The organism is Bacillota bacterium (genome assembly GCA_009711825.1).
Taxonomy (GTDB): Bacteria; Bacillota; Proteinivoracia; order UBA4975; family VEMY01; genus VEMY01.
Map to the genome: position 1 here is coordinate 1 of VEMY01000071.1, position 53,523 is coordinate 53,523.

The 53,523-nt window shown below is 52.1% G+C and carries 54 protein-coding genes, 7 tRNA genes and 1 pseudogene; 54 read left to right on the forward strand and 8 right to left on the reverse strand.

All coding sequences use genetic code 11. From position 1 onward, the window contains the following. The 7 genes and pseudogenes from FH749_15395 to FH749_15425 form a co-directional block, all read left to right on the forward strand. On the forward strand, window positions 1–421 hold a 421-nt coding region (locus FH749_15395; GenBank protein MTI96835.1), incomplete at its 5' end, for a LysM peptidoglycan-binding domain-containing protein. Between the two features lie 171 nt (window positions 422–592). After that, a pseudogene (locus FH749_15400) lies at window positions 593–2,344 on the forward strand (ABC transporter ATP-binding protein). Continuing rightward, window positions 2,337–4,391, forward strand: a complete 2,055-nt coding sequence (locus tag FH749_15405; GenBank protein MTI96836.1) for an ABC transporter ATP-binding protein — start codon at window positions 2,337–2,339, stop codon at window positions 4,389–4,391. Before FH749_15400 ends, FH749_15405 begins: the two are co-directional and overlap by 8 nt. Window positions 4,392–4,458: 67 nt before the next feature. Then, on the forward strand, window positions 4,459–4,653 hold the full coding sequence (locus FH749_15410; GenBank protein MTI96837.1) for a twin-arginine translocase TatA/TatE family subunit: 195 nt from the start codon (window positions 4,459–4,461) through the stop codon (window positions 4,651–4,653). 29 nt (window positions 4,654–4,682) lie between these two features. After that, on the forward strand, window positions 4,683–5,444 hold the full coding sequence (locus FH749_15415; GenBank protein MTI96838.1) for a hypothetical protein: 762 nt from the start codon (window positions 4,683–4,685) through the stop codon (window positions 5,442–5,444). Between the two features lie 113 nt (window positions 5,445–5,557). Continuing rightward, window positions 5,558–5,791 carry a ferrous iron transport protein A gene (locus FH749_15420; protein MTI96839.1) on the forward strand — a complete coding sequence of 78 codons (234 nt, stop codon included), beginning with the start codon at window positions 5,558–5,560 and terminating at the stop codon, window positions 5,789–5,791. Next, on the forward strand, window positions 5,776–7,452 hold the full coding sequence (locus FH749_15425; GenBank protein ID MTI96840.1) for a ferrous iron transporter B: 1,677 nt from the start codon (window positions 5,776–5,778) through the stop codon (window positions 7,450–7,452). The genes FH749_15420 and FH749_15425 overlap by 16 nt, the downstream gene beginning before the upstream one ends. Before the next feature lie 40 nt (window positions 7,453–7,492). Here the strand turns inward: FH749_15425 and FH749_15430 are convergent, their stop codons facing one another. The 3 genes from FH749_15430 to FH749_15440 form a co-directional block, all read right to left on the reverse strand. Then, window positions 7,493–7,864, reverse strand: a complete 372-nt coding sequence (locus tag FH749_15430) for a DUF3139 domain-containing protein (GenBank protein MTI96841.1) — start codon at window positions 7,862–7,864, stop codon at window positions 7,493–7,495. A gap of 110 nt (window positions 7,865–7,974) precedes the next feature. Then, window positions 7,975–8,886 carry an SPFH/Band 7/PHB domain protein gene (locus FH749_15435; protein MTI96842.1) on the reverse strand — a complete coding sequence of 304 codons (912 nt, stop codon included), beginning with the start codon at window positions 8,884–8,886 and terminating at the stop codon, window positions 7,975–7,977. Beyond that, entirely contained in the window at window positions 8,883–9,311 is a 429-nt protein-coding gene (locus tag FH749_15440; protein ID MTI96843.1) for an NfeD family protein, read from the reverse strand. The genes FH749_15435 and FH749_15440 overlap by 4 nt, the downstream gene beginning before the upstream one ends. Window positions 9,312–9,434: 123 nt before the next feature. Between FH749_15440 and FH749_15445 the strand changes: the two genes are divergently transcribed. From FH749_15445 to megL, 5 genes are all read left to right on the forward strand, one after another. Continuing rightward, window positions 9,435–10,733, forward strand: a complete 1,299-nt coding sequence (locus tag FH749_15445) for a 6-phospho-beta-glucosidase (protein MTI96844.1) — start codon at window positions 9,435–9,437, stop codon at window positions 10,731–10,733. Further along, window positions 10,730–11,524, forward strand: coding sequence for a ChbG/HpnK family deacetylase (locus FH749_15450; GenBank protein ID MTI96845.1), 795 nt, complete (start codon window positions 10,730–10,732; stop codon window positions 11,522–11,524). Before FH749_15445 ends, FH749_15450 begins: the two co-directional genes overlap by 4 nt. Before the next feature lie 4 nt (window positions 11,525–11,528). Beyond that, the gene (locus FH749_15455) at window positions 11,529–13,388 is read left to right on the forward strand and encodes a hypothetical protein (protein ID MTI96846.1); all 1,860 of its coding nucleotides are present in this window, start codon (window positions 11,529–11,531) and stop codon (window positions 13,386–13,388) included. A gap of 128 nt (window positions 13,389–13,516) precedes the next feature. Beyond that, complete coding sequence (locus tag FH749_15460) at window positions 13,517–15,001, forward strand: PAS domain-containing protein (GenBank protein MTI96847.1); 1,485 nt, start codon at window positions 13,517–13,519, stop codon at window positions 14,999–15,001. A gap of 96 nt (window positions 15,002–15,097) precedes the next feature. After that, window positions 15,098–16,279, forward strand: coding sequence for a methionine gamma-lyase (megL, locus tag FH749_15465; GenBank protein MTI96848.1), 1,182 nt, complete (start codon window positions 15,098–15,100; stop codon window positions 16,277–16,279). Between the two features lie 43 nt (window positions 16,280–16,322). Here megL and FH749_15470 read toward each other — a convergent pair whose 3' ends face one another. Then, the gene (locus tag FH749_15470) at window positions 16,323–17,624 is read right to left on the reverse strand and encodes a uracil permease (protein MTI96849.1); all 1,302 of its coding nucleotides are present in this window, start codon (window positions 17,622–17,624) and stop codon (window positions 16,323–16,325) included. Window positions 17,625–17,985: 361 nt separating this feature from the next. Here FH749_15470 and FH749_15475 point away from each other — a divergent pair, with 361 nt between their 5' ends. Genes FH749_15475 through FH749_15485 form a run of 3 tightly spaced genes read left to right on the forward strand, consistent with a single transcriptional unit; the run spans window position 17,986 to window position 21,750 of the window. Beyond that, window positions 17,986–19,545: a spore germination protein gene (locus FH749_15475; protein ID MTI96850.1), complete on the forward strand. Its 1,560-nt coding sequence runs from the start codon at window positions 17,986–17,988 to the stop codon at window positions 19,543–19,545. Continuing rightward, complete coding sequence (locus FH749_15480) at window positions 19,517–20,623, forward strand: Ger(x)C family spore germination protein (protein ID MTI96851.1); 1,107 nt, start codon at window positions 19,517–19,519, stop codon at window positions 20,621–20,623. The genes FH749_15475 and FH749_15480 overlap by 29 nt, the downstream gene beginning before the upstream one ends. An 11-nt stretch (window positions 20,624–20,634) precedes the next feature. Further along, entirely contained in the window at window positions 20,635–21,750 is a 1,116-nt protein-coding gene (locus tag FH749_15485) for a hypothetical protein (protein ID MTI96852.1), read from the forward strand. On the opposite strand, the gene FH749_15490 is transcribed toward FH749_15485, so the two are convergent. Then, window positions 21,741–22,943 carry a hypothetical protein gene (locus tag FH749_15490; GenBank protein ID MTI96853.1) on the reverse strand — a complete coding sequence of 401 codons (1,203 nt, stop codon included), beginning with the start codon at window positions 22,941–22,943 and terminating at the stop codon, window positions 21,741–21,743. The two genes, FH749_15485 and FH749_15490, sit on opposite strands and share 10 nt — an antisense overlap. Here FH749_15490 and FH749_15495 point away from each other — a divergent pair. From FH749_15495 to FH749_15505, 3 genes are all read left to right on the forward strand, one after another. Then, a tRNA-Ala gene (locus FH749_15495) sits at window positions 22,929–23,004 on the forward strand. The genes FH749_15490 and FH749_15495 overlap by 15 nt on opposite strands. A 173-nt stretch (window positions 23,005–23,177) precedes the next feature. Further along, complete coding sequence (locus FH749_15500; protein ID MTI96854.1) at window positions 23,178–24,722, forward strand: hypothetical protein; 1,545 nt, start codon at window positions 23,178–23,180, stop codon at window positions 24,720–24,722. Between the two features lie 186 nt (window positions 24,723–24,908). Beyond that, entirely contained in the window at window positions 24,909–25,796 is an 888-nt protein-coding gene (locus tag FH749_15505; protein MTI96855.1) for a hypothetical protein, read from the forward strand. Here the strand turns inward: FH749_15505 and FH749_15510 are convergent. Continuing rightward, on the reverse strand, window positions 25,715–26,308 hold the full coding sequence (locus tag FH749_15510) for a hypothetical protein (GenBank protein MTI96856.1): 594 nt from the start codon (window positions 26,306–26,308) through the stop codon (window positions 25,715–25,717). The two genes, FH749_15505 and FH749_15510, sit on opposite strands and share 82 nt — an antisense overlap. Window positions 26,309–26,422: 114 nt before the next feature. Here FH749_15510 and FH749_15515 point away from each other — a divergent pair, with 114 nt between their 5' ends. From FH749_15515 to FH749_15535, 5 genes are read left to right on the forward strand one after another with little or no spacing between them, the layout of a single operon-like run. Next, window positions 26,423–27,352 (forward strand): hypothetical protein, encoded by a 930-nt coding sequence (locus tag FH749_15515; GenBank protein ID MTI96857.1) that lies wholly within the window; start codon window positions 26,423–26,425, stop codon window positions 27,350–27,352. 12 nt (window positions 27,353–27,364) lie between these two features. After that, the gene (locus FH749_15520) at window positions 27,365–28,606 is read left to right on the forward strand and encodes a hypothetical protein (protein MTI96858.1); all 1,242 of its coding nucleotides are present in this window, start codon (window positions 27,365–27,367) and stop codon (window positions 28,604–28,606) included. 46 nt (window positions 28,607–28,652) lie between these two features. Then, on the forward strand, window positions 28,653–29,810 hold the full coding sequence (locus FH749_15525) for a cysteine desulfurase (protein MTI96859.1): 1,158 nt from the start codon (window positions 28,653–28,655) through the stop codon (window positions 29,808–29,810). Next, the gene (gene thiI, locus FH749_15530) at window positions 29,800–30,990 is read left to right on the forward strand and encodes a tRNA 4-thiouridine(8) synthase ThiI (protein MTI96860.1); all 1,191 of its coding nucleotides are present in this window, start codon (window positions 29,800–29,802) and stop codon (window positions 30,988–30,990) included. Before FH749_15525 ends, thiI begins: the two co-directional genes overlap by 11 nt. After that, window positions 30,987–31,145: a rubredoxin gene (locus FH749_15535; protein ID MTI96861.1), complete on the forward strand. Its 159-nt coding sequence runs from the start codon at window positions 30,987–30,989 to the stop codon at window positions 31,143–31,145. Before thiI ends, FH749_15535 begins: the two co-directional genes overlap by 4 nt. A gap of 30 nt (window positions 31,146–31,175) precedes the next feature. Here the strand turns inward: FH749_15535 and FH749_15540 are convergent, their stop codons facing one another. Continuing rightward, window positions 31,176–31,439 carry a hypothetical protein gene (locus FH749_15540; protein MTI96862.1) on the reverse strand — a complete coding sequence of 88 codons (264 nt, stop codon included), beginning with the start codon at window positions 31,437–31,439 and terminating at the stop codon, window positions 31,176–31,178. Next, complete coding sequence (locus FH749_15545) at window positions 31,440–31,664, reverse strand: hypothetical protein (protein MTI96863.1); 225 nt, start codon at window positions 31,662–31,664, stop codon at window positions 31,440–31,442. It lies immediately after the preceding gene. 115 nt (window positions 31,665–31,779) lie between these two features. Between FH749_15545 and FH749_15550 the strand changes: the two genes are divergently transcribed. The 31 genes from FH749_15550 (at window position 31,780) to FH749_15700 (ending at window position 53,421) form a co-directional block, all read left to right on the forward strand. Then, complete coding sequence (locus FH749_15550) at window positions 31,780–32,481, forward strand: hypothetical protein (protein ID MTI96864.1); 702 nt, start codon at window positions 31,780–31,782, stop codon at window positions 32,479–32,481. A 67-nt stretch (window positions 32,482–32,548) separates the two neighbouring features. Beyond that, window positions 32,549–33,139 (forward strand): glycerol-3-phosphate acyltransferase, encoded by a 591-nt coding sequence (locus FH749_15555; protein MTI96865.1) that lies wholly within the window; start codon window positions 32,549–32,551, stop codon window positions 33,137–33,139. A 56-nt stretch (window positions 33,140–33,195) separates the two neighbouring features. Further along, on the forward strand, window positions 33,196–34,566 hold the full coding sequence (gene pepV / locus FH749_15560) for a dipeptidase PepV (GenBank protein MTI96866.1): 1,371 nt from the start codon (window positions 33,196–33,198) through the stop codon (window positions 34,564–34,566). Beyond that, a complete protein-coding gene (locus tag FH749_15565) occupies window positions 34,566–35,129 on the forward strand; it encodes a hypothetical protein (GenBank protein MTI96867.1) in 564 nt (187 codons plus the stop codon). The genes pepV and FH749_15565 overlap by 1 nt, the downstream gene beginning before the upstream one ends. After that, window positions 35,126–35,914, forward strand: a complete 789-nt coding sequence (locus tag FH749_15570) for a hypothetical protein (protein MTI96868.1) — start codon at window positions 35,126–35,128, stop codon at window positions 35,912–35,914. The genes FH749_15565 and FH749_15570 overlap by 4 nt, the downstream gene beginning before the upstream one ends. After that, entirely contained in the window at window positions 35,915–36,823 is a 909-nt protein-coding gene (gene queG, locus FH749_15575; GenBank protein ID MTI96869.1) for a tRNA epoxyqueuosine(34) reductase QueG, read from the forward strand. 75 nt (window positions 36,824–36,898) lie between these two features. After that, window positions 36,899–37,420 (forward strand): hypothetical protein, encoded by a 522-nt coding sequence (locus FH749_15580; protein MTI96870.1) that lies wholly within the window; start codon window positions 36,899–36,901, stop codon window positions 37,418–37,420. Between the two features lie 97 nt (window positions 37,421–37,517). Continuing rightward, on the forward strand, window positions 37,518–37,976 hold the full coding sequence (locus FH749_15585; protein MTI96871.1) for a MarR family transcriptional regulator: 459 nt from the start codon (window positions 37,518–37,520) through the stop codon (window positions 37,974–37,976). 54 nt (window positions 37,977–38,030) lie between these two features. Next, window positions 38,031–39,452, forward strand: coding sequence for an MATE family efflux transporter (locus tag FH749_15590; protein MTI96872.1), 1,422 nt, complete (start codon window positions 38,031–38,033; stop codon window positions 39,450–39,452). An 11-nt stretch (window positions 39,453–39,463) separates the two neighbouring features. After that, window positions 39,464–39,994 (forward strand): DUF2179 domain-containing protein, encoded by a 531-nt coding sequence (locus FH749_15595; GenBank protein MTI96873.1) that lies wholly within the window; start codon window positions 39,464–39,466, stop codon window positions 39,992–39,994. A 109-nt stretch (window positions 39,995–40,103) separates the two neighbouring features. Continuing rightward, window positions 40,104–40,922 (forward strand): glutamate racemase, encoded by an 819-nt coding sequence (locus FH749_15600; GenBank protein MTI96874.1) that lies wholly within the window; start codon window positions 40,104–40,106, stop codon window positions 40,920–40,922. Window positions 40,923–40,933: 11 nt separating this feature from the next. Continuing rightward, window positions 40,934–41,347: a methylaspartate mutase subunit S gene (locus FH749_15605; GenBank protein MTI96875.1), complete on the forward strand. Its 414-nt coding sequence runs from the start codon at window positions 40,934–40,936 to the stop codon at window positions 41,345–41,347. Continuing rightward, window positions 41,347–42,678 carry a MutL protein gene (locus tag FH749_15610; protein MTI96876.1) on the forward strand — a complete coding sequence of 444 codons (1,332 nt, stop codon included), beginning with the start codon at window positions 41,347–41,349 and terminating at the stop codon, window positions 42,676–42,678. Before FH749_15605 ends, FH749_15610 begins: the two co-directional genes overlap by 1 nt. Window positions 42,679–42,688: 10 nt before the next feature. Then, entirely contained in the window at window positions 42,689–44,134 is a 1,446-nt protein-coding gene (locus FH749_15615; GenBank protein MTI96877.1) for a methylaspartate mutase subunit E, read from the forward strand. Window positions 44,135–44,144: 10 nt separating this feature from the next. Beyond that, the gene (locus tag FH749_15620; protein MTI96878.1) at window positions 44,145–45,386 is read left to right on the forward strand and encodes a methylaspartate ammonia-lyase; all 1,242 of its coding nucleotides are present in this window, start codon (window positions 44,145–44,147) and stop codon (window positions 45,384–45,386) included. Between the two features lie 61 nt (window positions 45,387–45,447). Next, the gene (locus FH749_15625; GenBank protein ID MTI96879.1) at window positions 45,448–46,479 is read left to right on the forward strand and encodes a GerMN domain-containing protein; all 1,032 of its coding nucleotides are present in this window, start codon (window positions 45,448–45,450) and stop codon (window positions 46,477–46,479) included. Window positions 46,480–46,533: 54 nt separating this feature from the next. After that, window positions 46,534–47,886, forward strand: coding sequence for a DUF1446 domain-containing protein (locus FH749_15630; protein MTI96880.1), 1,353 nt, complete (start codon window positions 46,534–46,536; stop codon window positions 47,884–47,886). After that, window positions 47,879–48,229 carry a DUF4387 domain-containing protein gene (locus tag FH749_15635; GenBank protein ID MTI96881.1) on the forward strand — a complete coding sequence of 117 codons (351 nt, stop codon included), beginning with the start codon at window positions 47,879–47,881 and terminating at the stop codon, window positions 48,227–48,229. The genes FH749_15630 and FH749_15635 overlap by 8 nt, the downstream gene beginning before the upstream one ends. Continuing rightward, complete coding sequence (locus tag FH749_15640; GenBank protein MTI96882.1) at window positions 48,207–49,064, forward strand: fumarate hydratase; 858 nt, start codon at window positions 48,207–48,209, stop codon at window positions 49,062–49,064. The genes FH749_15635 and FH749_15640 overlap by 23 nt, the downstream gene beginning before the upstream one ends. Then, window positions 49,064–49,621 carry a Fe-S-containing hydro-lyase gene (locus FH749_15645; protein MTI96883.1) on the forward strand — a complete coding sequence of 186 codons (558 nt, stop codon included), beginning with the start codon at window positions 49,064–49,066 and terminating at the stop codon, window positions 49,619–49,621. Before FH749_15640 ends, FH749_15645 begins: the two co-directional genes overlap by 1 nt. Window positions 49,622–49,652: 31 nt before the next feature. After that, window positions 49,653–50,558 (forward strand): alanine-tRNA synthetase second additional domain-containing protein, encoded by a 906-nt coding sequence (locus tag FH749_15650; protein MTI96884.1) that lies wholly within the window; start codon window positions 49,653–49,655, stop codon window positions 50,556–50,558. Beyond that, window positions 50,555–51,322, forward strand: a complete 768-nt coding sequence (locus FH749_15655) for a ribonuclease PH (GenBank protein MTI96885.1) — start codon at window positions 50,555–50,557, stop codon at window positions 51,320–51,322. Before FH749_15650 ends, FH749_15655 begins: the two co-directional genes overlap by 4 nt. Continuing rightward, on the forward strand, window positions 51,297–51,896 hold the full coding sequence (rdgB, locus tag FH749_15660; protein ID MTI96886.1) for an RdgB/HAM1 family non-canonical purine NTP pyrophosphatase: 600 nt from the start codon (window positions 51,297–51,299) through the stop codon (window positions 51,894–51,896). The genes FH749_15655 and rdgB overlap by 26 nt, the downstream gene beginning before the upstream one ends. Beyond that, entirely contained in the window at window positions 51,869–52,420 is a 552-nt protein-coding gene (locus tag FH749_15665; GenBank protein MTI96887.1) for a metallophosphoesterase, read from the forward strand. The genes rdgB and FH749_15665 overlap by 28 nt, the downstream gene beginning before the upstream one ends. A gap of 36 nt (window positions 52,421–52,456) precedes the next feature. Beyond that, window positions 52,457–52,530, forward strand: a tRNA-Gly gene (locus tag FH749_15670). A gap of 59 nt (window positions 52,531–52,589) precedes the next feature. Continuing rightward, window positions 52,590–52,665: transfer RNA gene (locus FH749_15675), tRNA-Arg, on the forward strand. A gap of 4 nt (window positions 52,666–52,669) precedes the next feature. After that, window positions 52,670–52,746 (forward strand) — tRNA-His (locus FH749_15680). Window positions 52,747–52,760: 14 nt separating this feature from the next. Continuing rightward, window positions 52,761–52,836, forward strand: a tRNA-Gln gene (locus FH749_15685). A gap of 12 nt (window positions 52,837–52,848) precedes the next feature. Beyond that, window positions 52,849–52,924: transfer RNA gene (locus FH749_15690), tRNA-Lys, on the forward strand. Window positions 52,925–52,929: 5 nt separating this feature from the next. Further along, window positions 52,930–53,013, forward strand: a tRNA-Leu gene (locus FH749_15695). Between the two features lie 210 nt (window positions 53,014–53,223). Then, window positions 53,224–53,421: a hypothetical protein gene (locus tag FH749_15700; protein ID MTI96888.1), complete on the forward strand. Its 198-nt coding sequence runs from the start codon at window positions 53,224–53,226 to the stop codon at window positions 53,419–53,421. The last annotated feature ends 102 nt before the right edge of the window (window positions 53,422–53,523 follow it).

The following is a 53,523-nucleotide window of genomic DNA, read 5'->3' on the forward strand; positions in this document are numbered from 1 at the left end:
CGTGGAGGCAATACAGGCCGCCAATCCGGGTGTGGATCCCCTGAACCTGCAAATCGGGTCGCAAATCTGCATCCCGGTTAAGAAGCCGGCGCCACCCAAGTGCCCCAACGGATTTTTGTACACCATTCAGGCCGGCGACACCTTCTTTCTGTTGGCAAAGCGGTTTGGCACAACTGTCCGGGCAATTGAGCAGGCGAATCCCGGGGTAGATCCCAACAATCTGCAGATTGGCCAGCAAATTTGTATTCCCGTTGACGATGCCCGCTGCCCCAATGGTTTCCTGTATACGATACAGGCTGGTGATACCTTCTTCTTGTTGGCTCAGCGGTTCGGAACCAGTGTCGATGCGATTCAGGCAGCAAACCCCGGTGTCGACCCGAAAAACTTACAGATTGGGCAGGTCATCTGCATTCCCAACTAAAATTTCTCCCCCTTTCGAGGGGGCTTTCTTTTGACTGTCGTATATTTCGGTAATAGTTCTATTATCAGGATAAATCGATGTAAATTCCTCTAAATTAGCGTTCAGCAGGTTTGTCTGAGGCCTTTGGCTATGATATTATGAAGTTTGTTTATGAGATGAGGTGAATTTGCTATGGGTCCGTTTTTTATGCTCCGGGGTTTTTTCCGCGCCAATCTCTGGCGCTATCTGCTTGGCGTTCTTTGGTTGATTATTGTCGGGTTAATGCAACTCCTGATTCCACGGTTGTTGGGGACAATTACCGATGCAATCAATACCCGATCAATTGAGGCGTCTGGCTTGTTGCGTTATGTGGGCTACATACTTGCTGCGGCAAGTCTTATTGTCATCAGTCGTTTTTTATGGCGGGTGTTAATCAACGGGACTGCCCGCAAGTTGGAGTACTATCTGCGCAACAAGCTGTTTGCCCATCTGCAGACCTTGGATGCGCGCTATTATACAGAACATAAGACAGGTGACATTATGGCCCACGCCACTAATGATATTAACTCGGTGCGGATGGCAATGGGGCCTGGAATCATCATGATCACCGATTCATTGTTCTTGACAATAGCCACAATCACAATGATGGTGCGGACAATCGATTGGCAGTTGACGCTGCTGGCTCTGTTGCCACTGCCATTTATGGCGGGTATGGTCTTGTTTTTCGGACGGATTGTCCATCGTCGTTTTCGGGCTGTCCAGGAGGCCTTTTCGGGAATGACTAACCGGGTCCAGGAATCACTCTCGGGAATTAGGGTAATTCAGTCTTTTGTCCAGGAGCGCGCTGAGATTCAGCGCTTCTCTCAGTCGGCGGACGAGTATGTGCAAAAGAATATGCGGCTGATTAAAATTTGGGGTTTGTTTTTTCCTTTGGTCTAGTTCATTTCCGCTCTCAGCTATTTGATCGTCCTGGCTTATGGCGGCACGATGGTTATTGACGGTCGCATCAGCCTTGGTGATTTTGTCGCTTTCAACAGCTATTTGGCGCTGTTAATTTGGCCGATGATGGCTCTAGGCTGGGTAATTAACATTCTCCAGCGGGGGGCAGCCTCCATGGAGCGATTAAATAAAATTCTCCTGTCCCGCCCCGATGTTTACGACCATTCCGATACTGTCGACAAAGATGGAATTGAAGGTCGGGTAGAGTTCCGTGGTCTCAATTTTGCGTATCCAGACGGCACTGTTGCCCTGGAGGATATTGATATCCGACTAGAGCAGGGCCAGACCCTGGCAATTATCGGCAAGACCGGAAGCGGCAAGACGACGCTTGTCAACCTACTATTACGTATCTTTAACCCACCCCCGGGACAGTTGTTGGTGGACGGAGTAGATATCAATAAAATACCCCTGGCTGTGCTGCGGCAAAATATTGGCTATGTGCCCCAGGAAACATTTTTGTTTTCGGCGACCTTAAGTGAAAACATCGCCCTGGCCTCGGATGATTACAGCCAGGAAGAGATTGAAGCGGCGGCGAAGAAGGCCAATGTCTATGATAACATCATCGAGTTTCCGGAGAAGTTTCAGACCATGTCCGGGGAGCGGGGTGTGACTCTTTCCGGCGGTCAGAAGCAACGGATTTCCATTGCCCGGGCCCTGATAAAACAGCCATCAATCCTGATATTGGATGATTGTCTATCGGCGGTGGATACCCAAACCGAGGAGAAAATCCTCCGGGAATTAAAAACTGTGATGAAGGACCGGACAAGCATAATCATATCCCATCGGGTTTCGACTGTTCAGGATGCCGATGAAATCATTGTCCTGGACAACGGCAGGATTGTCGAACGGGGTAAGCACGAAGAATTGCTTCAGAGCAACGGGCTATATCAGCAGTTTTATTTCAAACAACAATTGGAAGAGAAAATTGGTGAGCAAAATGCGTGATTTTCACGAAGAAGAGATTCTTGGCAAAGCGTACGATGCCAGATTGATGCGGCGTCTGCTCAAATACGCCAAACCCTATCGTTGGGCGCTGCTTTTGTCGGTTGTATTGTTGATGTTTGTCGCCGCCGCCGACCTTGCCCGACCCTGGCTGGTTCAGGTGGCAATTGATAATTACATCACCCCCGGCCCCCAGGTTGTATTTGAACCGGGCGAGGAACCGGTTGCGGGCACAAGTTACCAGGGCAAGATTTACGTCCCTGAGCATCAATTGTCCACAGAGCATCCCGACAGACCCCGGGCACAGTTGATTCTCCATGCGGGGGATTACTACTTGGTGGGCGCCGTTCTCACGCGGGCGGACTATCAGGTGGAAGAACGGGACGGAGAATTATTGTTTGTTACCCCGGAAGCGGAATACGCGGGCGAGTTGGTGCCAGCGGATGTTTATCAGGATTTTCGCGAATGGGATATCCGGGCTTTGGTTCAGCTGGCCCTGATATTTTTGGTGGTGATTGTCCTGGGATTTGTGATGAATGTGACCCAGGTCTATATTTTGCATCGGACAGGGCAAAAGATTATCTACAATATGCGGGTGCATATTTTTTCCCATATGCAGAAGTTGTCGCTGCGTTTTTTTGACACCAACCCTGTCGGTCGCTTGGTAACCCGAGTGACAAATGATACCGAAACCCTCAATGAGATGTTCACCGGTGTTCTAGTCAATCTCTTCAAAGATGTTTTCATTCTTTTGGGAATCGTGCTCGTGATGTTGCGGATGAATACACGCCTAGCCTTACTTAGCTTTTCCATTTTGCCGGTAATCCTTGTGGCCACAGTAATTTTTCGCATGAAAGCCCGGGATGCCTACCGGGAAGTGCGCACCCGTTTGGCCCAGATCAACGCAACTTTGCAGGAAAATATCTCGGGGATGCGCATTGTCCAGATATTTAACCGGGAGAAGAAAAAATTCAACGAGTTTAACGATATTAACACCGCCTACTACCGGGCAACTTTCCGGGAAATTCTTGTGTTCGCGATTTTCCGTCCGTTTATAGATATTTTGTATTTTATCGCTCTGGCGGCCCTGATTTGGTTTGGTGGCGGCGATGTGATTCGGGGCACCCTGGAGTTTGGTGTGCTTTACGCTTTCGTCAACTATATCCAAATGTTCTTCCAACCAATTAACGACATGGCCGAGAAATATAACATTCTCCAGGCGGCCATGGCATCCTCAGAGCGGATTTTTCAGTTGCTGGACACCGAGCCGGAGATTGTCAGTCCGGAGGAACCCAAGTCTGCAGATATCGAGGGTAGGATAGAATTCAAAAATGTTTGGTTTGCCTACAATCCTGGCGAATGGGTGCTGAGGGATGTAAGCTTCACAGTGGATAAGGGGCAGACTGTGGCCTTTGTCGGCGCCACCGGCGCCGGTAAGACTTCAATCATCAGTCTGCTCAGCCGGCTCTATGATATCCAGAAGGGACAGATTCTCATCGATGGCGTCGATATCCGGGAATTGGAGCTGGATGAGCTGCGGCAGAGAATTGCTGTGGTCCTCCAGGATGTATTCATTTTCAGCGGGACAATTGCGGAAAATATCCGCTTGAATAATGAGGAAATCAATGACCAAAGAATCCAGGAGATTGCAGCCGCTGTGGATGCTGACCGTTTTATCTCCCGCCTGCCAAAGGGCTATGAAAGTGAAGTCCAGGAGCGCGGCTCCACCATGTCCGCCGGGCAGCGCCAACTGCTTGCCTTCGCCCGGGCCCTAGCTTTTGACCCAAAGATTCTTGTCCTTGATGAGGCGACGGCAAACATCGATACCGAGACCGAACAGACTATTCAGCGGGCGATGCGGACAATATCCCAGGGGCGGACGACAATTGTTGTCGCCCACCGTTTGTCCACCATTCAAAACGCGGATAAGATCATCGTGCTGCATAAGGGCAAGATCCGAGAAGAGGGCAGCCATCAGGAATTGCTGGCTCGAGAAGGTATGTACTACCATCTCTATCAGTTGCAATTCCGGGAGCAGGAAGGGGTATAAGCAATTCCTATCACCACGGCAGTTGCCAGGGGGTATAATCTAGGTAACTAATGTGGGGGTGGTATTGATGGTGGCGTGGATTAGACCCGGATTCTGGGAGATACTCCTTATCTTTATGGTGGCATTGTTGATTTTTGGTCCCACCAAGTTGCCACAGATCGGTCGTTCGCTGGGCAAAGGTATCAGGGAATTGCGCAGCGCTTCCCGGGAGATTAAAGACAGTATCAGTCTCGATGAAGAACAAGCCGAAGAAAAGAGCTGAGATTGGCAGGGGGGATTGAACTGGGCTATGTGAAATACTTACATTTTGGTGCCCAATGTCCTGGCTGGCGGCATATGGAAGCGGGGGCCCGGGAAGCGGCAGCGATTTTGGGCTATGCTTACGAGTCAATCGCCGTGGACAAGCATCCCGCTTTGGCAGCCGCGTACAAGATGTATTTCCCAGGACTGATTGTGATCGATGATTTCAGCATACCCTTTCCCGGCAGCGGCGCCCAACTAGTTGAAAGTTTCAAGCGACGGGGGCCTCTCCCGGGTGGCGGGGATTTTAGCCAACTGCCTGCTGCCCGGTGCGACCAGATTCTACCGCTGTCGCCAGACAACCTGGACTTGCTGGAGGGCGTGTGTATTCCCCGTCACCGGTGCCAGGGTTGGACCGATAAGCAAACATGGCTTCGGGGGCTGGATTTGCCAATCTACGGGTGTGCCGGCCTTAAAGACGGAAAGACCGTAGCCGTGGTGGAAGTGCTGCCAATAGAGCTTGTCCCTTACCCGTTGCCCCGGCGTCCAGCTGAGGATGGGTTTATTGCATGCCTGTATGGGCGGGTGGGCGAGAGCCGTGATTACCGCCGGGATTTGCTGAGTCGGGGCGTATTGCTTTTGGCCGGTGCTGGCTATAGGTCACTTTCTGTGGTGGCCGGAAAACAGACGCCCTATCCCAACGGACCGCTGCCGCTGCTGGAGGCTGTAGGCTTTCGGAGCGAAACGGAATTGGGTAAGATTCTTTTGCGCCACCGATGGGATGAGATTGTGTTTATGACTCGTAGAGTTTAAGCGCCACTTGGGGCGCTTTTTTATTTTCATTAAACGGCTTGTTTTTGCCCGTCCAGCATACATAAACGGGGCGATAACTGAATAATTATCCATAACAAAGCCGGAGGTGAAACATGAATCTTTTGTCTGTGGTGCCCGGCAAACGCTATCAGATTGTCCGGATACGGGACAAGAAAATTCGCCAACAGGCCGATTGCCTGGGGGTAGGGGAGGGAGAGGACGTATATTGCTGCGCCAGGCAAAGCGACGGACCGGTGCTGTTGACCCGGGAAGGTCAGCTGATCGCAGTCGGCGGCAAAACCGCCCGGGACATCATCGTTCAACCGACCAAATCAAGCGGACATTAGTGCTGGCGGGCAACCCCAATGTGGGGAAGTCCGTTATCTTTAATTATTTAAGCGGGCGCTACGCCGATGTCTCAAATTTTCCCGGCACAACCCTGGAAATCAGCAACAGCCGCTGGCAGGGGCATGTTTTAACAGATTCTCCCGGAGTCAATGGTCTCAATCGATTGAATGATGAAGAACGGATTGCGGAGCAGGCTGTCGAGGGTGCTGATATCGTAATCAATGTGATTGACGCCACCCGACTGCGCCGGGATTTGTACCTGACCCTGCAATTGATTGCCAGTAAGCCGACAGTAATAGTGCTGAACATGATCGACGAGGCGGAGCGGGACGGGCTGAAAATTGATGTGTTCGCGCTTTCCCGCGCGTTGGGAGTGCCGGTGATTCCTGCAGCGGCAGTGGACGGCCGGGGCCTTGCAGAGTTGGTAAACATTCTAAATTCCTGGTGCCGCGATTTGCCCCGGGGGGTGGTGCGAGAACTGGCAGCGAAGGCGGAACTTCGTGCGCATGCAAGCGCGCTTGCCAACAATGTGCAGTCCCGCCGCCGGCACAAAGGTGTTGGCCTGCTGGATTTGCTGCTCACTCGGCCGCTGCCAGGATTACCGGTGATGTTGGCCGTGCTGGCGGCAATCTATTGGCTGATTGGTGGTGTTGTCGCCCAGCAGGTGGTCGAGCTTACCGAAGGCGTGATTATGGAGCGCTGGCTACTGCCGCCGCTGGTGCGTTTGCTGTCTCAAATATTGCCCCCAGGCCTGCTGCAGTCCTTGTTGGTGGGTGAGTTCGGTATTTTGACCATGGCCCTCAGCTATGGAATCGGCCTGCTCTTGCCATTGGTATTCAGTTTCTATCTGCTGCTGGCGCTTTTGGAAGACTCGGGATACCTGCCCCGGGTGGCGGTGCTTTTGGACAACACCTTCCGACCCTTGGGCCTTAACGGCAAGGGCGCTATTCCCTTGATTCTCGGATTTGGCTGTGTGACCATGGCGGTGATTGCCACCCGGATGCTCTCCAGCCGCCGGGAGCGCCTCATTCTCACTTTTCTGCTGGGGCTGGCAGTGCCCTGTTCCGCTCAGGTAGGCGTAATCATCATGCTTTTGATACCGCTGGGTTATAAATGGGTTTTGGCCTACGGGGCCATGCTGGTTGCAATTTTCTTGCTGGCAGGGCGGATATTAAATCGGGTGCTGGGCGGTAGTTCACCGGGTTTGTTTTTGGAGCTTCCCCGGCTGCGTCTGCCGCGGCCGGGCAATGTGCTGCGGAAATCATACGTGAAGTCTAAGAACTTTCTTCGGGAGGCGCTGCCGCTGTTTGCCCTGGGCGCGGGGATTGTGACCATCCTCAATTGGACGGGAACACTGAGCACCCTCCAGCAGGCACTGATGCCGCTGACTGAGGGTTGGTTGGGGTTGCCGGCCGAGAGTGTAAACGCGTTTATCATGGGGATTATTCGCCGGGATTTTGGCGCCGCCGGCCTGTTTGGTCTCAACTTGGCCGCGAACCAGACCTTTGTCGCCCTAATGGTGATGACTTTGTTTGTGCCCTGTATCGCAACGGTGTTAGTTACAATCAAGGAGCAGGGGCTGGCTGTGGCCCTGACGATGTGGGCTGGCAGCCTGGCGGTGGCGGTTTTTGTAGGCGGTTTGCTGGCGCTGGTAATATAAAAATGCTGTCTATGAAAGACAGCTTAAACGCAAAACATTGTTAGTTTTTATCTAAACCATTTTCTGCACCTTCAACATGGGTATAAATATTGTTGGGTGTGCTTCCGGAAAGACCTCCTTGACTGATTCTGCCGTCGGCGTACTGATAATAGTAGTTCACATTCGGTTCGTCGTTGAAGGTTACTGCAATTGTCCATTGCGGATAGCCAAAAAAAAGATTTTCCAACGAAAATTTGACATCAATCCTATAAATTTCATCTGTATTATAGTTTTTTCCCGTGGTTAAATAATCATAAGTCGCAGTATAGCGTATGTGCTCTTGACGATCCAGATGTTGAGAATAAGTGAAGAGAGACGTGATAACCAAGAGTAGAGAGAACAGAATAAGGCCAAGAACTATTTTTGTTTTCAAGTTTTATTTCCTCCGACTTCTTACCCATGACCTAATTCTACACTATTAGCCGTTATTAGACACTACAAAATTATAAGGACGGTCTTTTTTGTAAAAGACCGTCCTCCAGTTTAGTCTATTTTTCGCAGTCCCAGGGCCTGCAAAGAACCAAGAATGCCGGCCACTTCGCTGGGCACCACCAAGGTGGTTGCCTGGCCCTGGGCGACCTTTTCCAGGGCTTCCAGCGCCCGGATCGAGATTACTTCGTTATCCGGCTCCATTTCTTTAATTGCGCCAAATACCCGCCGAATGCCGTCGCCTTTTGCCGTTTCCACCAGCAGTATTGATTCCGCCTCGCCCTTGGCCCGACGGACCATCGCTTCCCGTTCGCCCTCGGAGCGCAGAATGTTGGATTCCTTCTCGCCTTCTGCCCGGAGAATGGCTGAGCGTTTTTCACCTTCGGCCCGGAGAATCGATTCGCGGCGTTCCCGTTCTGCCCGCATTTGTTTTTCCATCGCCTCGACGATTTGGTTGGGCGGGATGATGTTCTTCAATTCCACCCGGTTGACCTTGATCCCCCATTTATCGGTGGCTTCATCCAGGATGGCCCGCATCTTGGCATTGATAATGTCCCTGGACGTAAGGGTGGCATCGAGGTCCATTTCGCCAATGATGTTACGCAGGGTGGTGGCAGTAAGATTTTCAATTGCTTTTATCGGCATGGCTATTTCGTAACTATAGCGGATCGGGTCAGTGACCTGAAAATAGACCACTGTGTCAATCTTCATTGTTACGTTGTCGCTGGTGATAACCGGCTGGGGATCAAAATCCACCACTTGTTCCCGCAGGTTAATAATGTCTGCCATCCGTTCGATGAACGGAAATACAAAGTTGATGCCTCGGGGCGCCAGGCGATTGTATTTTCCCAGGCGTTCCACCACGCCTACTGTCGATTGGTTGATCACTCGGGCCGAGGTCAGGGCAATCAGGATTACCAGCAGTAAACAGCCGGCAAGGACTAGGAGCCACGGATACAATTTTATTCCTCCTTTTCAGCTTGAAGCGGCCGTACATTCAGGGTAACTCCCTGGACCGATTCAACGATTACAACCCCACCGACGCCGATTGCTTGCTGGGAGCGGCAGGACCATTCTTCGCCGCCGATTCGCACCACTCCGGTTCGAAACGGTTCTACAGCCAAGGTGATGATTCCCTGCTGACCGAGCAGGGCATTAATATTTGTGTCGGGGCGAGTCTTGTCCATGCGTTCGACCAGAAGCCGGGACGAGAAGAGGAGCGCTGCGCTGATTAAAATAAAGATAGCCAGTTGGACCGGAAACGAGGTGACAAACAACGAGGCCAGGCAGGCAGCAGCTGCGCCTATGGCAAACCAAAACAGAAAAAAACCTGACGTCAACAGCTCCCCTGCCAGCAATCCGATTGCAATTAGCAGCCATAACCACCACATTATAATCCCCCCTGGCAAAATATAGTGCAAGAATGGAAAAGATATGCTTAAAAACCGGCAGGAATAAACGTCCGGACAGCTAATTTACTAAAGTAGTAAACAAAAGTAAGGGAGGAATTTCAGGTGAAAATTGCGATTCTCGGCGGTGGAAGCGCCTATACACCGGGATTAATTGAGGGATTGGTGAAAATCCGTCCACAAGTACCTTTTGATGAAGTCTGCTTAATGGATATAGACGCTGGCAAGCTGAAAACTGTCGGTGCGATTGTGATAAAGCTGTTGGCAAATGTTGATAATAATATCCGGGTCAGTACAACCCTGGACCGGGTGGATGCGATTAAAGGCAGCACCTTTGTGCTCTGCCAGATAAGGGTTGGCGGCCTCGCCGGCCGGGTTCTAGATGAAAAAATTCCCCTTAAATACGATGTAATCGGTCAGGAAACCGTTGGCCCCGGCGGATTCGCCATGGCGCTGAGGACTTTGCCGGTGATGATGGATATTGCCCGGGATATCGAGACCCACGCACCCGATGCATGGCTAATTAACTATTCAAATCCCTCGGGGATGGTGGCGGCGGCGCTGGCCAAACATGCAAATATAAAGGCGATAAGTATCTGTGATGTGCCGATTGGCATACAGTACTTCGTCGCCGATGCCCTGAAGCTGCCCCGCGACAAAGTGCGCTTGGATTATGTCGGCCTCAATCATATGGGCTGGTTCCGCCGGGTGTTTGCCGACGGCAACGATATCACTCCGATGATCCACCAAATGGCTGAGACCACGGACATCATTGCAATGTTGCCCACCGATGACGAGAAAACAGCGGAAGAGACAAAAATGATGTTGCGAATTTATAAGACTTTAGGGATCATTCCGTCTCCCTATCTGCAGTATTACTATCTGACCAGGGAGAGCCTGGCCAAGCAAAAGCAGGCCGGCAAAACCCGGGGAGAAGTGGTCCAGGAAATTGAACGGGATTTGTTGGCTCATTTCGCCCAAGTTGCAGAAGCCAACGACGCCAAGCTCTGGAAGAGCCGGGGCGGCGATTGGCATTCTGAGTTGATGGTGAACATTCTCAGCGCTATTTACAATGACAAGGGCGAGGAGTTTATTGTCAATGTGCTCAATCGCGGTAATGTGCCGGGAATGGCAGATGACGCCTGCGTAGAAATTCCCTGTAAGGTAGATAAAACCGGGGCCCATCCGTTGCCGGTGGATGCGCCGGCTCTAGATATGCTCGGGCTGATGCAATTGGTCTCGGCCTATGAGAATCTGACGGTTGAAGCGGCGCTGGAAAAGAGCTACGATAAAGCGCTGCGGGCCCTGAATCTCAACCCTCTGGTGCCCTCATTGGAAGTTGCCAGGCAGATTCTCGACGACTATCTTGCTGCCCACGGCGACACGATTTGTCTCAACAAATGATTCGTCTAATAATAAATGCGGATGATTTTGGACTTACCCAAGGTGTGAACCGGGCGATAATTCAGGCCCATCAATGTGGCGCCCTGACATCAGCAACATTGATGGCCAACGGGCTGGCCTGGCACCAAGCCGTGGAGCTGGCCCGAGAACATCCCCGCCTGGGAGTCGGGGTGCATCTCACCCTTACCGCACTGGCGCCGGTTCTGCCCCCGGAACAACTCCCTTCGCTGGTCAACCGGGAAGGCCGATTTCGGAAGAATTTTCTCCGTCTGCTGGTTGCGAATAAATCCCAGGTGCGTGCCGAATGGCATGCCCAATTGTCCAGGCTAATCGGGGCAGGGCTCAAGCCGACTCATGTGGACAGCCATCATCATGTCCATCTCCTGCCGGGCCTGCTACCGGTGGCCATTGACCTGGCGCGGGAGTTTGGGATTGGGGCCATTAGAATGATCAGCCCCAGGAGTATGACGCTGATGGGGGTAGGGGGTATTGAGCGTCTCCTTGCCTCCCTGAGTTGGCGTCAGTCAGCGATGGGGCTTCTGCGCCCGGATACGGTAATTGGACTGGAAACGGTGGCGCCGGAGCACCTGCCCCGTTTTATCAAGGAATTGGGGCCGGGAGTGCACGAGTTTTTTTGTCATCCGGGAGTGCACGCGGACCACGAGCTTGAAAATATCAGTTCGTTGACCGCGAAGCGCGTTCGGGAACTGGAATTGCTCTGCTCAGCCCAGCTGGCTGCCGCCATTTCCCAGGCCCAGGCTGGCACGTACCAAATTTTAGAGGGGAGATAATTTGATGAATTGGCGTAGAACAATGCAAAGCACAGCCAAGGCGCTAATGGTTCCAATTGTCATCTTGCCGCTGGCTGCCATCTTTATGGCGGCTGGTGAGTTCGGGCCAGACTTTCTAGATGCCGCCGGGGCGGCAATTATCATTGACAATCTGCCTCTGCTGTTTGCTGTCGGAGTGGCGATTGGGTTCACCAAATATGACGGGATGGCGGCATTTGCTGCCGTGGTTGGCCATGTGGTGCTAACGGCGGTGATGCGCTCGATAAACCCCGGCATTGAACTGCCCAACGGCGAATTCATCCCCAACGAGATGAGTGTGCTGGGTGGAATCTTGGTCGGCGGCTACACAGCTTTTTTGTATTACCGCTTTCGCAACATCAAGTTTCCTGAATTCCTCGGGCTATTTGCTGGTAAACGGTTTGTGCCGATTATTACCGCCCTGGTCAGTGTCGTCCTGGGCGTGGTTTTCGGCTATCTATGGCCTCCGATAAACGAAGCGATTGTCAACCTGGGCGAGTGGATATTTGACACTGGCGGCTACGGGGTGTTCACCTATGGCGTGCTCAACCGCTTGTTAATACCCACTGGCTTGCATCATATTCTCCAAAACCTGCTCTTACATGTTTTTGGCAGTTTTTCGGTGAACGGAGGTGTGGTTACCGGCGAATTTGCCCGGTTCATGGCGGGTGATCCCACGGCGGGTTACTTTTCGGGCGGTTTCTTTGTCACCATGATGTTTGCACTGCCGGCGGCGGCTCTCGCCATTGTGCATGAATCCCGGGCGGAAAACCGCAAGCAGGTGGCCGGCGTGATGATGACCGCCGCTCTGACCTCAATCGTAATTGGTATTACTGAGCCGGCAGAGTTTACGTTTATGTTTACGGCCCCATTGCTCTTTATCGCCCACGGTCTGCTTACCGGCAGCGCTCTCTTATTCTCTTATTTGCTGGGCATCCGTCATTATGGCTATGCCTTGCCGATGTTTTTCATCAATTACACCAAAGCCAGCAACCCCTGGTTGCTATTCCCGCTGGGCGCAGTCTATGCATTGATTTATTACTTCCTGTTCCGGTTTATTATCCGCAAGTTTAATTACATGACGCCGGGGCGAGAAGTGGCCTCGGCCGATACTTCCACCCTTGAAAAGGGCGGCGGCGATTATCGTGACCAGGCGGATCAAGTTGCTCAGGCTCTAGGCGGACTCGCTAACCTGCAGAGTGTGGAGGCGTGCATGACCCGGCTCCGGATTTCTATCCTGAATCCGGCCGGGATAGATGAAGATAAATTGGGGGCGTTGCCCGCCTCAGGCATCAGTCGTTTGGATCAATACAATTTGCAAATTGTTTTAGGAACGGGTAGCGAACAAGTCCGGGAGCAGTTGCAGCAGCAAATTGACGCTGCTGGCCTAATCACCTTGAAAGCGCCTTTGGACGGAGAAATTATTCCTCTTGGCGAGTTTCCAGACCCTGTATTTGCCCAGGGGATGTTGGGCGAAGGAGTAGGCTTCATGCCCTCGGGCAATCTATTGGTCGCCCCCGCTGCCGGCGAAATAGTCAAGGTTTTCCCCGGCGGCCATGCCCTGGTAATGCGCACGGAGGATGGTTTGGAGCTTCTTCTCCATATTGGGCTGGATACAGTGGACTTAGAGGGTACGGGGTTTGAAACCATCTGTGTTGACGCCCAGAATGTGGTGGCCGGAGACGCACTGATTCGCTTTGACCGCAAATTGATTGCCGAAGCCGGCAAGCAATTGCATTCAGCACTGATTGTCACCAACAAAGAACAAATCGGCGAAATTCAGGGTGTGTCTAGTGGCAAAGCTGTCCGGGGCCGGACAGTGGTAAGTGTGATCAGGCCTGTATAACGATAAAAGCGCTGCTTCGGCAGCGCTTTTTGCAGGATTACATACGCAAAATGGCGAATCCCCTGGAAAGAAAACTTTCCAGGGGTGATTTTATGCGCATCAAAGTGAACACCACCAATCGGGTCGGGATGGTTTTGGATGTGCTTACGGTTTTGGCGGGCCACGGTGTGGATATACAGGCGATGGAAGCGGAGCCGGGCGCCATTTATCTCAGGTTTCCCCGGAGCCAGTATCGTAAAGAGATTGAACGGCAGATCAATTCGTTATCAGGGGTCTACAGCATTGAGCCGATAACCAGCCTGCCCCAGGAAAAACGGCAGCAGGAAATCGGGGCGATTGTCGAGTCGGTCAGCGAAGGCCTGATTGCCATTGATGCCGTCGGCAAAATTACACTTTTCAATCGGGCTGCAGAGAAGATTTTGCAGATTAGCGCCAGCAATGTCCTGGGCCAGTATGTCGGTGACGTTTTATCCGTGGATGTGCCGATGCTCCGCACGCTAAAAACGGGACGCGGTTATGACAATCAACAGATGTCTGTCAAAATTGCCGGCAAGCGGACGCGGTATCTGACCAGCGGCAGGCCGTTGGTTGATGACCTAGGCGTTGTGTTGGGCGCTGTAGCCAGCATCAAGGATATCAGTCAGGTGCGGGCGCTTGTGCATTCGGTGACGCGGTCGCCGGAAATTACTTTTGATAACATCATCTTCCGGAGCAGGATGATGGCAGAGGTGGTGGATTTGGCCCGGCGGATTGCTGCCAGCGATGCCACTGTGTTGATTCAGGGCGAGAGCGGCACCGGCAAGGAGTTATTTGCCCGTGCGCTCCATGCCGCCAGTCCCCGGCGGGATCTTCCCTTTGTTCCGATAAACTGCGCTGCTCTGCCCGACTCACTGTTGGAGAGCGAGCTCTTTGGCTATGAAGACGGCGCTTTTACCGGCGCCCGGCGGGGAGGACGCATGGGGTTATTTGAGCTGGCCCACGGGGGGACAATCTTTCTGGATGAGATTGGTGAAATGCCTACCCATCTGCAGGCGAAATTATTGCGTGTTCTCCAGTCTGGCGCGTTCCGTCGGGTTGGCGGCAATGAAGAAATCGATGTGGACATGCGCATCATCACTGCCACCAATCAGGATTTGCGTGCTTTGGTCCAGCAGCAGAAATTTCGTGAGGATCTCTATTATCGTTTAAATGTCATACCGCTGTTTATTCCTCCCCTGGCCCAGCGGCGGGAAGATATCCGCCCTTTGCTAGAACATTTCTTGCGCCTGCATCAGACAGAAATCAGTGTCGAAGGGGTTGCTGTTTTGGAAGCCCATTCCTGGCCCGGAAACGTCCGAGAGTTGGAAAATGTCCTGGAGCGGGCGGTTGCTATGGCTGCCGGTGGCAAAATCGGCCCGGAACATCTGCTTTTGGAAGCCGATGCGGTTCCGGAGTCGGTGGGTAATTTGCGCGCCCAGGTGGAGGCTTTGGAAAAGCGGGTCTTGACTGCGGCCCTGAGCAAATATCGCTCGTCCAGGCGGGCAGGTGAGGCTTTGGGCTTGTCCCATACCTCTGTATTAAACAAAGTAAAAAAATATGCCCTGGAAAGATATCTTTCCAATTGGAACAATTAGTTTCCGATTTCGCTTCTGCCACCCTTGAAATTACGGAGGCACAAAATTTGCAATACTAACAGATAACACTAATAGAAAAAATAGGAGGGGACTTTTGTGAAAAAGGATGGCAAACAAGGATTCTCAACACTCTGTATTCATGCCGGTCAGCAACCCGATCCCCAGTTTGGTTCACTGAACACACCAATTTACCAGACCAGCACCTTTGTCTTTAAGGATGTGGCCCAGGGCGCCAACCGCTTTGCCGGTGAAGAAGAAGGTTATATCTACACCCGGTTGGGCAACCCGACCCAGGCAGCCCTGGAAGAAAAAATTGCTACTCTGGAAGGTGGCGAAGCGGGACTGGCATTTGCTTCCGGGATGGGCGCTGTCTCGGCGGTGGTCATGCATTATGTGGGTCAGGGAGAGCATGTGATTCATCCAACTGCTGTTTATGGCTGCACCTTTGCGCTCTTGCAGGAAATTCTTCATCGCTTTGGTGTTGAAGCCACAGCTGTAGACACTTCCGATCTGGAGGCGGTCAAGGCCGCAATCCGTCCCAACACCAAGCTGATATATCTGGAAACACCGGCAAACCCGACGATGAAAATGACAGATATCAAAGCCGTGTCGGAACTGGCCCATGCACAGGGCGCAGCAGTTGTTGTCGATAATACTTTTATGACCCCCTGTTATCAGAAACCGCTTGCTCTTGGTGCCGATATCGCTTTGCATAGCGCCACCAAGTACATCGGTGGTCACGGCGATGTTATTGCCGGTTTGGCCGTGGGCAGCAAGGAAGTTATGGATCAAATCCGCATGACCACCCTTAAGGATATCGGCGCTGTAATCAGTCCGTTTAATGCCTGGCTGTTGCTCAGGGGTTTAAAGACACTGGATGTGCGGATGGAGCGCCATAACGCTAATGCTCTGGCAATTGCCCGCTGGCTGGAGGAGCATCCCAAGGTGAGCAAGGTCTGGTTCCCAGGTTTGGAGAGCTTTGAACAGCACGAGCTAGCGAAACGACAGATGAGTGGTTTCGGTGGCATAATGTCCTTTGAGTTGGCCGGCGGTTACGATGCCGGCGTGCGCCTGATGAACAGCGTTAAGCTTTGTCATTTGGCAGTGAGTCTGGGGGATGTGGATACATTGATTCAGCATCCTGCTTCCATGACCCATTCGGTAGTCCCGGAAGAAGATCGCTGCACCGCCAATATTACCCCGGGCCTGGTCCGGTTGGCTGTAGGGTTGGAAAATGTCGAGGACATCATTGCCGATATCCAACAGGGAATAGAATAAAAAAGATGGCCGCGGGTACGCGGCCATCTTTATATATTGAAACTTATTCATGCAAGGGGTTAGGTGTTTTATCTTCGTCCCGGTCGGGGAGGATGATGTTCAGGAAGATACCGATAATCGCACCCAGGCCCATACCGGCAATGCCCAGAACTGCGATGCCGCTGATGCCCAGGATGATAATCGTGGAGACGATGACCAAGTTGCGGACCTTAGACAGGTCAACTTGCTTTTCAATCAATGTGCGGATGCCCACTGAAGCAATCATTCCGAAGAGGAGGATGACAATTCCACCCATAACCGGCTCAGGAATTGTAGCCAACAGGCTGCCAACCTTGGGACTGAGACTGAAGAGGAGAACGAAGAGGGCTGCTCCCTGAACGACAACCGGGTTATGGACGCGGGTGATAGCCAGAACACCGATGTTCTCGCCGTACGTGGTATTGGGTGGTCCACCGAGGAAGCCGGCCCAGGTTGTGGCGAGACCGTCACCCAGCAGGGTCCGGTGTAGTCCGGGCTTAACTAAGTAGTCTTTTTCAACAGTTTTGCTGATTGCCAGCATGTCGCCCAGGTGCTCGACCATGGTGACAATGGCAATCGGCGCAATTAGAAGGATTGCTGCAGGGACGAAACTGGGGAGGAGGAATTCTACGCCCCCAGATTGCAGGTAATCAGCTTCGGCTACGAACCGTGGCATGGCTAGCCAGCCTGCGTCCGCTACCGGGGAGAAGTCAATCAGGGCCTCAGGCATCAGTCGGTTTGCCAGAGCACCTAAGCTGTTGGCCACACTTTCCATTTGAAGGAGCAGGGTCATGAGATAACCGCTGACGATGCCGATAAGAATTGGGATCAGTTTAAACATTCCCTTGGCGAAAAGACTGACGGCAATTACTACGGCCAGCGTAAAACCGGCGATGAACAAATTGCCTTCGGCCATATCTTTGGCCACCGGCGCCAGGCCCAAACCAATGGTCATAATTACTGGGCCGACAACTACCGGCGGAATGAAGCGCTGAATTGCTTTGATACCTACCGCCTTTACCAGCACGGATGTCAGAAGATAGATAAGACCGGCGATGATGCAGGCGCCGGTGGCGGCGGAAAAGCCGTGTTCGCCGGACACCAGGATTATCGGGGCGATGAATGCAAAGGATGAACCTAAGTAGGCCGGGATTCTTCCGCCGGTCACCAAATGAAAAATGATGGTTCCGGTGGCGCTGGTGAACAGGGCTGTGGCCGGATGGAGGCCGGTGAGTAAGGGGACAAGAACGGTGGCGCCAAACATGGCGAAGACGTGTTGAATGGACAGGGGCAACAGTTTGCCAATCGACATTCCTTTAATTTGCATGTGAACTCCTCCTCTTCCAAGTTTTTGTCTTATGTGCATAAAAAATACCCCGTCGGCGGGGTACAAAAGTACGGTACTTGAGCACAAAAAAACACCGTCCTTGCCAGCCTCGCCGGACTGCTTTAAAGGAAGATTTACGCACGTATTTAGTTGTTGCTAACATTACCATAAAATATTAAGCCGGTCAAGGGATAATAATTTGCATAGCGGACAAAATAAAACTGCCGACAGAGAGTGGCCCAAAATACTTGGGCAGGCCCCAAATAGGGCTGGGAGGAAAGCATTCTCTGTCGGCTTTTTATGTGCATAGTTGGGCCTCGGGGCGGTGAACATATTTTTATAGGGGTGCGGGAGGTAAAGAATGGACTATAAAAAGCCAAAAAAGGGTTACCGATTGCCTCATAGGGCAACGGACTTGAAAGAGCGTAAATCGGAACCAGAAAGACTTGAGCAGGTAAGTGCTGATCTACAAACAAATGTTGATGCTGTTAACAAAGTATTTGAAGACAGTTTGGATTTTATCGTTCGGGAATTGGAGCTGGGACCTACCGGTGAGTTGAAGGTAGTCCTGGTGTTTTTGGAAACTCTAAGTGACAAGGAATTATTAAGTGAGTTCATCCTCAAACCTTTGGCGGAACTTGCTTTCCGCCGGGAGGATATCGTTAAGGCCCCGGCCCGGCTCAGCGCCAACTTGCCATCTGCGATAGCTTTGGAGGAAGAGTCGGAATGGGAAGAGGTGCTCAAGAAAATTGTCACCGGTCATGCGGTTTTGTTTCTCGATGGTTTCGATAAAGCTCTGGTCATGGAAGTTCGGATGTGGAACGAGCGAGCTGTCAGCGAACCCCAGTCTGAATCTGTGGTAGTCGGGCCCCGGGAGGGATTTGTCGAGAGCTTAATCACTAATGTCAGTCTGCTCAGACGCCGGATGCGCACTCCCAATCTGATTATGGAAGCGATTCCAATCGGCACCACCACCAACACCAATGTGGTTCTTTGTTACGTCAAGGGTGTTGTCGAAGATGAATTGGTGGATTCGATAAAAAATCACTTAAAAGCAATCAATGTTGAGGCCATGTACGGTTCCAATCTTGTCAACGAGATTTTGTCGCCGGCCAAGCATACACCATTTCAGATGTTTTCCACCACTGAAAGGCCTGATAAAGTTGCTTCGGCAGTTATGGAGGGGCGGGTGGGAATATTGACCGAAAATACCCCAATGGCCCTGATTATCCCCACTGTGTTTTGGCAGTTCTTCCAGGCCAGCGAGGATTATTATGAACATTATCCGCTAGCGACAATGAATCGCCTGCTGCGGATGTTTGCTTTCTTTTTGGTGGTTGGATTTACTGCATTTTATGTGGCCATTGTCACATTCCATCACGAGATGGTGCCGACCCAATTGCTCTTATCTATGGCCGCGGTTCGGGAGCCGGTGCCGTTTCCCACGGCATTGGAAGCACTATTTTTGGAAATTACCCTTGAGGCATTGCGGGAGGCGGGGCTGCGTCTGCCCAAACCTGCGGGCCAGGCCGTCAGTATAGTTGGCGCTTTGGTAATGGGCCAGGCGGCGGTGGAAGCGAATCTTGTTTCGCCCCAATTGGTAATTGTCGTCGCGCTTTCAGGGATTGCCTCGTTTATAATCCCTGATTACTCCTTCGTTATTGCCTTGCGGATCTTGAAGTTTGGCTTTATTTTGCTGGCCAGCGTCTTTGGTGTCCTGGGATTGATGATCGGTTACATGCTCTTGGGAGTGCATCTCAATTCCCTGCAGGCCTTTGGCGTGCCATATATGTCGCCGGTGACGCCGTTTAAACTTCGAGACATGAAAGATATCTTTGTGCGGGCGCCTTGGTGGGCAATGAACAAACGAGGGCCGGAGGATTCAGACGAGGATGGAGAGGGGGATAATGATGAAGCGTAAGGGCTTTTCCCTCCTGATAGTGTTGTTAACAGTCTGTCTTACGTTGAGTGGTTGTTGGAGCCGCCGGGAGATGGAAGGGTTGGCGTATATTCTAATTCTGGGCATTGACAGGAGTGAAACCGGCGATATAAAATTGGTGGCCCAGTTTGGCTTGCCTGCCACTGAAGAAGCAGGTGATGAGCCGCCGGTTACTACGATTACGGCTGAAGGTCGAGATTTTAATGAAGCCCTGGACGATATGTTTACCCAGAGCAGCCGACGGCCTTACCTCAGTCATCTGCGTCTGGTGGTACTGGGCGAGGAGTTGGCGAAAAGCGGTATCTGGCAATCTATGGATTTCCTGCGGCGCGACGTGCGAATGCGACTAAATACCAAGATTGTCGTCACCCAAGAGGATCTGGAAGATTTGTTGGAGACGGTGGAAACTATGCACTCCCAGCCAGCGCTGGCGATAATCGATCAGTTTCGCTTTAATGCCGAACGGTCCCGAATTGTTCGGGCTGAGATCATGGATGTGGTGGCCATGCTGCTAGAGCCCGATCTTGAGCCGGTGATGCCGATGATCGAGGCCGGTGAAGACCGGTTTACGATGGGAGAAACAGCTATATTTTCCGGACCGATAATGGTTGGTCAGGCCAACAAGAATCAGACATTTGGGCTACTGCTGCTCCAGAACCGGGTCCGGGGTGGCGTTGTTGTGGTGCCCTGCGGCGAAGATACCCACGCTGCCCTGCAGATTCTCAGTAGCAATACAAATATAGAAACCAGTTGGCTGGATGATCAGCTTCATGTCTCAGTCCTTGTTGAGAGCAAAATGCAGCTGAATGAGTTTGCCTGTACCGATGCCCCGGATTTGCAGCGAACGGTGGAGCATCATCTAGTAAATTTAATGAACGAAACCATCGAGCTTAGCCGGGACCTTGATACTGATTTTATGGGGCTGGCATTTCATTTTCGCAGGACCTATCCTGAGCAATGGTCAGCGCTCCGGGATCGCTGGCCGGAAATTCTCAATGAAGCAAGCTTTGACTTACAGAGCCGGGTGCATATCCGCCGTCAAGGCCAAATTCCCCGCTAGAGGAGAGCTATATGAAAAAAGTCTCTATGCTGGAAGTCATGTTATTATCGGTAACGGTGGTAATTTCGACCGCTGTGTTATTTATGCCGTTTCTAACTGCCCGTGCGGCAGGGCAGGACGCATGGATTTCAACAATTGTGGCAGGAGCCGTGGCCTGTATCCCCGCCTGGTCTGCCGGTGCAGTTATGGCCCGCTTCCGAAAAAAATCCATTATTGAAGTGCTTCCCCGATTACTGGGGACTGTGCTGGGCAAACTGTTTGGCGCAGTTTATGTGATATTCTTTTTGTTTGCAGCGATTTTGATTTTTTGGCATTTAGAAGAGTTTGTCGTTGGAACCTTGATGCCTGAGACTCCCGAAGCGGCAGTGCGTTTATTGTTTTTGACCGCCGCAGCTTATGGTGTTATCAAAGGAGCGGTGCCGATACTGCATACCAATTTTTATGTGATGCCGGTGGGAATCGTTGTGATAGCTCTGGTAATTGGCCTGCCAATTGCCAAGATGGATTATCGGTTTTTGCTGCCGGTTTTTGAACATGGGCCCGGACCAATGCTCAGCGGGGCCGCCTTGCTGCTGGGCTGGCTATGTCAGATTCCCCTGGTTGTCTTTATGTATCAGCGCTACGTGGAGAAGAAATTCCTGCCGAGTGCCGGCCGTAAGGCGTTGCTGGCTGTTCTGATCACCAGTCTGGCACTTTTGGTCGGCGCCCTCGGTACGCTTGCTGCCTTTGGTCCCCGCCAGGTGGCAGGTATGTACTTCCCATCCTTTTCAGTGGCCAGAATTATTTCAGTCGGTGCTTTTTTTGAGCATATTGAAGTAATCTTTGTCGCTGTATGGATTGCGGCGATGTATGTAACAGCGGTGTTTTATCTGCAGGCGGTGGCGGATGGATTTTCTGATCTATTATCATTGAAAAATAAAAACTGGTCGTATCTATGGCTTTTCCCAATCGTATTTGCCTGGCCTTTTTTCTTTGATTTGAACATAGACGATCTTGTGTTTGTGCTAGAAAATTTAGCCCCCTGGGTTTCCATAGTTTTAGGCGGGGTAATGCCGCTATTGCTTTTGTTGCGGGTGCTTCTAATACCCGAACAAAAACAGAGCCCGGAAGGCTCTGATCAGACTTGATATTGGTCAATTTTTTTGCCGAGGACGGTTTGGGTTAGTTTTGAAGCCAGCCAAACCATGTTCACATTGCTGCGGGCGGCCAAGGTACGGAAAAAGGGAGTTTTAATCACCGACATTGCCTTGTCGAAGTCATCATCGGTAAAATTGTCCAGATAACGCCGCAGCGTACGCAGTCTCTGGTTGCGCAAAGTCCAAAGCTTGATTAGCTGATCAAAGTCCTCGCCCTCCACAATTGCCTTGGCTGCAGCAGCGCCGCTGGCCACCGAGGCGATTTGCCCAAAGGCGAAGAGCGGGTCGAGAAAGCCGCCGGCCAGCCCGGTAAAAATCATGTTCCGAAATTGATATTGGTGGACGTGGCCAATATGGTGCTGGGTTTCATATTCCTCAAGGATTTCAATATCCCAGTCAATCGTATCCAGGAATTTCTTCCAATTGATTGCCGCCGCATGGGCGCCGGCTTCCTGCATATTGAGGATTAGCGAGCCCTTGTGGTCGTTCCAGGGAACAAAATATCCGTAGGCACGCTGGCAAAAATCGGTGTTAAACCACATGACTATAGTTTGGGGATCGAACTGGCCCGTGACAGTTGCGCCCTTAATATAGCCGGCAATGTCCAGCTGCCAGTTTCCGGTGACGGCTGCCACATCCGGGGTGCCGTTGGCCACTACAACATGGTCGTAATCCTCGGAAAGCTGACGGAAGTTCACAACCTGGCCATACTTAACCGGGGAACGGATGTGGTCCAACAATTGATTGTACACCGAACCGGTGGCGGACCCCATCAGGACAATATAGCCCATGTTTCCGGTCATCGATGCCGAATTATTTTTTGAGTAAAAATTTACTCTGGTTACCCGTTCCATTGGCTTGATGACAATTCCGTACTCAGTCTTCAGGTAGGCAATGGCATCGGTGATTGGTCGGTACATGATATTCATCCAACCGGCGGTGTGATTGAACCCGCGTCCGCCAACAGTATCCTGGACCTCGTAAATATCGGGCCTGATTCCGTATTTCTCAAGCTCAAAGGCGCAGGACAGTCCGGCAACCCCGGCGCCCATAATTGCGATTCGCATACATCCAGCTCCTTTATTGTGCTGGCAATAGTATGCGTCCCAAAAAACGAATTTATTTCCCTTGACATTCACGTTCATATTACGTAAAATAATCATTGTCGTGGGGATGTAGCTCACTTGGGAGAGCGCTTGAATGGCATTCAAGAGGTAAGGGGTTCGATCCCCCTCATCTCCACCAAATTTAAATTTAAGCCTTGGGCAAAATGCCTGAGGTTTTTGTTTTTGATTAACAAAATTTTGGCAGGAAAATGTTACTACTACACCGAAAGTTCAACCCAGCGAATTTTTGCGCTGCATAATTTTTTCGACTTTCTCGCAAACTTAAGTTAAGCAATGACTTCGGAGGTGTTGGTGATAAATAATAAGACTGTGCTCCTTATCTTTGGCGGCTTGGTTGTGGCCCTGGCGGCATTTATCGTGCTCAGGGGATTGGGTGAAGATCCACTGCCCGATCCTGTTCCCGACGGGGAAGATAATGGTCAGGTGGAGGATGTTGAGTACGATACCTTTGCCGGCCGGCTGTTTGTAAATGAACAGGAACTTGAGTTGGATAATGAGCCATTGGTGGATAAGGGTCTTATTTACCTACCTGTTCTGGAGTTGGTAGACAAATTGGACGCGCCACTGACCTATGACCAGGATACGGGGAGTTTGCTGGTGGCGGGCAGCAGTCTGCCGGAAGATGCTGATGAAGAAGAAGGGATTCAGGTTTACCGGGAGGGTACCGCAATAACTCCTGGAAATGTGATTGAGCTTGACGATGAGTTGTACATATCCGGCCGGGAGCTGGCGCCGCTTTTACGTTATTTCTTTTATGAGAACCTGTTTGCCAATGAGATATATTTGGTTGATGCGTCTGTTGTTGCCCGGGACGGCACTTACACGGCAGTGCGCCACCGGGATGCCCGGGGATGGGCGTCGGAATTGACCATGACCATCGTCGGCGGAGAAATTACCGAGGTTACCTATGACGAGTATGATGAAGAACGCGAGGCTAAGTTTGCCAGTGAAGGGTACCTGGAGAACTGGCAGGGTAATAACCCTGATGTTGATCCTGTTGCCTTGCGGGACCAATTGCAGGCCCAACTACTGGAGGTTCAACACCCTGCCGATGTGGATTTGACTTCAGGCGCTACCGGCACGTACAAACAGTTTGTGGAGCTGGCATCGGTTACCCTGGCCCAGGCAAGGCGGGCCGCTGTCGTTCCACCCCTGACCGATGGTGAGTATATTATGGTCGGGCCGCCCAGCGCCACCGGCGGTTGGATGCCTTGGATTTCTGTAGAGGTTGCCGATGGCCGCATCACCCAGGTGATCTATGATGATATCGATGAGAATCTGGACGGCAAACGGGAAAATGAGGGGTATTTACAGAACTGGCGCAACGCATATCCAGAAGTCGATCCAGTGGCAATTATCGCCCAACGGGAAGAAAATATTGTTCAAACCCAGGACCCCAATACCGTCGATGCAACGACCGGCGCCACGGCCTGGGGCACAAATATGAAGAAATTTATCACCGGTGGCCTGGACCATGCCCAGCTGTCGCCTTTGGGTACGGTGAGCTATGACCAGATATACGTACTGTTTGGCGAGGCAAATGACAATGGCGACCGACCACAGCTGCTCTTGGCGACAAGCGATGGCCAATTGGTGCTGGTTGATTTCAGTGATTATCGGAACGGGATTCCAAAGAAACTAGATAATCCCTACTTGAACCGGTGGCAAGACCAATATCCGGATGTTGAGCCGGTGGAATTGGTGCTGGAAATGGAACAAACTTTCTTGGAAACCCTTGATCCCGATGAACTCGATGCAATTTCCGGCGCCACCGGCTGGCGCGATTCCTTCCAAGAGCTGGCGCGTAGGGCGATTGAGCTGGGAATAATTCAATAAAAGAAGAAAACTCCGCAGCTGCGGAGTTTTTTGTTGCAGGTTATTCCATGTAAGTGCCGAATAAACAAGTGCAGGGTGATTAGAATAGGCTGGTAGCTGCTAGAAATTTCATTTGTGTTTCGGGCAGGGTTTATCTGGCTTCTAATCGAATCTTAACCAATGAACATAGTACCGGGAGTGATTTGCTTGAAATTGTTGACCTGGATTCGGAACATAAAATTTCCTAAGTTGAGAGTTCCCAAACTGAGATTCCCGAAAGTTATTAAAATAACTAAACCGAAGCTGCCCCGCTGGGGTTTTTTTACCCGATTGCGGAATCTGAACTATAAGGCACTATTGCAGATAAAATTTCTGCGTTGGGTAACTTTAGGGCTGCTGCTCTTTGCCAGCATCGGATTGCTGGTGGAAGCGAATTACGGACAGCGGACGGAAATCATTGCCGGATATCTAGATGCCGAAGACGAAAACGTAGTAATTTCTGTTGTCGCTGGCGATTCACGTAATCAAATAACTGTACCGGCGGGTTCACTTATTCGCCGACAGTTTGAAGAACAAACGGAGCAAATGTACTTGACAGTGTTACGGATTGCAGGTAACAAAGTGTTCTTTGACCGCATCCAAAGTCTGGACCCTGCCGATATAAACACTGGTCTCGGTGACAACTTGAGTCAGGTGGCGGTTGGAGTCCGCCCGGTTTTGACAGAAATGATTGGCCTTGAGCAGTATATCTATGGGTTACGGGTGCCAATCTGGGCCCGGGACATTGCCGCCGACCGTGTTTCGTATCATCAGGACATGAATCCTGAAGTCAAGGAGTTCTTGGATGGCGAATTGGCGGTGGAGGGTGATGTATTTCTTTTGGATTCCCAGGGTCGCATCGGGTCCGTTGCCCTGTTGGGTGAAGAGTTTTTGACCCTGCCTGGGTTTTTACGCAAAACGGTAAGGGTGCTCCTGTATGCTGCCGCGCTGGGCGCATTTTTCACGGTCCTCGCTTATCTTTGGCCGTCTTTGGCCAAAAAAGGCAGAGCAATCCGGGACCAGGTTTCCAACCGGTTTGCTTCCCGGGCCAGCTGAGTCCCGCTCAGCCAGAGAGCGCGCATTTTCTCGGTTTCGCGGACCTTAGGAGCCTGGTCAGTTGAAAAGATATAATGCAGGCCCAAATGAACTGCTCCCACCGCATTGGAGTCGTCGTTAATCAGTCCGCTCAATCGGGCTGTAAACGGCGGCTTTATCCATAGTTCTTCGACTAGCTCCCGGTCACGGCCGGCTTCGATTGTCTTATGCAAATCATCCCGTTGGTCTTGGGGATTTATATGCCCACCCACGCCGATGGAGAGTTTGCCGTGGAGGCGTTTTTCACTTTGGGCGCGGGTGCGTTCAAGGGTGAGGATGTCAGTCCCTTTGCAGATTGTCACGTAGGGAATAAGCTGCCGGTATCCCGGGTCTGCTTCCGCCTGGTCGCGGTCAATAAACCGGTGGTGTTTAGCGCATACGCAAATAATACGGTTCATTTCATTATCAGTAATGTAGTTTTCAGCCGGCAGAGCCAGTGCAGTAGTAGGTACTGCCAGAACTTGTTCTTTCATTGTTAAAGCCCCCTTTTGTATACGCCCATGATATGTCACAGCCCTTGATGCGGTCAAGCGCTGTGGCATTTTTTGTGTGCCTGAAGAATAAAATTTAGCCAAGGGGGGGGGCTAATGAATCTAACCTTCCGGATCTTGACAATAGTTTGTGTAGTTTTGTTGGTGGTGACGGTCGGTGTCAACATTCTGCAAAGATTCACTCAGAACGTTGACCATTGTTGCTGTGAAAGCAGGGACTTGTATCTGAGGCAGCCGCCACTCTTTGGCCCTGATGTATTAGAACTGCAGCTACGTTTAAAGACACTGGGTTACTTCACTGGTGATGCTGACGGGGTTTACGATTCCCGAACTGCAGAGGCGGTGCGCGCGGCACAACGGGACCTGGGTGTCCCGGTTGACGGAATCGCCCGGGTGGAGTTTTGGCATTTGCTCTACCATGGTGAGGATGCTACCGATCATGAGGAGTTGGCGCCGCCAGAGGGGGAGCTGCATATTGAAATTTACCTGCATAAGCTAGAGTTGACGGTTTTCTCTGATGGTGAGCCCTATGTGACCTATCCGATTTCTCCCGGTCGCCCGGCGACACCTTCGCCCATGGGAGAGTGGCGGATTGTGGACAAGAGTTATCGGCCCAATGATGCCTTTGGCACCCGTTGGATGCGGCTGAGCGTGCCCTGGGGCGGCTACGGGGTGCACGGCACCAATGCCCCCTGGTCCATCGGCACCGTGGCCAGTTTGGGTTGTATTCGCATGTACAACAAAGATGTTGAGACAATTTACCCGTGGATACCCATCGGAACCAAGGTGATTATCACCGGCAATTACCATGTTACATTTAAGACTCCTTACCGCAGGGGGCGGGTTGGCCAGGATGTTGTGCTTGTGCAGTGGGCTATGCGGGACCTCGGATTTTGTCCCGGCGAAGCCAATGGCACCTTTGACGAGGAAATGGAAGCTGCGGTCAAGGAGATGCAGGAATTCTTTGGCCTGGAGCCAACGGGAATAATCGGCGATACCGAGTTCTGGTTGCTCGGTGTGCAGTAGAGGTGGGGGAAAATGCGTAAGTTTTCAGCGGTGTTGCTGAGTCTCGTACTGGTGAGCTGGAACTGGTGCCCGTTTGGCGGGCGGGAGCAGCCGGTGGATCCCAATGCTGTGGTGCAGGAGGATGTCAATTACATCATCACTTTTTGGGATGTGGAGCTGCCCCCGGTACTGGCTGCCGACGCCTATCGGGAACGGACCGAGGAAATTGTCCGGGATTTCAACGCCCTTAAACCGAACATTACGGTAGAAATGCGCTGGCTGCCCTGGGATCAGGCCCAGGCAGAGCTGGAGCGGGCATTGAAGAACGGGGTGCCGCCGGATCTGTACGCCGATTGGCAGGGGATAGCCAAGTATAATCATACACTGCAGATTCCAGCCGAATTATACCTTGGCGATGTACTTACTCCCGCTGCGGAACGGGGAGTGACCCGCCAGGGCGAACGCTGGGCCTGGCCGCGTTTCATCTGGCCGGCGGGACTGCTTGCCCTGCGTTCAGATCTGCCTGTGGGAGACTCAGAATTGGACCGTTTGCTGGAGAGGGGATGGACTTGGGCTGAGTTGGAAGACTGGTTGCTGGAGCATAATCTGCAGATTATAGTAAATGATTATCAGGGACGATTCAGCGGGCAGCTGTTACAGGCGGCCACCGGTCGCGGGCTGTCCCGGCCACCGGGGCCTCAGGAGGTATTTGATATCCTCTCCCGGGTAGAGAAATTGCGCGACTTACGGCTGTTGCAGAGCGGGGGGATTGAAGAAATTCAGCGGGGCAGTACAATACTTGGTGGTGCGGGAATGCCGACGGGGTTTTGGCTCAGCGAGTATTTTGATGAGCACCTGGTTTTGCTGCCTTTGCCGGGTATCGGAGAGAACAGGTATTATCCGGTGACTGTGCTGTCGCTGCTTCATTTTCGTCAGGCTCGGTATCAGGGTGACGACCATTCCCGGGCTGTGGCTCAGGCGGCGGAATACCTATCTCGGGAACAGGCGGCGCGGCTCGGTAACATGTTTTATTCTGCGCCGGCTTTTGCCGACCTTGATTGGGACAGCGCCGGTCTGCCCGCCTGGCAATACAGTTTTTTAACAGATGCCGCACGATTGGGAACACCGCAGGAGGCGGTGGATAATCAGACCCGTCAACAAGAAAAACGCTTTCGGGAGGAGCTGAACTCAGTCCTGGTCAGCTTTTGGGATGGAAAGGTTGATGCGGCCACTGTCGCCCAATGGATACTGGATCATGGTGGAGAATCGGAATAAAATATGGTAACATATGCATAAAAAGTGGTAGTTGGGAGCGAAACACATGCAAAAAGTTTACCTGGACAACGCTGCTACAACTTTTTTGCACCCAGATGTTATAGCTGCAATGCAGACGGTGTTGGAAACTGTCCCCGGCAACCCTTCGTCTCTGCATCAGCTGGGTGTGGAAGCGGAACAGGTTGTGAATAAGGCCCGAGCCCAAGTGGCGAAACTTTTGGCGGTCCGCCCGGAAGAGCTTTATTTTACCTCTGGCGGAACCGAGGCCAATAATCTGGCAATAAAGGGTGTTCTGCACTCACGCTCCGGCCAGATTGTGACCACGACAATCGAACATCCCTCTGTGCGTGAGGTCGTACGCGCCCTTGCTGCCCGGGGGCGAAATGTTGTCACCCTGCCGGTTAACCGACAGGGTGAGCCTGATTTGGCGCTGTTGGATGCTGCGTTGAAGGAGCCAACGGCGCTAATCAGCGTTATGGCGGTAAACAACGAAACCGGACAAATGCTGCCGGTAGAGGAAATTGCCAAAATAGTGCGGGAGAAGTCGCCCAAGACATTAATTCATGTTGATGCCGTCCAGGCGCCGGCGAAGCTGTTGCAAGCGCCGGGAAAATTGGACATCGATATGTTCAGTGTCAGCGCCCATAAAATCCATGGGCCCAAGGGAGTCGGTGCCCTTTGGGTCCGCCGCCGGGATTGGCTGGAGCCGCTTTTCCACGGAGGCGGGCAGGAGGGGAGCCTGCGCTCTGGCACAGAGAATGTCAGTGGTATCGCCGGATTTGGCGCAGCTGGCAAGCTTGCTGCGAACAATGCCCGGGATTGGGTGGCCGTGGTGGAAAGATTGCGGCAGCGCTTTGTGCAGGGCTTGGAGAAGCTGCCGTGCCGCCTGCTTTTCCAGGGTGATTGCGTTCCCCATATCGTTGCCGTGGCGTTTCCTGGTTTTCAGGCGGAGATCCTCTTACAGGCCTTGTCTGCCCGGGGAGTTTATGTCTCCGCAGGCGCCGCCTGTTCTGGCAAGAAAGGCAACCTTAGCCATGTGTCCCAGGCGCTGGGGTTGACTGACACCGAAGCCCGGGGTGTGCTGCGGTTTAGTTTTTCAGCATTTAATACCGAAACGCAAATAGATTATGCCCTGACAAGTTTGGAGAATATATTGGATGAATTGGCATTTGTGCGTGGAAGGAGCACCAGAAGTGGCAGATAAATTGCTTTTACGGTTTGGGGAAGTTGGTTTAAAGGGAAAGAATCGCTCTTATTTTATCAATGCGCTGATTGCCAATGTCCGGCGGGCGTTGGCTCCGGTGCTGGGGGATGTGCGGATCACTAGCCCCTATGGACGGATCTTTGTCGATTTGCCCGATAATTGCGATTTGGAGGACGTTCGGGGGGCTATGCAGAGAGTCTTTGGCCTGGTTTCTTGCAGCCCTGTCCAGGCTGTGGCCCTGGATATGGACAGCATCCGAGCTGCAGCTTTAGCAGAACTTAAATCAGGTGAGCCGGCGACCACATTTAAAGTGGATAGTCGGCGGGCCTTGAAAACCTTTCCCCTTAATTCCCAGGAAATAAATCAGGAACTGGGCGGCTTTTTGTTGCAAAACTGCCCGGGGGTGAAGGTGGATATACATAATCCCCAGCGCACGGTTTCGGTGGAGGTGCGCAGGGAAGGGGCGTTTGTGTTTTCACGGATTTGGCCTGGGCCTGGCGGGATGCCCGTTGGCGTTACTGGTAAAGGTGTATTGCTTCTGTCCGGAGGCATTGACAGTCCGGTGGCCGGATGGCTGGCCATGAAGCGGGGCATTGCTTTGGAGGCGCTATATTTTGACACCCCGCCATTTACTTCGCCCCGGGCGTTGGCCAAAGTGGAAAAACTGGCACGTCAGCTCTCCCGCTATGGGCCGGTAAATTTACATGTGGTAAATTTTACGGCTGTTCAGCAGGCATTGATGGAAACAACGCCTGAGGATTTAACAATTACGGTGATGCGGCGTTTTATGTACCGGGTTGCCGAGGCGCTGGCAAAGCGCAAATCGTGCCTTGCGTTGATTACAGGTGAAAGCGTCGCCCAGGTGGCGAGCCAGACTCTGGAAAGTATTCAGGTTATCAATGACGTTGTCCGGCTGCCTGTACTGCGGCCGGTGGTTACCATGGATAAGGTGGAGATTGTCGAACTGGCCCGGCGCATTGAAACATACGAGACTTCGGTTGAACCCTATCAGGATTGTTGTGCTTTGTTTGTTTCCAAACACCCGAAAACCCGGCCCACCCTAAAACAGGCGGAGGCGGCAGAATCTGGACTGGATGTAGATGATTTGGTGCAAACTGCATTGAAGCAGATAAACACCAAAACATATAAAGATTATGCCGAGGAGGAGGTGGTAACATGAAGAAGTGGCGGTGCACAGTGTGTGAATACATTTATGACCCTGCTGTAGGTGAAGGCGATATTCCTGCCGGGACTGCGTTTGAGGATCTTCCCGATGACTGGGTATGCCCTGAATGCGGTGTTGATAAGGACTTTTTTGAAGAAATAGATGAATAAAGAAATCAGGGTGCGATGGCACCCTGATTTTTACTTCTGCGGTTGATTATACTTTGTTTCTGCCTGGTCCACCAACTCTGGCGGTGCTTGCCGGTGGTTAAAGATGCCCCGTCGTTGCATAATTTGATTTAGGGATGAAGCGATTTTGTGCTCATCTTCCAGCAGCATCACCAAGTCAGTGTGGATGTCCTGCTCGGCGGCAATATGGGCGGCCTTGTCATAAAGATTGGTCAAATCCTCTTGGATTTGTAAGAGTTCGGCGAAAATTTGTGCTGCGGTGAGTTTGTTGTTCATTTATTTCACTCCCTGATTCAAACGCTCATGTTGCTGTAAATATTTCAAAAGAGAATTATAATGCTCGTTATGGGTTTTGCTGATGTTTTGACAGATTTCTCTTAGCTCCGGGTCTTCGGTCTGTTTGGCAAAGGCTTTGCACTTTTCGACGGCAGTTTCCTCTGCGTCAAGACATTGTTGGATATGCTGCAATTCTTCAACGCTCAGATCGTGTTTTCCCTGCACATTTTATCCCTCCATAAATTTCTAATCGGTTTAGTATCACACCGCGAATTTTTTTTATACTCTCGCCCGCCGGACATGCCTGTGGTATACTTTATACGAATGAGGAGGGCGGGAATTGGACGTTAGCAAACTGGATAATGAACAGATACATAAGCTGCAGACAGTTTTGGCCGCAGATTCACTGGCCAATTATGAACTTTTGTGGGTGTTGGAGGGGTGCCTTGCCAATGCCGCCAGTCAAGTATATGGGCTGGGAGACCCGGTCCGGCCGGCCGGCATCTTGGTAATTCATCGACAGTGCTTGTGGCTACGTGTCCAGGAAGAGCGTTGGTTGGAACCTTTGCTGGAAAAGTTGCCCCGGGAACCGATATACAGGTTTTACACCACCGAGGAAGCGATGCTGGATATGCTCATGCGCTGGTTCCCCCAGGGGGAATATTCCCAATCATCTCTGATGGTGCGAAATGTATCTAAGAGTTGGCGCAAGCGCTTTGATGTCCGGGTTGAACGGGTAGATTCGGGGCCGGATATGGCTGGGTATTTGTTCAACATATATGCCGACAGTTCGCTGATTGCAGCTGTGTCGGGGCAATCACATGTGGCCCCGTACTTGGAGTTGGTGAGCTGGAAAGTTTATGAGCAGGACAGCTATTATCAATTGCTGGAACCGGTGTTTGGCGCGCTGACAAGTCACTGCCTGGAAACCGAACAACCGGTTGTGGTCCGGAGCGGAGACGCCAATCTGTTGACAGTTCTGGAATCTTTGGGTTATAAGTCCTTTAGTCCGCTTTATTATTATGTGGCGGCGGCAGAATAAACGCTGTTGTGGTATTTTTTCCCGTGGGTGAAATACTTACATCAGAAAATCAGCTTGGAGGTTTGTTATGCACGTACTATTAATTGCGCTGTACAGTTATCTTCTGGGGGCTTTGCCTTCGGCATACCTGATTGGCAAGTTTAAGCATGTTGATATAACAAGCGAGGGAAGCGGCAATATCGGCGGCACTAACGCTTACCGGGTATTGGGCGCTAAATTAGGGGTCTTGGTTGCCCTAATGGATGTGGGCAAGGTGATTGCTGCCCTGCTGATCACGATGAATTGGTGGGGCGGAGAGGCGCTGGCAGTTGCAACATCAGCCCTCTTTGCCGTTGTTGGACATAATTGGTCTGTCTATGTTGGTTTTCGGGGTGGCAAGGGAATCGCGGTTTCCATTGGCACTTATGTCTTCCTCTTTCCCGGTTTGGGTTTGGTAGGTCTGCTAATCGCTCTGTTTAACGTAATCGTAACTAAATATGTTTCTCTAGGGTCGCTAAATTTTGTGGCAGCAATGACTGCGTTGTTGTGGACGGTACCGGGTTATGCACTGGAGTATAGAATTTTGTCTGTTCTGCTGATGGCAATGGCTGTATACCGTCACCGCTCCAATATAACGAGACTACGGGAAGGCAGCGAGCGGAGGTTTGGACAGTCCTAAGTATTGTGATAAACTTGAATTGTCTGGCTAAAAAACCATTATAAGGGGGCATATTCATGATTAGCACTGAGAAGTATCGTGATGCGGTGGTAAAGACTACAGTTGACCTGATTAAGATTCCCAGCGTAAAAGAGCCCGGAACAAAAGAGAAACCCTTTGGCGAGCCGATTGACCATGCACTGCGCTTTATGCTTGACAAAGGGCAGGAGCTGGGGTTTGATACCAAAAACTACGATGGCTATGCTGGTCATATTGAATTTGGGGAAGGCGAAGAAATTCTCGGCATTCTCTGTCACCTGGATGTTGTTCCCGCTGGTGATGACTGGTCCTATCCTCCTTTTGAAGGAGAAATTGCAGAAGGCAAGCTCTACGGAAGGGGAACATTGGACAACAAAGGGCCGGCAGTAGCAGTGCTTTATGCCATGGCTGCCCTCAAGGACGCGGGTTTTACGCCCCATAAACGGATTCGCCTGATCCTTGGCACTGATGAGGAAAGTGGTTGGGAGTGTATGCAGCATTATTTGGCCCACGCTGAAAAGCCGGATCTGGGCTTTACGCCCGATGCCGTGTTTCCGATAATCAATGCCGAAAAAGGAATTGTCATGGTGCGACTCCAGGGGCCGTGGCCGGAAAAAGAAGGCTACTCCCTCATGGAACTAAGAGGCGGTCACCGGGCAAATATGGTTCCCGACCGCTGTCTGATTCGCCTTTCCGGTGGCAATATGCCAGCTCTCGATGAATTTTTACCCCAGATCGGCGCCAACGAAGCGCAAGTTTCGGTGAACTCCATTGGGGCGGCCGTAGAGATTGAGGTCAGAGGTGTGTCGGCCCATGGCAGTACCCCGGAAAAAGGCGTGAACGCCATTGCCCATGCGCTGAAAATACTTGGGGGCTTAGGGTTTGACGGCGGGTTGACAGGTCTGCTGGCGGACAAAGTTGGGTTTGGTTGGGATGGCGAAGGCCTTAATCTCAAACTCTCCGATGCTGATTCAGGGCCGCTGACTTTAAATCTGGGCGTTATTAAATCCGAGGCAGAACATTTGAGCGCTGAGTTGGATATCCGTTACCCCATTAGCTTCAGCAAGGAAGAGATTCTCCAGCGTCTGCGCGCCAGTTTGCCCGATTCTGTGAGTGTCACCACGCTTGACAGCAAACCGCCGCTCTTTGTATCTCCCGAGAGCAAATTGATCAAGGTATTGCAGGATGTCTATACCAAACATACCGGCGACCCGGCAGAACTGATTGCAATCGGCGGGGGAACCTACGCCCGGGCATTGGACAATGCAGTTGCCTTCGGTCCGCTCTTCCCCGGACGGGAAGAGTTGGCGCACCAGAAGGATGAACATATATCTGTGGACGATTTGCTTATTATGACAAGAATCTTTGACGATGCGATAGCCCGTCTGGCAGAGGAGGATGGAAGCTGATGACTGTGTATTGGAATGCTCCCGGCGTGGAGAATACCGAGTACACCTGTCGCTTGGCAGTGGAACGTGCTGCCGAGCTGGGTATTGAGCAGATTGTTGTTGCCTCCAACACCGGGTACACTGCCGACTTTTTGTTGCACAAGATCTCGAATCTGGTTGTCGTGACGCATCAGGTGGGCTTCCGGGAGCCCGGTGAAGACGAAATGGGCTCTGGGAAACGGGAGGAATTGACTAAACAGGGTGTGAAGATTGTTACTGCCAGTCATCTTTTCGGCAATGTTGACAGAGCAGTGAGCAATAAATTCGGCGGCTTGTATCCGGGAGGGATTGTCGCTCATACTCTGCGGACATTTGGTCAGGGAACCAAGGTCTGCATGGAAATTGCCGTTATGGCTCTGGATGCCGGAGCAATCTCCTATGGCAAAGAGGTAATCGCTATTGGAGGGTCCCGTCGGGGCGCAGACACGGCAATGGTTCTCACTCCCGAGCATGCCAAAGATATATTCGACACACAGGTGCATGAATTGATTTGCAAACCAAGAACTGGGGGAGATAAGCGATGAAGGTTGGCATTGTCGGCAATGAAAGTGCTGTTGCGCCGGTTTATGAGTTAATAAGCCGACGAGACGGGGTTGAGCTCTGCTGGCTGGCAGGCGTGGAAGGCGGGGAGCAATTTGCTTGTCCCTGCTTTGCCGAGGCAGTAACTGCCATGGAGCAATCCCCGGTGGAGTTGGTGATTGACTGTACCGGGTGGGTCCAGGCCGGACCGGATGTAAAAGTTGTTGATAGTGAGTCAGCGATGATGCTTTTGGGATTGGGGAATCGAAATTTGCCTGCGATTACAGATGGAAGCACTTTGGGTGCAGCATCCAGCCAGATGGCCGATAACATTCAAAAGATCGTCGGTCATATTGAAGGGATGACCCGGAATGCAAACAAGTTGGCAGAAGCAGGCGCCCAGCTGGAAGTAGCTGCCCAGGGGATCCTGGCGGCACTGGAGCAAACCACGGACATCTTGAGCTCAATTACGCGGATTGCTAAACGCAGCAAGATTATCGGCCTAAACTCTGCGATAGAGGCAGCCCGGGTTGGCGAGGCGGGTCAAGGATTTATGATTGTCGCCGAAGAAATCAAGACTCTGGCAGATGACAGTTCCCAGTCGGTTCGGGAAATCCAACGGATACTTTCCGGTATCAAGCGTCGTTCATCCGAGTTTTCCGAACGCATCAATACCGTTCAGGATGTTTCCAGCAGTCAGCAGCAGGCGACCAAACAGATTGCCGATTTGCTCGACACCCTCAATCAGCTGGGGAATCAGCTAGTGACACTGAACGATACTGTTGCCTAGGTGGCGATTGAGTTGGACCTAAAGCAGTTTATTAAAGATCAGGCCCGGGCGCTGGGATTTTGCGGTGCCGGTTTCGCCGGCGCTCGCCTGGGCAGCGAGTATACCCGGCGCTTACAGGTGGCGATTCGTCCCCCCTATGTGCGCTGGGAACCGGAAGCAAGGACGAACGCCGCTTCATTACTTCCCGGGGCTCGCTCGGTGCTTGCACTTGCCTTTCCCTATCGGGAGCGGATGGGACTGCAACTGCCCGCCCCCGGTCAGGGATATTTTTCTCCCTTTGCCCAGGCGCCAGATTATCATAGTCTGGTAGGAGAGAAAATCGAAGCGCTGATATCAAAAATCTCCCAGCAGCTGCCCGATTTGCGATCGGCCTATCAGGTGGACAACGGGCCTTGCTCAGAGCGGGTTTGGGCGCTGGCCGCCGGGGTCGGCTGGCAGGGCAAGAATAATTTCATCATTGTGCCTGACGCCGGGTCCTTTGTTTGGCTGGGCTTGTTGGCGTTGGACATTCCCCTAGAACCCGATCAGCCCCTGGCTTCAGCTTGCGGAGATTGTACTCGCTGTCTCGAGGCCTGCCCCACCAATGCTTACCCCGAGGCCAACCGGTTTTTGTGGCCCCGGTGCATGGCATACTGGACTACCGACAAAGGGGAACTAAGTGAGGGCCAATGTCGAATGCTTTCTCGGCATCAAATCGTTTACGGGTGTGATTATTGTCAGTTGGCCTGTCCGCATAATCTGGTCCATGGCGAGCCGGGGACCGTAGAGCTTGCGCCGCTTTTTGACATCTCTGCCGCCGAATTTCGACGCCAGTTTGGCGACACTGCCTTCTGGCGCGGTCGCCGCGTCCTCCGTCGCAACGCCCGCATCGCCGCCGGTCAGCCACCGGGGACGTTTCTCATTGGCTGATTACCTGCGGCGGCGTGTATAAATTACTGCCTTTATAAAAACCTATAAACACTATATTAATTCAGGAGGCAGTGTATGAAGGACAAAAAACGCGCCCGTGAACTGGACAAAATTCGGCAGGACCAGCGCCAGCAATACCAGTCCTGGCAACCGACATCATCACTGACACCATTGGACCAGCTGCGACAGAAGTTGGCGGTTTTGGAGCAGGACGTGCGACAACAGCATCTTGACACCGATGCAGTATTGCAGGACACGTTCAGCCAGGTGACCACCGGTCTTGCCGATTCCCAGAGCACCGCCCAGTTAGAGCAAATGTGTCAAGCGCTTACGGGCCTGATTCAGGAACAGGGCTTGCAGGTGAGCGGCCAACAATATGAACAGGTTCTGTCGGAGTTGGACAAAGCAATCAGTAAGCAGATTCAGACCAGTACCAGTCAAGTAGTGCAAAGCCTGCAGCAAACGGTCACGGCACTTGCCCAATCCAACGCTGCTTTATTGGATTGTCAAAATTACAATCAAATGCTTCAAAATGTCTACCAAATGCAGTTGTTGTTAGCAAACTGGGAATCTGGCAGCGAATCAAAACTTAACTGAAAACAGCCGTTTTGGCTGTTTTTTCTTGACTGCATCGGAGAATATGGTATTCTAAATCATAAGAGATTCGTTTGTCGAAATATACGGGAGGTGTAGTATGGCAGACTTGACGTACGGTCCCTATGTGGAAGAGATAGAGATGTTAATCCGCCAGGTGAGCTTCGTTATTAAATGTCGGGGTAGAGACATACTCAACGATTTTGAAATAACGCCCCCTCAATTTAACGCCCTGCTGCTGTTGGCAGAACATGGAGATATGACGATTGGAGAACTGGGCAGCAGGATGTATCTGGCCAGCAGCACGGCAACAGACCTAATCGACCGTATGGAGCGCAATGATTTGGTGGAGAGGATACGCGATACAAATGACCGCCGGGTTGTGCGTTTGCATATGCTGGAAAATGGCCGCAAGATGATTGACGAAGTTATGGAGAGTCGTAAACGCTATCTTGATAACATTCTCGCCCACCTATCCGAGGCGGAGAAGAAGAAGCTTGTAGAATCTCTGGAGTCGATACACGAGTTGATGCGACACGAATACTCAAGAAAAACCTAATTTTTCCCGCGGCGCTTGCTGCGGTTATTTCTTGTCCTGGGAGATGAGTGCACATTGACAGCGAGAACAGATATGGTCCAACAGGTGGAAAACCTGGAGGACAAAAAACATATCCGTCGCATGGTTATGCTTTTGGCCTGGCCAGCAATTATGGAGATGTTTCTTTCTACTTTGGTTCAGTTTGTAGATACGGCGATGGTGGGGAGCCTGGGTTCAACAGCAATTGCAGCTGTTGGCGTCAGCAACTCGCCGATGTGGTTGTTGATGGGCATTTTTGCGGCTCTAGGGGTGGGCTCAACCGCGCTTGTGGCCCGGTTTGTCGGTGCTCGGCAAATTGAGGATGCCAACGCCGTTGCCCGGCAGTCATTGTTTATGGGATGCGCTTTGGCGGCATTGGTGACGATCCTTGCTTTGCTGTACGCAGACTGGGTGCCGCGGCTGATGGGGGCAGAACCGGAAGTTATTCCCCAGGCTGCCCTGTATATCAGAGTTATCAGCATCACCTTTGTGTTGCACTTTTCTTCATTTATCCTCTCGGGTGTACTGCGGGGTGCGGGTGACACCAAAACGCCGATGCGCATTAACGCAATGGCTAACATAATTAATATCGTAGCAAACTTTATGCTTATCTTCCCTACCAGAACAGTGGTGTTGGCCCTACCGGGAAGCACGGTTTTGGAACTGGTGGTGCCCGGTGCTGGCCTGGGGCTGTTCGGCGCCGCATTGGGGACGGCTTTGTCCCGGGGGATTGCCGGTGTAATTATGCTCTGGATTCTGTTCAGCGGCCGCCAGGGTGTAAAGGTCAATCTGCGCCCCCTGCGCTTCGACCTGCAGGTTATTCAGAGGATTATCAAAATAGGCCTGCCGGCCAGCGGTGAGCGTCTGATTATGTCTGGTGGCCACATGGTTTTTTCGGTGATTGTATTAGGCCTGGGTACTGCCCAATATGCTGCCCACCATTTGGCTATCGTTGCCGAATCTGTATCGTATATGCCTGGTTTCGGCTTTTCCATGGCCGCGACAACTTTAGTGGGCCAGGGATTGGGTGCAGGACGGCCGAAACTTGCGGCCGCCTGTGGTTATACTACTTGGTATCTGGGGGCACTGGTCATGGGCGGCATGGGCTTGATTTTCTTGGTATTTCCAGAACACTTGATTAGACTGTTTAATTCTGATCCGGAAATTGTAGCGTATGGGGCAATGTGTTTACGGATGGTGGCCCTGGCGCAATTGCCCTTTTCCTCATCGATGGTGCTTACTGGTGCACTGCGGGGCGCTGGCGATACGGTATGGCCATTAATTATTGCTGCAATCGGCATGTGGCCTGTGCGTCTTGGCTTGGCCGCGATTCTGGTGCTGTGGTTGGATATGGGGTTATTTGGCGCCTGGTTGGCTATGGTTGTAGATCTATGGGTGCGGGGAATTATCACCTTCCTCCGATTCCGCAGCGGTCATTGGCAAAGAGTTAAGGTTTAGGAGGGTTAGCTATGGATGGAGCTCTTATCACGGCGTTATTGATATTTGTTGCCCGGGTTTTGGACGTTTCCATGGGTACAATCCGTATGTTAATGTTGGTCAAGGGCAAACGGGTCAGTGCGTCTTTAGTTGGTTTTTTTGAGGTTATAATTTTTGTTGTCGCTTTGGGGCGAGTGGTCAATGAATTGGACCGGTGGGACTTTATTCTGGTCTATGCTTTGGGATTTGCAACCGGCAATCTGGTGGGTAGCTGGTTTGAGGAAAGAATGGCTTTGGGGCATATCGGTGTGCAAATCGTCACCAACTCAGAAAGCGACAGCTTCGTAAGCACCCTGCGGGAAGCGGGGTACGGGGTGACATTGACAGAAGGTTGGGGGAAGGATGGCCCTAAAGACATACTGACGGTGATCTTGCCTCGCAGACAGCTGCCTAGGTTGATGCAGGTGGTTAGCTCGCATGAACAGAGAGCATTTACAATTGTCATGGATGCTCGCAAAACTTTGGGTGGTTACTACCAACGTCAAAGACAGAAATCAAAGTAGGCAGCATGGCTGCCTCTTTTTTGTAATATAAATTTTTTGTGTTACATTGCAGGAAAATACTGATGGACGCAGAAATAAACAGGAGATTGGCACTGTCCATAGGTCCAATATGGAATGGAGGTTTGTCATGGAAGAGCGGGATAAAGCGATAGCTTTACTGGATTCCGGGGTTGGTGGTTTGACATTGGTGCGGGAGTTAAGAAACTTGTTGCCCGGGGAGAACATTGTCTATTTTGGCGATACCGCCAGGATGCCCTATGGGCCTCGCCCGGCTGCCCAGGTGCAAAGTTTTGCCCTGGAGATAATGGATTTTTTATATACTGCCCAGGATATCAAGATGGTAATTGTCGCCTGTAATACTGCCACTGCGGTAGGATTGGAACATTATCGGAAACATTTTCCGGTGCCAATCCTGGGGGTGTTGGAGCCGGGTGCGAAAGCAGCGGTAAATTTAACCCGGACCAAACGGGTGGGCGTAATCGGGACTGAAGGCACGATTGCAAGCAGGGCCTATCCCAGGACAATCTGTCAGCTTGATGAATCTGTGCAGGTCTTTGACCGTGCTTGTCCAATGTTTGTGCTTGTGGTGGAAAATCAATTGATTGATACTCCGGAAACCCTGCGGGTGGCCGAGAGCTATCTCGAGCCCTTGGTTCGAGAAAATGTAGATGCGCTGATTTTGGGCTGCACCCATTATCCTTTAATGGAACATGTAATCGCCCAGGTAATGGGCGAGTCGGTGGTCCTAGTTAATTCGGCCTGGTTTACAGCTTCAACCGCCCGTGAAAAACTGGCGGAAATGGACCTGTTACGTAGCGGTTCTTGTGGCTGGCAGCGGTTTTTCGTCAGTGGTGAACCGGCAAATTTTGAACAAATCGGCAGGCGGCTTTTGGGTTACGATTTAAAGGCATACCGAGTGACTTTTTAGGGGGGCTGTTTGTGAAAGTAACAATTGTGCTGGGGGTAATCGGGTCCGATGTTCATGCCATCGGCAACAGAATCCTCGATTATGCGTTTACCCAAGCGGGGTTTAAAGTGGTGAACATCGGGGTGCTCGCATCCCAGGCGGAATTTGTGCAGGCGGCGGTAGAGACAGACGCCCGGGCAATCCTGGTTTCTTCCCTGTACGGACACGGGGAGTTGGACTGCCGGGGACTTCGGGAGGCATGTATTGAGGCAGGAATTGGCGATATCCTGCTCTATGCGGGCGGTAATTTGGTGGTGGGGAAACAGGATTGGGCGCCGGTGCAAAAAAAATTCCTGGATATGGGGTTTGACCGTGCCTATCCGCCGGGAACGATGCCCGATGAGGCGATTCGTGATTTACGGGAGGACTTGGGGGTAGATAGTTAATGGAGCTGTTCTTGCTTGCCGATGTTGGCAGTACATATACCAAATTACTTGCTGTCGACCCAACAGGCAAGATTGTTGCCCGTGCAAGCGCTTATACCACTGTCCAGACCGATGTAAGTGAAGGGTTTGCCCGCGCCCGGAAGGAGATTGAACGGCAGTCCGGGCACAGTGATTTTTCTGTCCTGGCCTGTAGCAGCGCCGCGGGCGGCCTGACCATGGTTGCCTGTGGGTTGGTTCCAGAACTGACCGGTCAGGCAGCCCGGTTGGCTGTCTTGGGCGCCGGCGCCAAACTATTATATGTTTTGGGCTACCGCATCAATCCTGGCGAGCTGGAACGGTTGAACCAAGTGAAGCCGGATATGCTTCTATTGGCTGGAGGCACCGACGGCGGTAACCGCGATATTCTGTTAAACAACGCAGATACGCTGGCCAAAGGACTCTACCCGCTGCCGGTGATTGTGGCCGGAAACAAGGATTGTGCCCAAGAGGCAGCGGATATACTGGCCAGTGCCGGTTTTCCCGTTTCTGTGGCCGGAAACGTGATGCCGGAACTGGGCGAGTTGGATATCGAGCCGGCGCGGGAAAGCATCCGGGACTTATTTTTGCGACATATCGTTGAGGCCAAAGGCATGAATAAACTAAGCGACCTGTTGGCTGCCCCGTTGATGCCAACCCCGGCAGCAGTTTTCCAGGGAGGACAGTTGCTGGCCGAGGATTATCCGGAACTTTTGCTGGTGGATGTGGGTGGCGCCACCACTGATGTTTACACCTTTGGCGGTCTATTGCTTGCGCCGGGGATGGTTAGACGCGGTTTGAAGCCGCCCCGGGAGATGCGGACGGTTGAGGCAGATATTGGTATGCGCTACAGCCTTGCCAGTCTTGTGGAGCAAGTTGATTCCAACCTGTTTGAGCGCAGTGCAGCTTGGCGCCAAGAGCTGGACTTGATGTTGGCCAGTCCGGATTACCTCGTCAGTGATAGAGGGAACGAGTTTGAGGCGGCGCTGGCAGCGGAAGCTGTTCGTCTGGCTGTCGGCCGTCACGCCGGGACCCTGGAGCGGGTTTATTCGCCCATGGGTCACATTGATGTTTTGCGGGGCAAAGATTTAAGGACGATTAAAACAATTGTCGGCGTTGGCGGCGTTTTGGTTAACAGCTCCCATCCTGGTCAGATTCTTCAGGGGGCGCTCGCTCCTCACCCCGAACGCCTGATGCCGGTCGATGCCCGGCTTTTACTGGACAGCGACTATATTTTGGCTGCAGCAGGCCTGCTGGCGTCCCTGGCGCCCGAGGCTGCCCGGACTTTACTAAAAAACAGTCTGATTTCCGTTTAAGGAGGCAATCATGGATATTTTAAACAAACGCTGGTCAGAAGCAAAACTGTTGAATGTGCGACAGTCGGTGCTTGACGCCTGGCCCACCGGCAAAGACGTGGATCTGCAAGAGGCAGTTAAATATCAGGAGAACATTCCTCTTTCCAAACGGTTTTCCCATGTTCTGGCGAAAGCCGAAGCCAAGGGCACCACTTTGGTACAGCCCCGGGCCGGTGTAGCATTAGTGGATGAGCATATCGAATTGCTGCGTTATCTGCAGACAGAAGGCGGCGCCGATTGCCTGCCGACGACAATCGACAGTTATACACGGCAAAACCGTTATCAGGAAGCGGAGAAGGGAATTGAAGAAAGTAAACTCAGCGGCCGGTCGCTGCTCAACGGGTTCCCGGCTGTGAATCACGGGGTGGCCGCTTGTCGGAAAGTTGTGGAGTCGGTAGATGTGCCATTGCAGGTTCGTCACGGAACCCCCGATGCCCGGTTGCTTGTGGAAATTACACTGGCCGGCGGTTTTACGGATATTGAGGGTGGGGGAATCTCCTACAACATTCCCTATGCCAAGGAAGTGCCCCTGGAGCAGACAATCTATGACTGGCAGTATGTAGACCGATTGATTGGCTGGTATCAAGACCAGGGCATCGAAATTAACAGAGAGCCCTTTGGCCCGCTGACTGGTACGTTAGTTCCGCCTTCAGTATCTCATGCGGTGGGCATCCTTGAGGCATTATTGGCCGCGGAACAGGGCGTACGCCATGTAACTTTGGGTTATGGGCAGTGCGGTAACCTGGTTCAGGATATTGCTGCAATAGCCACTCTCCGTGAGCTGGCAAATGAATATCTTGTTGCCGGAAATTATGATGTGAAGGTCACGACAGTGTTTCACCAATGGATGGGGGGATTCCCCCAGGATGAGGCCAAATCATTTGGCGTCATTGGTCTGGGGGCTACTGCCGGCGCTTTGGCCGGGGCAACAAAGATAATAGTTAAAACACCCCATGAGGCCTTTGGAATTCCTACCAAGGATGCTAACGCCCAGGGAATAAAGACTACGAAACAGATTGTGAACATGTTCCGGGACCAAGGGAGTTTAACCAGCGGTCAGGTCAGTGAAGAAAAGGACATAATTGCGGCCGAAACCCGTTGCATTCTTGATGCAGTCTACAAACTGGGCGAGGGAGATTGGGCATTAGGTGCAGTCCGGGCCTTTAGCGCGGGAGTGCTGGACGTTCCCTTTGCGCCCAGCCGCTACAATAACGGTCGTTTGCTCCCAGCGCGAGATAACGCCGGTGCGGTGCGTCTGTTGGACTTGGGTAATTTGCCCTTTACTGACGACATTAAAGAGTTCCACCGTCGTAAGCTGGAAGAACGGGGACGTGAGGAAGGTCGGGAACCAAGTTTCCAAATGGTAATTGACGACATCTATGCAATCGGCAAGGGAATGCTGGTTGGCAGACCATAGGAGGAGACGAATGAAAGTAACTGAAGTGTTAGCAGCCCCAGGGCTGACAGGTTTTTTTTACGATGACCAGCGGGCAATCAAAGCTGGTGCGGAGAGTGACGGGTTTGCCTATCGGGGTGCGGCAGTTACCCCGGGGTTCCGTACAATCCGCCAGCGGGGAGAAAGTCTTTCGCTGCTGTTTAAACTTGATGATGGCAGCGTTGTCTGGGGTGATTGTGCCGCAGTACAATACTCAGGCGCAGGCGGCCGAGATCCATTGTTTTTGGCGGATGTGTACGCCGAAAAAGTGCTGACGCCGCTGCGGGAGTTCTTTGTCGGCAGGGAAATAGCTGCAGGATTCCGCGAGACAATGAATAACTTTTATCAATTTTGTGAGGAAACCGATTTTCCCCGGCACGCCGCCCTTCGTTATGGAATCAGCCAGGCAGTGCTGGCTGCCGTGGCCCAGGCCCGCCGCCTGACAATGGCGGAGGTTATAGCGGATGAATTTTCGCTAACGCCCCATTTTAAACCAGTACCGGTCTTTTGTCAGACGGGCGATGAACGTTATGTGAATGCGGACAAGATGATTCTCAAAGGTGTCGATGTCATTCCCCACGGATTGATAAATAATATCCCCGATAAATTAGGAGCCAGGGGCGAAAAACTTCTCGACTATATCCAGTGGCTGCGAGACCGTTGTCACGCTATTGGCGCCCCAGGCTATAAGCCGGTTCTGCATATTGATGTCTACGGCACCCTGGGCCTAGCGTTTGAGAACGATTTGGAAACCGTTGCCCAGTACCTGGTAAGGGCGGGAGCGGCGGCTGGCCCCCTGCAATTGCGCATTGAGGGACCAGTGGATATGGAGGACAAGGGGCTTACGATCCAGGCGCTGGCCGAATTGCGCCAGCGGGTGGAAGCCGCGGGCAGCAGCGTGGAGATTGTCGCCGATGAGTGGTGCAACACGCTGGAAGATATAAAGGATTTTGCCGATGCTGGCGCCGGGCATATGCTGCAGATAAAGACCCCCGATTTGGGCGGTGTGGAGAATTTGGTGGAGGCGGTGCGCTACTGTAAACAAACAGGTTTGGGCGCATATCTGGGTGGGACCTGTAACGAAACGGATCAGTCGGCCCGAGTTTGTGTCAATATCGCTGTTGCCACCGGCCCTGATCAGATGCTGGCCAAGCCCGGTATGGGTGTGGACGAAGGCTTGATGGTTGTGTATAACGAAATGCAAAGGGTGTTGGCGATTATCAATTCCCGGTAATGAAATAATTTCCTTCCCATTCACATATATATAGGTGAGAAAACAGCGGGAGGGAATTAACTTGAGCCTGAAGAAGTACCTTTGCGGGGCGCTTGTCTTAATGCTAATATTCGTCAGCGGTTGCGGCGTTGTCGACTGGGTTTTCCCTGAGGATGAGGAACCTCTGCCCGGGGATGAAGATTACGAATTCCAGGAGCCAGGGGAAGAAGAGGGCGAACCGGATGATGATCCTACCTTCGGTGAAGCAGGGACCAGGGAAGTGACGCTGTATTTTGCCGATAACCTGGCGCGGCACATTGTGTCAACGACCTATTCAATACCAGATAGGGAGGGAATCGGTCAGGAGGTTGTCCGGCATCTGGTGGAAGGCGGACCGGCCCAGGATTTTCTGACCAACAGTGGCTTAAAGGCTGTTTTGCCGGCAGGAACCCAGGTTATTGGCATGAACATCAAGGACGGATTGTGCACTGTCGATCTGAGCAGAGAGTTTTTGAACGCAGCTGATGATATCCATGAGCAGCTGATGCTGGATTCTTTGGTTTATAGCTTGACCGAGTTTTCCACTATAGACAAAGTGGTGCTCTGGATTGAGGGCCGTCCGATTAACGAATTGACCCACGGCACACCGGTCGACGCAGAAATGACGCGAAGTAGATCCTTGAATCTAGAGCCGGGCGCCGGCTATGGATCCCAGGTGACAATTTATGTGCAACTGGATAATTTGGCCCAACCGATGTTGGTGCCTGTTACCCGGACAATCGCGCCTGCCACTGATCTGGCAGGCGCGGCCCTGAACCAGTTAATCCAGGGTCCGATGGCAGGCATGGGGCTCAGCGGCGTTATGCCGGTAACCACCGAGGTGCGGGATTTTAGCGTAGAAGGCAGCACTGCCATTGTGGATTTCAGCAGAGACATGGCTGAAGCAGATAATTTGCCCCTGGCGGTGATGGCGGTTGTCATGACACTAACCGAATTTGCCAATGTGGATGATGTCAAAATAACTATTTCCGGACAAACCATAGAACTGCCAGACGGCAAGCTGCTTTCGGAGCCGGTTATGCGCCCGGGTTCTCCCAATCCCCTTGCCTTTTAGCAGGGGAATTTTTTGTATCTGCTTCAGGACAAGCTAAGAGAAGGAGGTTTATAAATGCGCAAATTAACTGTTTTGTCCCCGACCGCTATCCTTGGTTACGGCTTTCCCAAAGAATCTTTTGAACGCGGATTGCAACATAACCCCGATGTGATTGCTGTGGACGCCGGCTCAGTAGACCCCGGGCCATATTACTTGGGAGCCGGGGTATCCTTTACCGATAAGGCAGCAGTAAAGCGGGATTTAGAGATTATTCTCCCCGCTGCCCGCAAGCGGAATATTCCCGTATTAATCGGTTCGGCCGGCGGCGCCGGCGCAAAGCCCCATTTAGAATGGACCGAGGAGATTATCAAAGAAATAGCTGCCGAACAAGACTTGGCGTTTAAACTGGCGTTGATTGCGGCCGATGTCGACGAGGAATTGCTGCTGGACAATCTGGAGAGCACCGAGCCCCTAGGGCCAATTGCGCCCCTTAATAAAGAAACTGTCCAACAAACTAGCAATATTGTCGCCCAGATGGGTGTTGAGCCAATTGTCGCCGCGTTAGACGCCGGCGCTGATGTGGTGCTAGCTGGACGCGCCTACGACCCGACTGTGTTTGCTGCTGAGGCCGTGCGTCGCGGCTTTGACCCCGGTCCGGCTCTGCACATGGGTAAAATCCTTGAATGTGCTGCGATTGCGGCTGAGCCGGGCAGCGGCCGGGATTGCATGGTTGGCATTCTCGATGGGGATGGATTTGAGATCTTCCCGCCCAACCCCCAACGGCAGTGCACCATCAAGTCGGTGGCTGCCCATTCACTGTATGAGAAATCCAATCCCTGGCTGCTGCCCGGGCCGGGAGGCAGCCTGGATTTGCAGGACACGATTTATGAACAGGTGGAACCGGGGCGGGTCCGGGTCACCGGTACCCGGTATGTCGCCGATAAGCATTATAGGTTAAAATTGGAGGGCGCCCGCCTGGTGGGCTATCGCACTCTCGCCATCGCCGGTATCCGGGATCCTCTGATGATCAAAGAACTGCGCTCTATTCTCGACGCTGTTTCAGATTCGGTGCGGGAGAATTTTGAGTCGGTGCCCGATTATAAGCTTAATTTCCTTTGTTACGGATTAGATGGGGTGATGAAGGAGCTAGAGCCCACGCCGCAGCCCGGTCACGAAGTTGGTTTGATTATCGATGTGGTGGCCGGCACCCAGGACGACGCAAATACCATTTGCTCGTACTGTCGTTCCACTCTGCTGCATTACGGTTACCCGGGACGAGTATCTACAGCCGGTAATCTGGCATTACCCTACTCACCCTCAGACCTTAAAGCCGGTCCAGTTTATGAGTTTTCGGTGCATCATTTGCTGGCGGTGCCTGTGGAATTTAGGCCGCTTATTCAAGAAGTGGGGGGCAAGAGTGATGGTTAAACAGATCCCGATAACCGATTTGGCGGTGGTAATCCGCAGCAAAAATTCCGGTCCTTTGGAGCTGACCTTTGATATTATCTTCAAAGATCAGCAAAGTTTTGACCTCGCCGTGGCGTCGGGAATTTTTAGCCCGGCTCTGTTTGCAGACCTGTATAAAATTCCTGAATCCCGGGTGCTTAGTGTTGTGGAGTATGCGCCGGCGCGGGCAATCAAGGCGACAATTTTACGGAACACTGTGGCTGGTTCAGTGGGGGACACTGATGTCTATGGCGCCCAGCAACATGCGCCGCTTCTGGCAATTACTGTTCCGATGGAGGGTGATGAAGATGCGGATCAAGGCTGAACAGATTACTAATGCAGTTTACAGGTTATGTTTGGAGGCCAACAGAAACTTGCCTCCGGATGTCTGCGCAGCCCTGGCTAATGCCGTCAAGCGGGAACAATCGGACCTGAGCAAAAATGTCTTAGAATTGTTACAAGAAAATGCCCGAATTGCCCGGGATGAGAAGGTGCCGATCTGTCAGGACACCGGGATGGTTGTGGTGTTTGTGGAGCTGGGCAGGGACTTGCTGGTTCAAGGTGACCTAAATCAAGCAATAAATGCCGGTGTAGCCCGGGCATATGCCGACGGGTATTTCCGTAAATCAATTGTCGGGCATCCGCTGGAGCGCAAAAACACCGGCGATAACACGCCGGCCGTGATTCACCTCACTCTGGCGCCGGGGGCTTGCATGAAAATTACGGTGGCGCCCAAGGGCTTTGGCAGCGAAAACATGGGCGGAATCAAAATGCTCAAGCCAGCCCAGGGCCGCCAAGGTGTTGTTGATTATGTGGTTTCGGTGGTAGACCAGGCAGGCGCCAACCCTTGTCCGCCAATCATCGTTGGAGTTGGTCTGGGGGGGACAATGGAGTATGCGGCGCTGCTGGCCAAAAAGGCATTGTTGCGGGAAGTTGGAAAAACTGCGGAGCATCCGCTGGACAAAGAATTGGAGACCGAGATCTTTAAGCGCGTGAACCAATTGGGGATTGGCCCCCAGGGTTATGGCGGCTCAGAGACTGCCTTTGCGGTCCACGTGGAGTCTTACCCCACCCACATTGCCGGTTTGCCGGTTGCGGTCAATATCAACTGCCATGCCGCCAGACATGCTGAAACTGTGTTACAGGGAGAGGAATGCTGATGGAGGCAACCAAACTGAAGACGCCGTTGACCAGGGAACAGACTGCGAAGCTGGAGGCGGGTCAGAGCTGCTTGCTGAGCGGCACTATCTACACGGCCCGGGATGCGGCCCATAAACGGCTGGTGGAACTTTTGGATAATGGACAGTCCCTGCCGGTTGATTTGGCCGGACAAGTTATTTATTATGTTGGTCCCTGTCCGGCGCCTCCGGGTAAAGTTATTGGCTCGGCCGGGCCGACTACCAGTATGCGCATGGACAGTTACACACCGGCAATTCTCAAGGCCGGGGTACGGGCAGTTATCGGCAAAGGCGACCGGGGCCCGGAAGTTGTGGAAGCACTCAAAGAACAGGGCGCAGTGTATCTCGGCGCAATTGGCGGCGCCGGGGCCTTGATTGCCCGTCATATTCGCAAGGCAGAGGTGGTTGCGTTCCCCGATCTCGGGCCAGAGGCAATCCACCGTCTGGAGGTCGAGGATCTACCGGTAATTGTACTCATAGATAGCGCCGGCAATAATTTCTATCGAATCGGCCGAAATAATTTTACCTCCCGGCAATGATTGGGTATACTTAGCCCAGGGGGTGGTTAAAATGTACTCTATTACCCAGGAAACCCTTATTCATGCCACATATTTCGCTCCCCGGGGCAAAAACCGTTTACAGCTGTTGGGATTTCATCTCGCTCAACGTTATTTGAGTCCTGACGACCGGCTGATAGGATTTGTCGGCGACTCCGGCGCTGGCAAATCTCTGTTAATCCGGGGCATGTTCCCCGGGCTGGAGCTGACCAATGATGATGAGGGGGTCAATATTCGCCCACTGCCCCTTAGTCGGCAGCATGAGGACGGGCGGTATCTGGCCCATACATATCACGTAGACGCACGCTTTGAAATCGCTTTCCAACAAGGGTGGCAATTGGCCGACTCAATTCGGGACGCTGTAATGGCAGGGAAGCGGGTGGTGGTCGAACACTTCGACCATATTTACCCGGTGTTAAAGATGAATCCGGCAGTGCTGATTGGGGTGGGGGAAGAAGTTATTATCACCCGTCCCGGCGTTTTTGGCCCGTTGCCTGGCGAGATTTCCGGAATTGTCTACAAGTCAATTCAATACCGGAAAATGGTGCACACTGCCGAGGATTTGACATCAAAAGTTCTGGTTGAGATGGGCTATGAACGGCCCAAGTTCCACAGCGACATTCGCCATGGTTTTTTGCTAGAGTTTCCCGAGAAGCCTGAATTCGATCTTGAATATGTGGAAAAACGGGTTAAAGAACTTATCGAAGCAGATTTGGACATCCACTACCATGATGAGGATCATATCCGCATAGGAAAACGGAGTGTATTCCCTTGTTCAGGGCCCCGGATTCATGTGCGCAGGACCAGTGAAATCAAGGGGTTCCGTCTACTCAAGGAAATCCAATGGGATCCGGTAAACAAGCTTTATTATTTGGCCGGCATGGTAGGGGAAAAACATACTGGAGGTATCGGAGCATGAGATTAGGAAACAGGCTTCCTGAGCAACTGCGGTCGGTTCGGATTACTCCCCGGATTAATAAGCACGCGGAAGGTTCAGTTTTGATTGAATGCGGCGACACGCAGGTAATTTGCACGGCAACAATTGAAGAGAAAATCCCTCCTTTTCTTAAAGGGAGCGGTCAGGGCTGGGTTACAGCCGAATACTCGATGTTACCTCGCGCCACTGGCGTGCGCAATATCCGGGAGGCTGCCCGGGGCAAAATCGGCGGCCGTACCTATGAAATTCAAAGATTAATCGGACGTTCACTGCGCTCAGTGGTCAACCTGGTTCAGTTAGGAGAGCGTACCATCTGGCTGGATTGTGACGTGATTCAGGCCGATGGCGGCACCCGCACTGCGTCGATTACCGGCGCCTTTGTCGCCATGGTTTTGGCAATGCAGAAATTAGTGGAGACGGAAAAACTAGAACGAATTCCGGTCACCGACTATCTCTCGGCAGTCAGCGTCGGCATTGTTCAAGGCAAACCGCTTTTGGATCTTGACTTTACTGAAGATTCCCAGGCCCAAGTGGATATGAATGTGGTTAAAACAGGGGCGGGGCGGTTTGTAGAGATTCAGGGAACGGCAGAGGAATATCCCTTCGCCCAGAACGAGTTGGAGCAGCTGCTGGCCTTGGCCAATACAGGCACCCAGCAGCTTGTGGAAGCGCAAAAACAGCATCTAACGTTCTTTAAACCCATGGAAGGCGGGAACGACAATGAAGCTGGTAGCGGCAACGTTTAATCGTCACAAGGTAGAGGAAATCAGCGCGATTTTGGCGCCGCTTGGCCTCAGCGTTCAGTCATTAGCTGAGTATACCGACAAGCAACCAGTGGAAGACGGAGACAGTTTTGAGGCCAATGCACTGATAAAAGCCCGTTATGGCTATCAGCTTACCGGTCTGCCGACGATTGCCGATGATTCCGGACTGGAGGTTGACGCCCTTTCGGGGGCGCCAGGTGTTCATTCAGCCCGTTTTGCCGGCGAAAACGCCAGCGACGATGACAACAATCGCAAGCTTTTGACTTTGCTTGCCGATGTTCCCAGGTCCGAGCGCAAAGCCAGGTTCCGGTGCGCCATCGCACTGGTGAGCGGCGATGACATTTTAACCGCCGAGGGTAGCTGTGAGGGGGAAATCCTCACCTCTCCCCAGGGAAGTGGCGGCTTTGGTTATGACCCCTTGTTCTGGCTGCCCCAGGAGGGCAAGTCGATGGCTGAGCTGCCCCCTGAACATAAAAACCAGGTCAGTCACCGGGCCCGGGCGCTGGCAGAGCTGGCTCGTGTCCTCAAATCCAGGGGGTGGGGACAATCAAGATAATAGTTTTCAGTGATACCCACCGCAGCCGCCCAGTTCTTAAGCATACCCGCAAAATTTTACAAACGGAGAAGCCGGATTTGCTTTTGCATGCCGGCGACAATTATCAAGACTTTTTGTGGCTCAAGAATGCGAGCGATATCCCCGGACACGGGGTGTGTGGTAATTGTGATTATGATGTGAGCGATTGCAAAAACGAACTGATTTTTGAATATCAAAATGTTAAATTTTTGCTTTGTCACGGACATCAGTATAATGTTAAATTTACCCTGAACAATCTTTACTACCGGGCCCAGGAATTGGACGTAAATGTTGCAGTATTTGGCCATACCCACATGGCAGCGATTGAACAGGAGACAGGGATTACACTGTTTAACCCTGGCAGTCTTTACCAACCCCGGGGCAATGATATCTACAGCTATGGTATTATTCACGTCGATAATGGCAAAATTAATTGTGAACTGAAAGAAGTTGATCCAGCTGTTTACTATGCAATAAGCGGTTTGTTTGCAAAAATGTTTTTTTGACAAAAACCGCAATTTGTTTATAATATATTAATGCGAGCGGGTATAGCTCAGTGGTAGAGCTCCAGCTTCCCAAGCTGGCTATGTGGGTTCGATTCCCATTACCCGCTCCAAATCATCTTGACAAAGTGGCAGCTGGCATGTTATATTGCTTCTTGTCCGCTGCTTTTGCACGCCTGTAGCTCAGGGGACAGAGCAACGGACTTCTAATCCGTCGGTCGGGGGTTCGAATCCCTCCAGGCGTACCATATGGTGGGTGTAGCTCAGTTGGTTAGAGCACCAGATTGTGGCTCTGGGGGCCGAGGGTTCGAATCCCTTCACTCACCCCAAATTAACTAAATACTGGGGCGTAGCCAAGTTGGTAAGGCACGGGACTTTGACTCCCGCATGCGTAGGTTCGAGTCCTGCCGCCCCAGCCATTTTTTATTTTTGGGCCATTAGCTCAGTTGGTAGAGCACCTGACTTTTAATCAGGGTGTCGATGGTTCGAATCCATCATGGCTCACCATTCGTGCGAGAGTGGTGGAACTGGCAGACACGCTAGACTTAGGATCTAGTGCCCTAGGTGTGTGGGTTCGACTCCCACCTCTCGCACCACTTATAAATCAAATCCCGGCAAGCGCCGGGATTTTTTTGATACAACCGGACCGGGGGACAGGTCCCTTGTCCGAGAATTGGATGATTTACGGGTAGGGATAGGGTTTTTGTCCTGCATTTATTTGCCAAAAACCTTATCCAGGGGTCGCTTGTCTAATTGGCAGATTAGGAACAAACCAATCCAGTCATGCTAAGAAGGAGGTGGATTCCATGGATATTAGCAGTTTAGTGGAGCGTGCCCGGTCCGGCGATGAAGAGGCATTTTGCAAACTGATTGAGGCCAGAAAAGAATCAGTGTACAAAATTGCCTATTGTTACGTAAAAAATCAGCAAGACGCCCTTGATATTGTTGGGGAAGCGGTTTACAAAGCGTATATATCCATGATTCCACTGCAGATATGGTCGTAATGACCACCAATTAGTTTAATTAGCATCTACCCATGGCCATTATTAGGCTAGTATCCCCATTGGAGGGTATGGCTGGGGACTTATCCCTCAGTAGCCACCCTC

Coding starts and splice junctions, on each gene's coding strand:
- FH749_15405 (MTI96836.1), top strand. CDS start 2,337: ATGCGTGATTTTCACGAAGAAGAGATTCTTGGCAAAGCGTACGATGCC.
- FH749_15410 (MTI96837.1), top strand. CDS start 4,459: ATGGTGGCGTGGATTAGACCCGGATTCTGGGAGATACTCCTTATCTTT.
- FH749_15420 (MTI96839.1), top strand. CDS start 5,558: ATGAATCTTTTGTCTGTGGTGCCCGGCAAACGCTATCAGATTGTCCGG.
- FH749_15440 (MTI96843.1), bottom strand. CDS start 9,311: ATGTGGTGGTTATGGCTGCTAATTGCAATCGGATTGCTGGCAGGGGAG.
- FH749_15450 (MTI96845.1), top strand. CDS start 10,730: ATGATTCGTCTAATAATAAATGCGGATGATTTTGGACTTACCCAAGGT.
- FH749_15455 (MTI96846.1), top strand. CDS start 11,529: ATGAATTGGCGTAGAACAATGCAAAGCACAGCCAAGGCGCTAATGGTT.
- FH749_15460 (MTI96847.1), top strand. CDS start 13,517: ATGGTTTTGGATGTGCTTACGGTTTTGGCGGGCCACGGTGTGGATATA.
- FH749_15470 (MTI96849.1), bottom strand. CDS start 17,624: ATGCAAATTAAAGGAATGTCGATTGGCAAACTGTTGCCCCTGTCCATT.
- FH749_15475 (MTI96850.1), top strand. CDS start 17,986: ATGGACTATAAAAAGCCAAAAAAGGGTTACCGATTGCCTCATAGGGCA.
- FH749_15480 (MTI96851.1), top strand. CDS start 19,517: ATGGAGAGGGGGATAATGATGAAGCGTAAGGGCTTTTCCCTCCTGATA.
- FH749_15485 (MTI96852.1), top strand. CDS start 20,635: ATGAAAAAAGTCTCTATGCTGGAAGTCATGTTATTATCGGTAACGGTG.
- FH749_15510 (MTI96856.1), bottom strand. CDS start 26,308: ATGAAAGAACAAGTTCTGGCAGTACCTACTACTGCACTGGCTCTGCCG.
- FH749_15515 (MTI96857.1), top strand. CDS start 26,423: ATGAATCTAACCTTCCGGATCTTGACAATAGTTTGTGTAGTTTTGTTG.
- FH749_15520 (MTI96858.1), top strand. CDS start 27,365: ATGCGTAAGTTTTCAGCGGTGTTGCTGAGTCTCGTACTGGTGAGCTGG.
- FH749_15525 (MTI96859.1), top strand. CDS start 28,653: ATGCAAAAAGTTTACCTGGACAACGCTGCTACAACTTTTTTGCACCCA.
- FH749_15535 (MTI96861.1), top strand. CDS start 30,987: ATGAAGAAGTGGCGGTGCACAGTGTGTGAATACATTTATGACCCTGCT.
- FH749_15540 (MTI96862.1), bottom strand. CDS start 31,439: ATGAACAACAAACTCACCGCAGCACAAATTTTCGCCGAACTCTTACAA.
- FH749_15555 (MTI96865.1), top strand. CDS start 32,549: ATGCACGTACTATTAATTGCGCTGTACAGTTATCTTCTGGGGGCTTTG.
- pepV (MTI96866.1), top strand. CDS start 33,196: ATGATTAGCACTGAGAAGTATCGTGATGCGGTGGTAAAGACTACAGTT.
- FH749_15565 (MTI96867.1), top strand. CDS start 34,566: ATGACTGTGTATTGGAATGCTCCCGGCGTGGAGAATACCGAGTACACC.
- FH749_15570 (MTI96868.1), top strand. CDS start 35,126: ATGAAGGTTGGCATTGTCGGCAATGAAAGTGCTGTTGCGCCGGTTTAT.
- FH749_15580 (MTI96870.1), top strand. CDS start 36,899: ATGAAGGACAAAAAACGCGCCCGTGAACTGGACAAAATTCGGCAGGAC.
- FH749_15585 (MTI96871.1), top strand. CDS start 37,518: ATGGCAGACTTGACGTACGGTCCCTATGTGGAAGAGATAGAGATGTTA.
- FH749_15595 (MTI96873.1), top strand. CDS start 39,464: ATGGATGGAGCTCTTATCACGGCGTTATTGATATTTGTTGCCCGGGTT.
- FH749_15600 (MTI96874.1), top strand. CDS start 40,104: ATGGAATGGAGGTTTGTCATGGAAGAGCGGGATAAAGCGATAGCTTTA.
- FH749_15610 (MTI96876.1), top strand. CDS start 41,347: ATGGAGCTGTTCTTGCTTGCCGATGTTGGCAGTACATATACCAAATTA.
- FH749_15615 (MTI96877.1), top strand. CDS start 42,689: ATGGATATTTTAAACAAACGCTGGTCAGAAGCAAAACTGTTGAATGTG.
- FH749_15620 (MTI96878.1), top strand. CDS start 44,145: ATGAAAGTAACTGAAGTGTTAGCAGCCCCAGGGCTGACAGGTTTTTTT.
- FH749_15630 (MTI96880.1), top strand. CDS start 46,534: ATGCGCAAATTAACTGTTTTGTCCCCGACCGCTATCCTTGGTTACGGC.
- FH749_15635 (MTI96881.1), top strand. CDS start 47,879: ATGGTTAAACAGATCCCGATAACCGATTTGGCGGTGGTAATCCGCAGC.
- FH749_15640 (MTI96882.1), top strand. CDS start 48,207: ATGAAGATGCGGATCAAGGCTGAACAGATTACTAATGCAGTTTACAGG.
- FH749_15645 (MTI96883.1), top strand. CDS start 49,064: ATGGAGGCAACCAAACTGAAGACGCCGTTGACCAGGGAACAGACTGCG.
- FH749_15650 (MTI96884.1), top strand. CDS start 49,653: ATGTACTCTATTACCCAGGAAACCCTTATTCATGCCACATATTTCGCT.
- FH749_15655 (MTI96885.1), top strand. CDS start 50,555: ATGAGATTAGGAAACAGGCTTCCTGAGCAACTGCGGTCGGTTCGGATT.
- rdgB (MTI96886.1), top strand. CDS start 51,297: ATGAAGCTGGTAGCGGCAACGTTTAATCGTCACAAGGTAGAGGAAATC.
- FH749_15700 (MTI96888.1), top strand. CDS start 53,224: ATGGATATTAGCAGTTTAGTGGAGCGTGCCCGGTCCGGCGATGAAGAG.